Source organism: Kitasatospora sp. NPDC023176 (assembly GCF_055560495.1).
In genome coordinates, this window is sequence record NZ_JBVHIP010000050.1 from 1 (window position 1) to 49183 (window position 49183).

General features: G+C 72.0%; 50 protein-coding genes and 2 pseudogenes. 26 read left to right on the forward strand and 26 right to left on the reverse strand.

Annotated features, from left to right (window positions below):
- Positions 1-3: 3 nt before the first annotated feature.
- On the reverse strand, positions 4-456 hold the full coding sequence (locus ACZ3YL_RS38540) for a GntR family transcriptional regulator (protein WP_465662212.1): 453 nt from the start codon (positions 454-456) through the stop codon (positions 4-6).
- Positions 457-473: 17 nt separating this feature from the next.
- Between ACZ3YL_RS38540 and ACZ3YL_RS38545 the strand changes: the two genes are divergently transcribed.
- The 3 genes from ACZ3YL_RS38545 (at position 474) to ACZ3YL_RS38555 (ending at position 2830) form a co-directional block, all read left to right on the forward strand.
- Complete coding sequence (locus tag ACZ3YL_RS38545; protein WP_188308926.1) at positions 474-935, forward strand: NUDIX hydrolase; 462 nt, start codon at positions 474-476, stop codon at positions 933-935.
- A gap of 61 nt (positions 936-996) precedes the next feature.
- Complete coding sequence (locus tag ACZ3YL_RS38550) at positions 997-1533, forward strand: GNAT family N-acetyltransferase (protein ID WP_465662214.1); 537 nt, start codon at positions 997-999, stop codon at positions 1531-1533.
- Positions 1534-1687: 154 nt separating this feature from the next.
- A complete protein-coding gene (locus tag ACZ3YL_RS38555; RefSeq protein ID WP_465662216.1) occupies positions 1688-2830 on the forward strand; it encodes an IS30 family transposase in 1143 nt (380 codons plus the stop codon).
- A 64-nt stretch (positions 2831-2894) separates the two neighbouring features.
- On the opposite strand, the gene ACZ3YL_RS38560 is transcribed toward ACZ3YL_RS38555, so the two are convergent.
- A complete protein-coding gene (locus ACZ3YL_RS38560; protein WP_465662218.1) occupies positions 2895-3866 on the reverse strand; it encodes a COX15/CtaA family protein in 972 nt (323 codons plus the stop codon).
- Positions 3867-4075: 209 nt separating this feature from the next.
- On the opposite strand from ACZ3YL_RS38560, the gene ACZ3YL_RS38565 reads away from it, so the two are divergent.
- Positions 4076-5410 carry a choice-of-anchor A family protein gene (locus tag ACZ3YL_RS38565; protein WP_465662220.1) on the forward strand — a complete coding sequence of 445 codons (1335 nt, stop codon included), beginning with the start codon at positions 4076-4078 and terminating at the stop codon, positions 5408-5410.
- Between the two features lie 318 nt (positions 5411-5728).
- Entirely contained in the window at positions 5729-6427 is a 699-nt protein-coding gene (locus ACZ3YL_RS38570) for an LAETG motif-containing sortase-dependent surface protein (protein ID WP_465662222.1), read from the forward strand.
- A 67-nt stretch (positions 6428-6494) separates the two neighbouring features.
- Here the strand turns inward: ACZ3YL_RS38570 and ACZ3YL_RS38575 are convergent, their stop codons facing one another.
- Positions 6495-7229 (reverse strand): ABC transporter permease, encoded by a 735-nt coding sequence (locus tag ACZ3YL_RS38575; RefSeq protein ID WP_188303635.1) that lies wholly within the window; start codon positions 7227-7229, stop codon positions 6495-6497.
- A 65-nt stretch (positions 7230-7294) separates the two neighbouring features.
- Positions 7295-8239: an ABC transporter ATP-binding protein gene (locus ACZ3YL_RS38580; protein WP_188303618.1), complete on the reverse strand. Its 945-nt coding sequence runs from the start codon at positions 8237-8239 to the stop codon at positions 7295-7297.
- Between the two features lie 164 nt (positions 8240-8403).
- Here ACZ3YL_RS38580 and ACZ3YL_RS38585 point away from each other — a divergent pair, with 164 nt between their 5' ends.
- The 8 genes from ACZ3YL_RS38585 (at position 8404) to ACZ3YL_RS38620 (ending at position 15215) form a co-directional block, all read left to right on the forward strand.
- Entirely contained in the window at positions 8404-9264 is an 861-nt protein-coding gene (locus ACZ3YL_RS38585) for a helix-turn-helix transcriptional regulator (protein WP_188303619.1), read from the forward strand.
- A 9-nt stretch (positions 9265-9273) separates the two neighbouring features.
- Positions 9274-10689, forward strand: a complete 1416-nt coding sequence (gene sufB, locus ACZ3YL_RS38590) for a Fe-S cluster assembly protein SufB (RefSeq protein ID WP_188303620.1) — start codon at positions 9274-9276, stop codon at positions 10687-10689.
- Positions 10690-10751: 62 nt separating this feature from the next.
- Positions 10752-11981: a Fe-S cluster assembly protein SufD gene (gene sufD, locus ACZ3YL_RS38595; RefSeq protein WP_188303621.1), complete on the forward strand. Its 1230-nt coding sequence runs from the start codon at positions 10752-10754 to the stop codon at positions 11979-11981.
- A gap of 5 nt (positions 11982-11986) precedes the next feature.
- Complete coding sequence (locus tag ACZ3YL_RS38600) at positions 11987-12304, forward strand: bifunctional 3-phenylpropionate/cinnamic acid dioxygenase ferredoxin subunit (protein WP_188303622.1); 318 nt, start codon at positions 11987-11989, stop codon at positions 12302-12304.
- Between the two features lie 6 nt (positions 12305-12310).
- Positions 12311-13075, forward strand: coding sequence for a Fe-S cluster assembly ATPase SufC (gene sufC / locus ACZ3YL_RS38605; protein WP_188303623.1), 765 nt, complete (start codon positions 12311-12313; stop codon positions 13073-13075).
- On the forward strand, positions 13072-14331 hold the full coding sequence (locus tag ACZ3YL_RS38610) for a cysteine desulfurase (RefSeq protein WP_188303624.1): 1260 nt from the start codon (positions 13072-13074) through the stop codon (positions 14329-14331). The genes sufC and ACZ3YL_RS38610 overlap by 4 nt, the downstream gene beginning before the upstream one ends.
- Positions 14332-14351: 20 nt before the next feature.
- Complete coding sequence (gene sufU, locus ACZ3YL_RS38615; protein WP_188303625.1) at positions 14352-14804, forward strand: Fe-S cluster assembly sulfur transfer protein SufU; 453 nt, start codon at positions 14352-14354, stop codon at positions 14802-14804.
- Positions 14805-14825: 21 nt separating this feature from the next.
- On the forward strand, positions 14826-15215 hold the full coding sequence (locus ACZ3YL_RS38620) for a metal-sulfur cluster assembly factor (RefSeq protein ID WP_223241945.1): 390 nt from the start codon (positions 14826-14828) through the stop codon (positions 15213-15215).
- Positions 15216-15467: 252 nt separating this feature from the next.
- Here ACZ3YL_RS38620 and ACZ3YL_RS38625 read toward each other — a convergent pair whose 3' ends face one another.
- The 8 genes from ACZ3YL_RS38625 to ACZ3YL_RS38660 form a co-directional block, all read right to left on the reverse strand.
- Positions 15468-15896, reverse strand: coding sequence for a hypothetical protein (locus ACZ3YL_RS38625; RefSeq protein ID WP_465662227.1), 429 nt, complete (start codon positions 15894-15896; stop codon positions 15468-15470).
- A 132-nt stretch (positions 15897-16028) separates the two neighbouring features.
- Complete coding sequence (locus tag ACZ3YL_RS38630; RefSeq protein ID WP_465662229.1) at positions 16029-16328, reverse strand: calcium-binding protein; 300 nt, start codon at positions 16326-16328, stop codon at positions 16029-16031.
- A 142-nt stretch (positions 16329-16470) separates the two neighbouring features.
- Positions 16471-16737 (reverse strand): hypothetical protein, encoded by a 267-nt coding sequence (locus tag ACZ3YL_RS38635; RefSeq protein ID WP_465662231.1) that lies wholly within the window; start codon positions 16735-16737, stop codon positions 16471-16473.
- A gap of 162 nt (positions 16738-16899) precedes the next feature.
- Positions 16900-17616 carry a hypothetical protein gene (locus ACZ3YL_RS38640; protein ID WP_465662233.1) on the reverse strand — a complete coding sequence of 239 codons (717 nt, stop codon included), beginning with the start codon at positions 17614-17616 and terminating at the stop codon, positions 16900-16902.
- Positions 17617-17637: 21 nt separating this feature from the next.
- Entirely contained in the window at positions 17638-18324 is a 687-nt protein-coding gene (locus ACZ3YL_RS38645; RefSeq protein ID WP_465662235.1) for a pentapeptide repeat-containing protein, read from the reverse strand.
- A gap of 74 nt (positions 18325-18398) precedes the next feature.
- Positions 18399-18584, reverse strand: a complete 186-nt coding sequence (gene amcA, locus ACZ3YL_RS38650) for a multiple cyclophane-containing RiPP AmcA (protein ID WP_465662236.1) — start codon at positions 18582-18584, stop codon at positions 18399-18401.
- Complete coding sequence (amcB, locus tag ACZ3YL_RS38655; RefSeq protein ID WP_465662238.1) at positions 18581-19726, reverse strand: cyclophane-forming radical SAM peptide maturase AmcB; 1146 nt, start codon at positions 19724-19726, stop codon at positions 18581-18583. Before amcB ends, amcA begins: the two co-directional genes overlap by 4 nt.
- Positions 19727-20021: 295 nt before the next feature.
- A complete protein-coding gene (locus ACZ3YL_RS38660) occupies positions 20022-21227 on the reverse strand; it encodes a helix-turn-helix domain-containing protein (protein ID WP_465662240.1) in 1206 nt (401 codons plus the stop codon).
- Positions 21228-21503: 276 nt separating this feature from the next.
- On the opposite strand from ACZ3YL_RS38660, the gene ACZ3YL_RS38665 reads away from it, so the two are divergent.
- Positions 21504-22082 carry a YdcF family protein gene (locus ACZ3YL_RS38665; protein ID WP_465662242.1) on the forward strand — a complete coding sequence of 193 codons (579 nt, stop codon included), beginning with the start codon at positions 21504-21506 and terminating at the stop codon, positions 22080-22082.
- Here the strand turns inward: ACZ3YL_RS38665 and ACZ3YL_RS38670 are convergent.
- Positions 21983-23314, reverse strand: coding sequence for an MFS transporter (locus tag ACZ3YL_RS38670; RefSeq protein ID WP_188303629.1), 1332 nt, complete (start codon positions 23312-23314; stop codon positions 21983-21985). The genes ACZ3YL_RS38665 and ACZ3YL_RS38670 overlap by 100 nt on opposite strands.
- 328 nt (positions 23315-23642) lie before the next feature.
- On the opposite strand from ACZ3YL_RS38670, the gene ACZ3YL_RS38675 reads away from it, so the two are divergent.
- Positions 23643-25280, forward strand: a complete 1638-nt coding sequence (locus ACZ3YL_RS38675; protein ID WP_188303630.1) for a hypothetical protein — start codon at positions 23643-23645, stop codon at positions 25278-25280.
- 50 nt (positions 25281-25330) lie between these two features.
- On the opposite strand, the gene ACZ3YL_RS38680 is transcribed toward ACZ3YL_RS38675, so the two are convergent.
- Complete coding sequence (locus ACZ3YL_RS38680; protein ID WP_188303631.1) at positions 25331-25789, reverse strand: VOC family protein; 459 nt, start codon at positions 25787-25789, stop codon at positions 25331-25333.
- 136 nt (positions 25790-25925) lie between these two features.
- Here ACZ3YL_RS38680 and ACZ3YL_RS38685 point away from each other — a divergent pair, with 136 nt between their 5' ends.
- Positions 25926-27116 (forward strand): hypothetical protein, encoded by a 1191-nt coding sequence (locus tag ACZ3YL_RS38685; RefSeq protein WP_465662245.1) that lies wholly within the window; start codon positions 25926-25928, stop codon positions 27114-27116.
- Between the two features lie 218 nt (positions 27117-27334).
- Positions 27335-27514: pseudogene (locus ACZ3YL_RS38690) on the forward strand (alkaline phosphatase PhoX); the annotation flags it as partial.
- Between the two features lie 41 nt (positions 27515-27555).
- On the opposite strand, the gene ACZ3YL_RS38695 reads toward ACZ3YL_RS38690, so the two are convergent.
- Positions 27556-29157, reverse strand: coding sequence for a PucR family transcriptional regulator (locus ACZ3YL_RS38695; protein WP_465662247.1), 1602 nt, complete (start codon positions 29155-29157; stop codon positions 27556-27558).
- Between the two features lie 175 nt (positions 29158-29332).
- Here ACZ3YL_RS38695 and ACZ3YL_RS38700 point away from each other — a divergent pair, with 175 nt between their 5' ends.
- The 4 genes from ACZ3YL_RS38700 (at position 29333) to ACZ3YL_RS38715 (ending at position 33941) form a co-directional block, all read left to right on the forward strand.
- Positions 29333-29929, forward strand: a complete 597-nt coding sequence (locus ACZ3YL_RS38700) for a PadR family transcriptional regulator (RefSeq protein ID WP_465662249.1) — start codon at positions 29333-29335, stop codon at positions 29927-29929.
- Positions 29926-31023, forward strand: coding sequence for an FAD-dependent oxidoreductase (locus ACZ3YL_RS38705; protein ID WP_465662251.1), 1098 nt, complete (start codon positions 29926-29928; stop codon positions 31021-31023). Before ACZ3YL_RS38700 ends, ACZ3YL_RS38705 begins: the two co-directional genes overlap by 4 nt.
- A gap of 200 nt (positions 31024-31223) precedes the next feature.
- Positions 31224-32852, forward strand: coding sequence for an L-glutamate gamma-semialdehyde dehydrogenase (gene pruA / locus ACZ3YL_RS38710; protein ID WP_465662253.1), 1629 nt, complete (start codon positions 31224-31226; stop codon positions 32850-32852).
- A gap of 159 nt (positions 32853-33011) precedes the next feature.
- The gene (locus tag ACZ3YL_RS38715; protein WP_465662255.1) at positions 33012-33941 is read left to right on the forward strand and encodes a proline dehydrogenase family protein; all 930 of its coding nucleotides are present in this window, start codon (positions 33012-33014) and stop codon (positions 33939-33941) included.
- Positions 33942-34024: 83 nt separating this feature from the next.
- Here ACZ3YL_RS38715 and ACZ3YL_RS38720 read toward each other — a convergent pair whose 3' ends face one another.
- Positions 34025-34609, reverse strand: a complete 585-nt coding sequence (locus tag ACZ3YL_RS38720; protein ID WP_188309571.1) for a Uma2 family endonuclease — start codon at positions 34607-34609, stop codon at positions 34025-34027.
- Between the two features lie 158 nt (positions 34610-34767).
- Between ACZ3YL_RS38720 and ACZ3YL_RS38725 the strand changes: the two genes are divergently transcribed.
- A complete protein-coding gene (locus tag ACZ3YL_RS38725; protein ID WP_188309570.1) occupies positions 34768-35460 on the forward strand; it encodes an RraA family protein in 693 nt (230 codons plus the stop codon).
- A gap of 5 nt (positions 35461-35465) precedes the next feature.
- Here the strand turns inward: ACZ3YL_RS38725 and ACZ3YL_RS38730 are convergent, their stop codons facing one another.
- The 4 genes from ACZ3YL_RS38730 to ACZ3YL_RS38745 form a co-directional block, all read right to left on the reverse strand.
- On the reverse strand, positions 35466-35954 hold the full coding sequence (locus tag ACZ3YL_RS38730; protein ID WP_188309569.1) for a GNAT family N-acetyltransferase: 489 nt from the start codon (positions 35952-35954) through the stop codon (positions 35466-35468).
- Between the two features lie 64 nt (positions 35955-36018).
- Positions 36019-36984, reverse strand: a complete 966-nt coding sequence (locus ACZ3YL_RS38735) for an SGNH/GDSL hydrolase family protein (protein ID WP_465662258.1) — start codon at positions 36982-36984, stop codon at positions 36019-36021.
- A 179-nt stretch (positions 36985-37163) separates the two neighbouring features.
- Complete coding sequence (locus ACZ3YL_RS38740) at positions 37164-38474, reverse strand: TerD family protein (protein ID WP_188309589.1); 1311 nt, start codon at positions 38472-38474, stop codon at positions 37164-37166.
- Between the two features lie 157 nt (positions 38475-38631).
- Entirely contained in the window at positions 38632-40062 is a 1431-nt protein-coding gene (locus ACZ3YL_RS38745; protein WP_465662260.1) for a hypothetical protein, read from the reverse strand.
- A gap of 330 nt (positions 40063-40392) precedes the next feature.
- Between ACZ3YL_RS38745 and ACZ3YL_RS38750 the strand changes: the two genes are divergently transcribed.
- The gene (locus tag ACZ3YL_RS38750) at positions 40393-40893 is read left to right on the forward strand and encodes an SsgA family sporulation/cell division regulator (RefSeq protein ID WP_188308189.1); all 501 of its coding nucleotides are present in this window, start codon (positions 40393-40395) and stop codon (positions 40891-40893) included.
- Between the two features lie 40 nt (positions 40894-40933).
- Here the strand turns inward: ACZ3YL_RS38750 and ACZ3YL_RS38755 are convergent, their stop codons facing one another.
- The 3 genes from ACZ3YL_RS38755 to ACZ3YL_RS38765 form a co-directional block, all read right to left on the reverse strand.
- Positions 40934-42493, reverse strand: coding sequence for a GAF domain-containing protein (locus tag ACZ3YL_RS38755; RefSeq protein WP_465662262.1), 1560 nt, complete (start codon positions 42491-42493; stop codon positions 40934-40936).
- Between the two features lie 194 nt (positions 42494-42687).
- On the reverse strand, positions 42688-43938 hold the full coding sequence (locus ACZ3YL_RS38760; protein WP_465662274.1) for a M56 family metallopeptidase: 1251 nt from the start codon (positions 43936-43938) through the stop codon (positions 42688-42690).
- Positions 43938-44357 (reverse strand): BlaI/MecI/CopY family transcriptional regulator, encoded by a 420-nt coding sequence (locus ACZ3YL_RS38765; RefSeq protein WP_465662264.1) that lies wholly within the window; start codon positions 44355-44357, stop codon positions 43938-43940. Before ACZ3YL_RS38765 ends, ACZ3YL_RS38760 begins: the two co-directional genes overlap by 1 nt.
- Before the next feature lie 114 nt (positions 44358-44471).
- Here ACZ3YL_RS38765 and ACZ3YL_RS38770 point away from each other — a divergent pair, with 114 nt between their 5' ends.
- From ACZ3YL_RS38770 to ACZ3YL_RS38780, 3 genes are all read left to right on the forward strand, one after another.
- Entirely contained in the window at positions 44472-45140 is a 669-nt protein-coding gene (locus ACZ3YL_RS38770; protein ID WP_465662266.1) for a DedA family protein, read from the forward strand.
- Positions 45140-45802 carry a phosphatase PAP2 family protein gene (locus ACZ3YL_RS38775; protein WP_188304589.1) on the forward strand — a complete coding sequence of 221 codons (663 nt, stop codon included), beginning with the start codon at positions 45140-45142 and terminating at the stop codon, positions 45800-45802. Before ACZ3YL_RS38770 ends, ACZ3YL_RS38775 begins: the two co-directional genes overlap by 1 nt.
- 151 nt (positions 45803-45953) lie before the next feature.
- Positions 45954-46469 (forward strand): pyridoxamine 5'-phosphate oxidase family protein, encoded by a 516-nt coding sequence (locus ACZ3YL_RS38780; RefSeq protein ID WP_188304590.1) that lies wholly within the window; start codon positions 45954-45956, stop codon positions 46467-46469.
- Between the two features lie 606 nt (positions 46470-47075).
- Here the strand turns inward: ACZ3YL_RS38780 and ACZ3YL_RS38785 are convergent.
- The 3 genes and pseudogenes from ACZ3YL_RS38785 to ACZ3YL_RS38795 all read right to left on the reverse strand — a co-directional run.
- Positions 47076-47561 carry a hypothetical protein gene (locus tag ACZ3YL_RS38785; protein WP_465662269.1) on the reverse strand — a complete coding sequence of 162 codons (486 nt, stop codon included), beginning with the start codon at positions 47559-47561 and terminating at the stop codon, positions 47076-47078.
- A 59-nt stretch (positions 47562-47620) separates the two neighbouring features.
- The gene (locus ACZ3YL_RS38790) at positions 47621-48178 is read right to left on the reverse strand and encodes a hypothetical protein (protein ID WP_465662271.1); all 558 of its coding nucleotides are present in this window, start codon (positions 48176-48178) and stop codon (positions 47621-47623) included.
- A gap of 20 nt (positions 48179-48198) precedes the next feature.
- A pseudogene (locus tag ACZ3YL_RS38795) lies at positions 48199-49183 on the reverse strand (hypothetical protein); the annotation flags it as partial.

Below are 49183 nucleotides of genomic sequence, written 5' to 3' on the forward strand. Positions count from 1 at the left end.
AGATCAACAGATTCGCCCTTCCCGGCTGGCTGACCTGCTGAGATGCAGCTTCGCTCCTGCGGGAGCCCACTGGGGAACCCGCGCAGCCTCCACTTCCACGAACAGCACGGTCACGGACGGGACGCCGCCGGAGGTCTCCGCCTCTGCGAGGTACGCGGCCTTGCCGGCTTTGCGGTGGGCGCGGCGGAATCGGTCCGCAGACTTCCGCTGTACCGGAGGGCGGGAGCGGACAAAAGAGCCTCGACCGTGGTGCGTCTCGATCAGCTGCGTCGTTCGGAGTTCGGCGATGGCCTTGCGAACCGTCCCGGAAGCGACTCCGTACCGTTGCATGAGCTCCGCTTCGCTGGGCACGGTCGCACCGGGAGCAAGAGCGCCCGACTTGACCTGTGCGGCGATGTCAGCCGCGATCTGTAGGTACTTCGCTGTGGCCGACGAGGCCACTTCACCACTCGCCATAGTCCTTCAGGGCTCCTATCCTCCTGCACATGAGTAACAGCGCCGGGAAATCCCAGTCAACGCCGCTCCACTCCGTGTCCGTCGCGGGGGTGGTGGTGCGCGAGGACGGTCGGGTGCTGGCGATTCGCCGTGCTGACAACGGGACTTGGGAACCTCCGGGTGGCGTGCTGGAGCTGGACGAGGCTATCGAGGACGGGGTGCGCCGCGAGGTCTACGAGGAGACCGGGATCAAGGTCGGCGTGGAAAGGCTGACCGGCGTGTATAAGAACGTGAGCCGAGGGATCGTTGCTCTCGTTCTCCGCTGCCGACCGGAGAGCGGGGGAGAGCGACTCTCGGACGAGTCGGTCGAAGTCAACTGGCTCACACCGGTTGAGGTCTCCGAGCGCATGGCCGAGGTCTACGCGGTACGTGTCTTGGACGCGCTTCGGGACGACGTGGCATCAAGCGTTCGGACCCACGACGGCCGACATCTGCTTTGACAACGTTGATACGCCTGCGGTCTCTCAGTGGTAGGGCGGTGCGACGGTGGCGGTTCGGCTCTTGGACGGCAGCCAGGCGGCTGAGCTGGAGGGCCAGTTGAAGGAGGTGTTCGCGGAGGCGTTCGCGGAGCCTCCTTACGGCGAGGGGCCGGCCGACGTGGAGCGGGCGTTTCGCCGGTTCCGCTCGCAGGTGCGTCGGCGGGGGTTCCGGGCGGCGATTGCCTTCGACGGAGACACCGTTGTGGGCATGGCGTACGGCTACCCGCTGTCGGAGAGCACCGGATGGTGGGACACGTTGATCGATCCGGTGTCCGAGGACCTCAGACGTGAGGACGGAGAGCGGACATTCGGTCTCTTCGAGCTGGCAGTTCGGCCCGAGTGGCGTCGCCAAGGCGTCGCCACTCGCATGCACCGCGACCTCATCGAAGGAATCGACAACGCCCGGGTGATGCTGAACAGCCGACCGGAGGCGATCGCGGCCCAGGCGTCCTACCGAGCGTGGGGCTATGCGCGCGTCGGGTCGGCCATCCCCTGGGAGGGCGCGGCTCGGCACGATGTGATGGTGCTGGATCTGGACCGTCCGATGGCACGGGCCTGAGATGACATGGCGAAGGGCCCCCATCCGTCTTGGGTTCTAGGAGTCGTTGCAACACCCCAGTTCAGGGGATGCATTGGACTTCGAGATCTGCAAGGACCGGACAGCTCAGGGGCCTGTGAGGTTGAGCCGGGAACGGGCGGCATACTCCCGGCTCATGCAGCAGGGCTACAGCAACACCGAGGCTTGCCGGGCCGTGGGCATCGATCCGCGGACGGGCCGCAAGTGGCGCAACGGCCGCAGTGCCGACGGTCGGCAGAAGGCGGCACCACCGATTCACGCGGTGGTGCCGCCTTCGGGCGCATCCAGGTACCTGCGCGAGGACGAGCGGATCCACATCGCCGACCGGCTGCGGGAGAAGGCCACGGTGCGGGCGATCGCCGCCGAGCTGGGCCGCAGTCCGTCCACCGTCAGCCGGGAGATCCGCCGCAACCGCACCGATGGCACTCGCGGCCAGTGGCACTACCGCCCGCACGCCGCCCAGGCCCGCGCCGACGCCCGCCGGCCCCGCCCCAAGCCCCGAAAGATCCCCTCGAATCCGCAGCTGGGGGAGGCGGTCCAGGTGATGCTGGACGAGCGGTGGAGCCCGGAGCAGATATGCCACGCTCTGCGGGCACAGTTCCCCGACCGGCCGGAGATGCACGTGGTCCACGAAACCGTCTACCAGGCGCTCTACGTCCAAGGGCGGGGCGAGTTGCGACGCGAGCTGGCCGGCGCCCTGCGCAGCGGCCGGGCTCGCCGTGTCCCGCACCGCCAGGCCAACTGCCGCAGGCCGCGCTTCATCGACCCGATGGTGATGATCAGCGAACGCCCCGCCGAGGCCGAGGACCGCGCGGTTCCCGGCCACTGGGAAGGCGATCTGATCATCGGCAAGGACGGAGCCTCCGCCATCGGCACCCTGGTCGAACGCGCCACCCGCTACGTGACACTCCTGCACCTGCCCCACGGCCGCACCGCCGAGCAGGTCCGCGACGCCCTCGTGGAAACCGTCCAGACCCTGCCCGTCGAGCTCAAGCGCTCCCTGGCCTGGGACCAGGGCGCCGAGATGGCCGCCCACCGCTCGTTCACCGTTGCCACCGGCGTCCCGGTCTACTTCTGCGACCCGGCCAGCCCCTGGCAGCGCGGCTCGAACGAGAACACCAACGGCCTGCTGCGGCAGTACTTCCCCAAGGGCACCGACCTCTCGGTCCACACCCCGGAGCACCTGGCCGCCGTCGCCGACCAGCTCAACCGCCGCCCACGCAAAACGCTCGGCTGGGAAACCCCAGCCGAGCGCCTGCATAAACTCATCGCGGCCTAGACAACCGACCACGTGTTGCGACGACCACTAGAAACCGCCCGGGATGGGGGCCCTTCGTCGTACCTCAGACTGCGGCAGCTTGCGGGGCCCGGGCGGGGAGCTGGTCGGTGATCTCCTCTGCCTCGCGTACGCGGAGGGCGAGCGGGATGCGGAGGGCGGCGATCCACGTCAGGCTGGCGCCGAGCATGTGGAGGCCGACCATCAGCTCGGGAGCATCCGTGAAGTACTGGATGAAGCCGAGGACGCCCTGGAGCAGCAGGACCGCGAGGAGTTCCTTGGTGCGGGACTTGGCTGCCTGGGGGGCCTTCACGGCCGCGAAGACGAAGATCAGGGCGATGGTGAGGCCGACCGAGATGAACGCGAAGTCGGCGTGGAACTGGGCCAACCTGTCGTAGTCGATCGGGATGCGCGGGACGATCTTGTTGTCCTGCGGGGTGCCCGGGTGGTGGCCGGCGCCGGTGACCAACGTGCCGGCGGCGACGAGCAGGCCGACGACGGTGACCAGGACGTAGGAGAGTTGGTGGATGGGCCGGGCCACCGACAACTTCGGTGCGCCGTCGCCTTCCTTGCTGCGCTCCCACATCAGCAGGGCGACCCAGACGAGCGCCATCGCGGCGATCATGTGCAGCGCCACGGTGTACGGGTTCAGGCCGGTCAGTACGGTGATGCCGCCGAGCACGGCGTTGCTCATCACCAGCCAGAACTGGGCCCAGCCGAGCTTGGTCATGCTGCGCCGCCAGGGGCGGTGGCAGCGGGCGGCGAGAATCGCCCAGCCGACGGCCGCGCTCAGCACATAGGTGAGCATCCGGTTGGTGAACTCGACGATGCCGTGGAAGCCCATTTCGGCCGTCGGGGTCAGGCTGTCGGCGGTGCAGCGGGGCCACGTCGTACAGCCGAGGCCGGAGGCGGTGAGCCGGACGGCGCCGCCGGTGACGACGATCACCACGCTCATCACCAGCGCGGCGAACGCGGCGCGCCGGACCATCGCGGCGGAGGGCTGCCAGCGCTCGGCGAGCAGGGAGAAGAGGTTAGGCACGCGGTCAATCGTAGGTGGCCTTACAGGCGATCTTGGCGCGGGGCGCGGGGTCGGGCGCTACCCGGACCGGCCGGGGACCAAACAGGACTGTTCGGGCAAGGCGGTCATTGGTCTTGACCATTCACCCGTTCGGCCGAAAGAGTGCGGATTGGTCCATACCTTTTTTCGGGCCTCTCCCACTCCTCCCGCACGCAGCGGAGATCCTGCACATGCGCATATCCACTTCCGCCGCCGCGCTCGCGGTCGGCGGCTCGCTCGCCCTGGCCGGCCTGATCGCCCCGGCCGCCCACGCCGTCGGCACCCTCGGCACTGTCGGCACCGACCGGGAGTGCCGCAGCCTCGGGGTCGCCAACCTCTACGGCGAGTTCATCGAGGGCGACGACACCCACACCCCCGACGCCGAGGGCGCGGTCGCGGTCGGCGGCAACGCCGACTTCACCGGCGGTTTCTCGGTCGGCCAGGAGCTGACCGCCGCCGAGGTCGACGCCCTGCCCGGCAAGAACGCGCTGGTCGTGGCCGGCAAGATCACCGGCCACAACACCCAGGTGATGAAGGGCAACGGCGTCTACGGCTCCAAGGCCGACGGCGCCGTCGTCCAGGCCCACGCCGGGACGATCGCCCAGGGAGCCTCGCCGATCGACTTCAAGGCCGAGTTCACCAAGCTGCGCGCCGCCGCCACCTCGCTGGCCGCCGTGCCGCAGACGGCCGGAGCCACCGTCCAGGCCAAGGGCGCTGAGCTGACCTTCACCGGCGGCGACGCCACGTACAACAGCTTCACCGTCGACGCCGCGAAGCTCCAGGGCGCCAAGGACGTCTTCGTCAAGGTGCCGGCCGGCTCGGTGACCGTCATCAACGTGACCGGCGGCTCGTACGACATGGCGGCGGCCGGGACCGCCGGCTTCCACCTGTGGGACGAGGGCACGTCGGCCTTCGTGCTGGACGACAAGCTGCAGAGCGCGGCGGGCGGCGCGATCCGGGCCAGGCTGCTCTGGAACTTCCCCACCGCGACCAAGGTGGTCAAGAACGGCAAGGCCGCCTGGGCCGGCACGGTGCTGGCGCCCAACGCGGCCTTCGACCTCGGTAGCGGCGGCCCGGTCAACGGTTCGGTGATCGCGGCCTCGCTGACCGGCAAGGGCGGCGCGGAGACCCACCACTACCCGTTCACCGGCTGCCTGCCCGGCACCGTGGTGCCCACCACCCCGGCCACGCCGCCCGTCGCTCCGCCCGTCACCCCGCCGGTGACGCCGAGCGGCTCGCCGACCACCCCGGTGACGCCGAGCGCCTCGACCGGGCCGTCCGGCTCCCCGAGCGTTCCGGCGACCGGCAAGCCGGGCGGGAGCGGCTCGCCCAGCCCGTCCGCCTCCGCCTCGGCGGCCGTGCCGGGTGCCTCGGCCAGCCCGTCCGCCCGGGCGAACGAGGGCGGCGACCTGGCGCACACCGGCTCCGGTCCGGTGCTGCCGCTGGCGATCGGCGGTGCCGTGGTGCTCGCGGCCGGTGGCGGGATCGTGGTGGCGGCCCGGCGCAAGGCGGCCGGGAAGGCCTGACCGGTCGGAATGCCCCGGATGTTCGTCGACTGATCGACAGTGCGCCCCTGGTGATTGAACCTGATCGCCGGGGGCGCCGTTGTGTTCCTAAGGTGACGAAGTCCATTCAACTTCGCCGGATCCGCGTTGTGCGAGGTGACGGCTGTGATGGGCTGGTCATGCACATCCGGAAACGGACCGACAGACGAAATCCGGTCGCGCGGCGGGGTGTGGTGGGGTGAGGAAGTGCCGGTAGAGTCCCCCGGACATGTCGTAGCGGGCCACCGCGAACCACTTCAACCCGCCTGCTGCGCAAGACCGTTCGGAGGGGAACAGGTAATGGCGCGACAGCAGCGGAACATTCGGATGGGCGCGGCGGCACTCGCGAGCACGGCGGCGGCCGGATTCCTCCTGCCCCTGGCGCTGGCCACCAACGCCTCGGCACACGTACCGACTTGGTCGGTGACCTGCGACAAGGTCGTCATCGACCTGATCAACTACAGCCCCAAGCCTGACGTGAAGAACACCGTCAGCCTCACCGTCGGCGACGAGAAGGTCCTGGACGCCAAGGGGTTCCCGGCGGAGTTCCACGGCACCTTCCCGGTGAAGGACCACGACGCCCCGGTCACGGCGCACCTGGTGGTCAAGACCACCGAGACCCCGGCCGAGAAGGGCTGGAGCATCGACGAGACCAAGACCATCGCGCCGTGCCACACCCCGACGCCGACGCCCACCCCGACCCCCACCAAGACGCCCACCCCCACCCCGACCCCCACCCCCACCAAGACCCCCACCCCGACGCCGACGCCGACCGGGACCCCGTCGGCGACGCCCACGCCGAGCACGACTCCGACGGTGACCCCCACCCCCAGCACGACCCCGGCCGCCCCGGCGCCCAGCACCAGCGCCCCGGCGCTCGCCCAGACCGGTAGCAGCGACGCCACCCCGATCATCGCGGCGGCCGGCGGCGGTGTGCTGCTGGTCGGTGGCGCGCTGGTGCTGCTGGCCCGCAAGCGCCGTGGCGGCAGCGCGAGCTGACACCTGAAAACCGCGACGCCCCCGGCCGGTTGAGGCCGGGGGCGTCGTGCGTCGAGTGCCGGGGGCGTTACTCCCAGCGGAAGAACCGGGCGGCCGCGGCCAGCCCGAGGACGGCCCAGCCGGCCAGGATGCCGAGGTCGGACCAGGGCACCCCGGCGCCGTGCTGGAGCACCGAGCGCAGGCCGTCCGAGAGCGCCGAGATCGGCAGCAGTTCCAGCACCGACCGCACGGCGTCGGGGAACTTGCTCAGCGGCACGATCACCCCGCCGGCCAGCAGCAGCAGGACGAACACCAGGTTGGCGGCGGCCAGGGTGGCCTCGGCCTTGAGGGTGCCGGCCATCAGCAGGCCCAGCCCGGAGAAGGCGGCGGTGCCGAGGACCAGCAGGGCGGCGACCGCCAGGGCCCCCTGCGGTGTGGCGAGTCCGTGCGGGGACCAGCCGAGCGCCAGGGCGACCACCGACAGCAGCGCGACCTGCAGCACCTCGGTGACCAGCACGCAGCCGGTCTTGGCGGTCAGCAGCGTCCAGCGCGGCATCGGGCTGGCGCCGAGCCGCTTGAGCACGCCGTAGCGGCGCTCGAAGCCGGTGGCGATGGCCTGCCCGGTGAAGGCGGTGGACATCACGGCCAGGGCGAGCAGGCCGGGCGCCAGGAAGTCGACCCGCTTGCCGGGGCCGTCCACGGCGACGATGTCGACGGCGGAGAACAGCACCAGCAGCACGGTGGGGATGACCACGGTGAGCAGCAGCTGCTCACCGTTGCGCAGCAGCATCCTGGTCTCGAAGGCGGTCTGGGCGAGCAGCATCCGCCCGACCGGGGCGGCGCCGGGCTTCGGGGAGAAGTCGGTGGGCGTCGCGTCCGTTGTGGTGGTCACGAGCGGAGCTCCCGTCCGGTCAGGTCGAGGAAGACGTCTTCGAGGCTGCGGCGCTGGACGGCCAGCCGTTCGGGCAGGATGCCGGAGCCCGCGCACCAGCCGGTGACGGCGGCCAGCAGCCGGCTGGGGTCGAGCGGCGCCTCGACCCGGTAGCTGCCGGGGGCGGTCTCGGTGGCGGTGGCGCCCGCGGGCAGTTCCTTGAGCAGCGGGCCGAGGTCGAGGCCGGGCGGGCCGTCGAAGCGCAGGGCGTCCTCGGCGCCGCCGCGGCACAGCTCCTCGGTGGTGCCGCCGGCGATGACCTTGCCGTGGTCGACGATGGCGACGTGGTCGGCGAGCTGTTCGGCCTCGTCCATGTGGTGGGTGGTGACCACCACGGTGACGCCGTCCCGGCGCAGGTCGCGGACCAGGTCCCAGGTGGCGCGGCGGGCCTGCGGGTCGAGGCCGGCGGTGGGCTCGTCCAGGAAGACCAGTTCGGGGCGGCCGACCACGGCCATCGCGAGGGCGAGCCGCTGCTGCTGGCCGCCGGAGAGCCGGCGGTAGGTGGTACGGCCGCAGGAGCCGAGGCCGAGGCGTTCGACCAGGGTGTCCACGTCCAGCGGGTGGGCGTGCAGTCTGGCGGTGTGCCGCAGCATCTCCACGGCGCGCGCGCCCGCGTACACGCCCCCGGACTGGAGCATGACGCCGATCCGGGGCCGCAGGGCGGCACTCTGGGTGACCGGGTCGAGGCCGAGGACGCGGACGGTGCCGGCGTCGGGGCGGCGGTAGCCCTCGCAGGTCTCGATGGTGGTGGTCTTGCCGGCGCCGTTGGGGCCGAGGACGGCGGTGATCGTGCCGCTCATGATGGTCAGGTCGAGGCCGTCCACCGCGGTCACGCGGTTGTTGAACCCAGTGCCGTAGTGCTTGACCAGCCCGGCGACCTGGACCGCGGGTTCGGAGTGCATACCGGCGAGTCTAAGAGGGCCGAACGGACCGGCCGGACACCGGCCTTGGTGATCGTTTTCGCTGATCAGGTAAGCCTTACCTGCGTGACAGATGCCACGGGTGAGGCCTGGATCACGGGTTGTCCTGTCGGAAGTAATTACGCAACACTGGTGTTGTGAAAAACATGCGCGAGCACACCACGCAGGCGGAGGCCGAGTCGGCCCCCGACTGCGACGTGCCCGTGACGGCGGCCGAGGTGCTGCTGGACGGCCACCGGGCCACCCGCGACCGGGTCGCCCGGTCGATCCTGGACCACGGCCCCTCCTCCGCCGCCGACCTGGCGAACCGGCTCGGCCTCACCGCCGCCGCCGTCCGCCGTCACCTGGACGGACTGGTCGCCACCGGCCTGGTCGAGTCCCGCGAACAGCGGGTCTACGGCAGCCGGGGCCGGGGCCGTCCGGCCAAGGTCTTCGCCCTCACCGACGCCGGCCGGGACGCCTTCTACCAGGCGTACGACCAGCTCGCCGCCGACGCACTGCGCTGGATCTCCGACGCGGTGGGCGGCGGCAAGGCGGGCGAGGAGGCGGTCGCCGCCTTCGCCCGTGCCCGGTTCGGCAAGCAGGGCGAGAAGTACCAGGAGAGCCTGCGGCAGGCCGACGCCCGGGAACGCCCGGAGGTCCTTGCCCAGGCGCTGAGCGCGGACGGGTACGCTGCCACGGTGCGGCGTGTCCCGTCGGCCGGGGCCAAGGCCCCGGCGGGCGCCCAGCTCTGCCAGCACCACTGCCCGGTCGCGCACATCGCCGAGCAGTTCCCGCAGCTCTGCGAGGCGGAGACCGAGGTCTTCTCCCAGCTCCTGGGCACCCATGTGCAACGGCTGGCCACCATCGCCCACGGCGACGGGGTCTGCACCACCTACGTGCCGGCACCCGGTGCCGCATCGTCGCCCGCCCAGCGCACCGCGGGCCACGGTTCCGATGCGGCGCCGACTGCCTGCATGTCCACTGAAGATTCAGCGTCCACCGAAGATTCTGCGTCCGCGCGTTAGGAAGCTCGCATGACTGACACCGTTTCGCACCCGGAGCTCGAAGGCCTGGGCACTTACGAGTACGGCTGGGCCGACCCGGACGCCGCGGGCGCCACGGCCAAGCGCGGGCTCAGCGAGGAGGTCGTGCGCGACATCTCCGCGAAGAAGAGCGAGTCCGAGTGGATGCTCAACCTGCGTCTCAAGGGCCTGAAGCTGTTCGGCAAGAAGCCCATGCCGACCTGGGGCTCCGACCTCACCGGCATCGACTTCGACAACATCAAGTACTTCGTCCGCTCCACCGAGAAGCAGGCCGAGTCCTGGGAGGACCTGCCCGCGGACATCAAGGCCACCTACGACAAGCTGGGCATCCCGGAGGCGGAGAAGCAGCGCCTGGTCGCCGGTGTCGCCGCCCAGTACGAGTCCGAGGTCGTCTACCACCAGATCCGTGAGGACCTGGAGGAGCAGGGCGTCATCTTCCTGGACACCGACACCGCGCTGCGCGAGCACCCGGAGCTGTTCAAGGAGTACTTCGGCACCGTCATCCCGGCCGGCGACAACAAGTTCGCCGCGCTGAACACCGCGGTGTGGTCCGGCGGCTCGTTCATCTACGTGCCGAAGGGCGTGCACGTCGACATCCCGCTGCAGGCCTACTTCCGGATCAACACCGAGAACATGGGCCAGTTCGAGCGGACGCTGATCATCGTCGACGAGGACGCCTACGTCCACTACGTCGAGGGCTGCACCGCGCCGATCTACTCCTCCGACTCGCTGCACTCGGCGGTCGTCGAGATCATCGTCAAGAAGGGCGGCCGCTGCCGCTACACGACCATCCAGAACTGGTCGAACAACGTCTACAACCTGGTCACCAAGCGCGCCGTGGCGTACGAGGGCGCGACCATGGAGTGGGTCGACGGCAACATCGGCTCCAAGGTCACCATGAAGTACCCGGCCGTCTACCTGATGGGCGAGCACGCCAAGGGCGAGACCCTGTCGATCGCCTTCGCGGGCGAGGGCCAGCACCAGGACGCCGGCGCCAAGATGGTGCACATGGCGCCGAACACCTCGTCCAACATCGTCTCCAAGTCGGTGGCGCGCGGCGGCGGCCGCACCTCCTACCGCGGTCTGATCGAGATCGGTGAGGGCTCCAAGGGCGCCAAGTCCAACGTGCTGTGCGACGCGCTGCTGGTCGACACCATCTCCCGCTCGGACACCTACCCGTACGTGGACGTCCGCGAGGACGACGTGTCCATGGGCCACGAGGCGACGGTCTCCAAGGTCAGCGAAGACCAGCTGTTCTACCTGATGAGCCGCGGTCTGACCGAGTTCGAGGCCATGGCGATGATCGTCCGCGGCTTCGTCGAGCCGATCGCGCGCGAGCTGCCGATGGAGTACGCGCTGGAGCTCAACCGGCTGATCGAGCTGCAGATGGAGGGCGCGGTCGGCTGACGATCGGCCGTACCGCCGCCATCCATCCGGAATTCCTGAGGAAGAGAGCACAACGAACAGCCATGGCTGAGCAGAACACCACCGGCTCCACCACCGCCGGTTCGATCGAGGTCGGCACCGCCGGCGCCGGCGCGCAGCTCGCCGGCCCCGGCACCGGCCGCAGCACGGTCCAGCAGCCGATCGACGCGCGCGTCGCGGTCAAGCCGTCCTTCGACGTGAACGACTTCCCGGTGCCCACCGGCCGCGAGGAGGACTGGCGGTTCACCCCGCTGCACCGCCTCGGCGGGCTGCACGACGGCACGGCCGCCGATGCCGCGCGCGGTGAGGACAAGGTCGAGTTCACGCTGCCGGACGGCGTCACCGCCGAGACCGTCGGCCGGGACGACGCCCGCCTGGGCAAGGCCGGCACGCCGGTCGACCGGGTCGCCGCGCAGGCCTTCAGCGCCTTCGACCAGGCGCTCGTGGTGACCGTCCCCAAGGACGCGGTGCTGACCGAGCCGGTCAAGATCGACGTGCGCGCCGAGGGCGGGGTCCGCTTCGCCCACGTGGTGATCGACGTCAAGCCGTTCGCCGAGGCCGTGGTGGTGCTCAACCACGCGGGCACCGGCACCCGGGCCGCCAACGTCGAGCTGCTGGTCGGCGACGGCGCCAAGCTGACCTTCGTCTCCGTCCAGGACTGGGAGCGGGACGCCGTCCACGCCGCCCAGCACAACGCGCTGGTCGGCCGGGACGCCTCGTACAAGTCCGTGGTCGTCACCTTCGGCGGCGACCTGGTCCGCCTGCACCCGCGGGTCAACTACGCGGGCCCCGGCGGCGAGGCCGAGCTGTTCGGCCTGTACTTCGCGGACGCCGGCCAGCACCTGGAGCACCGCCTGGTCGTCGACCACGACACGCCGCACTGCCGGTCCAACGTGGCGTACAAGGGTGCGCTGCAGGGCCAGGACTCGCACGCGGTCTGGGTCGGCGACGTGCTGATCCGCGCCGCCGCACTCGGCACCGACACCTACGAGCTCAACCGGAACCTGGTGCTCACCGACGGCGCCCGGGTCGACTCGATCCCGAACCTGGAGATCGAGACCGGCGAGATCGTCGGCGCCGGCCACGCCTCGGCGACCGGCCGTTTCGACGACGAGCAGCTGTTCTACCTGATGGCCCGCGGCATCCCCGCCGACGAGGCCCGCCGCCTGGTGGTCCGCGGCTTCTTCGCCGAGCTGCTCCAGCAGATCGGCGTGGCCGAGGTCCAGGAGCACCTCATGGAGAAGATCGACGCCGAGCTGGAAGCGGCGGTCTGATCGCGATGAGCTTCCTCCGTGCCTGCGCGCTGAGCGACCTCCAGGAGGACGTTCCCAAGCGCGTGGACCTCAACGGCGTGCCGGTCTCGATCGTCCGCACCGACGAGGGGGTGTTCGCGATCAACGACACCTGCTCGCACGCGAACGTCTCGCTCTCCGAGGGCGAGGTCGAGGACTGCATGATCGAGTGCTGGCTGCACGGTTCCAGCTTCGACCTGCGCACCGGCAAGCCCTCCGGCCTGCCCGCCACCAAGCCGGTCGCTGTCTACCCCGTAAAGATCGAAGGGGACGATGTGCTCGTCTCCGTCAACCAGGAGTCCTGAGTACACATGGCAACCCTTGAAATCCGCGACCTGCACGTCTCCGTCGAGGCCGAGAACGGCCCGCGCGAGATCCTGAAGGGCGTCGACCTGACCGTGAAGCAGGGCGAGACCCACGCCATCATGGGTCCGAACGGCTCCGGCAAGTCCACCCTGGCCTACTCGCTGGCCGGCCACCCCAAGTACACCGTCACCGGCGGCACCGTGCTGCTGGACGGCGAGGACGTCCTGGAGATGTCCGTCGACGAGCGTGCCAAGGCCGGCGTCTTCCTGGCCATGCAGTACCCGGTCGAGGTTCCCGGCGTCTCGGTCTCCAACTTCCTGCGCACCGCCGCCACCGCCGTCCGCGGTGAGGCCCCCAAGCTGCGGCTGTGGGTCAAGGAGGTCAAGGAGGCGATGGCCGCCCTGCAGATGGACCCGGCGTTCGCCGAGCGCAACGTCAACGAGGGCTTCTCCGGCGGTGAGAAGAAGCGCCACGAGATCCTCCAGCTGGAGCTCCTCAAGCCGAAGATCGCGATCCTCGACGAGACCGACTCCGGCCTGGACGTCGACGCGCTGCGGATCGTCTCCGAGGGCATCAACCGGGTCCGCTCCACCGGCGAGGTCGGCACCCTGCTGGTGACCCACTACACCCGCATCCTGCGGTACATCAAGCCCGACTACGTCCACGTCTTCGCGGGCGGCCGCATCGTCGAGTCCGGCGGCGCCGAGCTGGCCGACAAGCTGGAGAACGAGGGCTACGAGGCGTATGTGAAGGGGGGCGCGTCCGAGTGACCCATCCGTTTACGGGACTGCTCGACACCGACGCCATCCGCAAGGACTTCCCGGTCCTGCAGCGGCTGCTCCACGAGGACAAGCCGCTGGTCTACCTGGACAACGCGGCCACCTCGCAGAAGCCGCGCCAGGTGCTCGACGCGCTGACCGGCTACTACGAGCGGCACAACGCCAACGTCCACCGCGGCGTGCACGTGCTCGCCGAGGAGGCCACGGCGCTGTACGAGGGCGCCCGCGACAAGGTCGCGGCCTTCGTCAACGCGCCGAGCCGCAACGAGGTGATCTTCACCAAGAACGCCTCCGAGTCGCTCAACCTCGTTGCCAACATGCTCGGTTGGGCCGACGAGCCGTACCGGGTCGACGCCGACTCCGAGATCGTGATCACGGAGATGGAGCACCACTCCAACATCGTCCCGTGGCAGCTGCTCTCGCAGCGCACCGGTGCGAAGCTCAAGTGGTTCGGTCTGACCGACGAGGGCCGGCTCGACCTGTCGAACATCGACGAGCTGATCACCGAGAAGACCAAGGTGGTCTCCTTCACCCTGGTCTCCAACCTGCTCGGCACCGTCAACCCGGTCGAGACGATCGTCCGCAAGGCCCAGTCGGTCGGCGCGCTGGTCGTCATCGACGCCTCGCAGGCCGCCCCGCACATGGTGCTGGACGTGCAGGCGCTGGAGGCCGACTTCGTCGCCTTCACCGGCCACAAGATGCTGGCCCCGACCGGCATCGGCGTGCTCTGGGGCCGCCAGGAGCTGCTGGAGGACCTCCCGCCGTTCCTCGGCGGCGGCGAGATGATCGAGACCGTCACCATGGGCTCGTCCACCTACGCCCCGGCGCCGCACAAGTTCGAGGCCGGTACCCCGCCGATCGCCCAGGCGGTCGGGCTCGGCGCGGCCATCGACTACCTGTCGGCGATCGGCATGGAGAAGATCGCGGCGCACGAGCACGCGATCACCGAGTACGCGGTGGAGCGCCTGCTGGAGGTCCCGGACCTGCGGATCATCGGCCCGCGCACGGCCGTCGACCGCGGTGCCGCGATCTCCTTCACCCTCGGTGACATCCACCCGCACGACGTGGGCCAGGTGCTGGACGAGCAGGGCATCGCCGTGCGCGTCGGACACCACTGCGCGCGGCCGGTCTGCCTGCGGTACGGAATTCCGGCGACCACGCGAGCGTCGTTCTACCTGTACTCGACGCCGGGCGAGGTCGACGCGCTGATCGACGGTCTGCACCACGTCCGGAACTTCTTCGGCTGACGGGACAGGGCAGGACGATCATGAAGCTCGACTCGATGTACCAGGACATCATCCTGGACCACTACCGCAACCCGCACGGCAAGGGGCTGCGGGACGGCGACGCCGAGGTGCACCACGTCAACCCGACGTGCGGCGACGAGATCACCCTGCGGGTGAAGCTCGACGGCGCGACGGTCACCGACGTCTCGTACGAGTCCCAGGGCTGTTCGATCAGCCAGGCCAGCGCCTCGGTGCTGAACGACCTGGTGGTCGGCAAGACCGTCGGCGAGGCACAGGCCGTCCAGGAGGCCTTCCTGGAGCTGATGCAGAGCAAGGGCCAGGGCGAGGGCGACGAGGAGGTGCTGGAGGACGCGGTCGCGTTCGCCGGTGTCTCCAAGTACCCGGCCCGGGTCAAGTGCGCCCTGCTCAGCTGGATGGCCTGGAAGGACGCCACCGCCCAGGCGCTCGCCCAGCACCCCGCCGTGAACGACTGATCCCGCAGAGGAGGAATGACCATGACTGACGAAACCCCCTCCGCTGCGGACACCGCCGCGGGGGAGCAGCCGACCGGCCTCATCGTCGGCACCACCGCCGGCACCGTCTCCGTCGAGGACCTGACCGAGGCCCTGATGGACGTCGTCGACCCCGAACTGGGCATCGACGTCGTCAACCTGGGCCTGATCTACGGCATCCACATCGACGAGTCCGACGTGGCCACCATCGACATGACGCTCACCTCGGCGGCCTGCCCGCTGACCGACGTCATCGAGGACCAGGCCAAGACCGCCACCGACGGCCTGGTCCAGGACCTGCGGATCAACTGGGTCTGGATGCCGCCGTGGGGCCCGGACAAGATCACCGACGACGGCCGCGAGCAGCTGCGGGCGCTGGGCTTCAACGTCTGATCGCTGGCTGTGCTTTCCGTCGCTGCCCGGGACTCCTGTTCGGAGTCCCGGGCAGGGGCGTTTCCGCAGCTCAGGCGGGTGAACGCCGGCGCGTCATCTGTTTCGCTGAGCGGGTTCACCGCCGTTCCCCACCATCCACCCCCCACCCGCCTTTCGGCCGGTGCCCGCCCCGCCCTCGCCGCGTGCCGCCCGGCCGACCGGGCGGAGCGCGGGGCTGGTGGAGCAGGGCGGGGTAGCGGGGGAGAGCGTGTCCTATGCGGCGAGGTGTGCGGGCCGACTGCCGGTCATGGCGGAGCGCATGGCGGTTCGGACTCGGGCGGCACCTGCGGTTGCCACGTCCGCTCCCTTGCCGGTCGTGAGGGTTCGGGTGGTCAGGCCGGCGCACGGGCGGCAGATGCCCGGTCGGGGCACGGGGTCGTGGCACTTGGCGCACTCGGCGTACCGGGCCGGTGGCCGTGCATTGGGCCGGGCCGGCGGCATCTTGTGTTCCAGGCGGTAGCGGAGCACGGCGATCGCCGAGTGCATCGGGACGGGCAGGCCCGGCAGCAGGGCGTTGGTGAGGTCGGCGGAGGTGCAGCCGCGTGCCAGCCACTGCGCGACCAGGGGCGCCAGTTCGGCGGCTTCGGCCTCGCCGAGGCGTAGTCGGGGCTCGGGCCGGATCACCCGGAACAGGGTGGCCACCGCTGCGCGGGCCTCCTCGGTCTCGGAATCCGGAGGCGGCGGGAGGGTAGGTTCTTGCTGCCGGTTCTTTACTACAGGGCCGTCAGCGCGACCGGTGGCCGCTCCACCGGACGCCGGAGGGGTGGCACTCGGTCACGCGAGCTGCGGGGTGTCGTAGACGTGGGCCTCGGTGATGATCGTGCCGTCCGACAGGCGGATCTTCTCGACCCGGTAGTACCCGGCCTCGGTCAACTCCTTGAGCGCCTTGCGGATCGCGCCTCGACCCTGGGGACTGGTGTCGGCCATGTGCCGCCCGTCCTCGCGCCAGCCGTCGGGGCGGGAGAGGAGGTCTGCGAGCAGACCGCGTGCCGTGTAGCTCAACCGCCGGTACTGGAGTAGGGCGTTGGGTAGCACGGTGAAGTGACGTACGTGTTCGGTACGATGGACGCGCATCGGGAGGTTCCGCTCCTGTTGCCGGACCCCGGAGCGTTGGCGCGCTGCCGGGGTCGCCTGTTTTTGGTTAGATTACGAAACGTACCACGGCACTTGACGCAGTGTGAGGCATTTGTGGCCCGCTCGTGCCAGCAGGCCACAGTCAGGCGGCTTCGGTCCGATCCATTGCTGCGGCAGTCGGCTGTGCGAGCCAGACCAGCCGTGCGGTGATCCCCGGTCGACCGGCGAAATGGCGCAGGGCCCGATCGGGAGACGTGAGGGTCATTCGCGCCTGCCCGTCGATGCTGATCACGTGCGCTCGCCCGCTGTAGTCGGCGACTCCCCAGGCGACGATCCAACCGTCGACGTCCGGGTGGCCCTCGCCGTACACCTGGACGACAGCGAACAGGCGCGGTGCGGTGTCGAGCACGAGCCCGCACAGCTCCTGGTCGAAGGTCGGTCCGGTCGGCAGCCGGGGTGTGATCGGACGGGAGCTCTGCGGGGGCGCAGCAGCCATGGAACTCTCCTACATGAATAGGGATCGGATGCCTGCTGCCATCACGGGCAGCGGAGCAGCTCGTGCGGACTAGCGTCAGATCAGCGAGGCCAGGACGCCGCGTGGCCAACGGCCCAGCCAGAACGCGGCGGTTGACGGTTGGGACTGGTCCTCGGTCGAGCCGTCGTGGGGCAGCAGTTCGGTGGGGGCGAGGTAGCCCTCGCCGGGGTCGATCCGCAGCCGGAAGACACGCAGGGGCAACCCGAGGGCGGCGTAGGCCCGAAGGTCGTCGGTGTGCGGATAGCGGCCCTCGGGGTCGGTGTGGAGATCGCGGCTGACGGCGCGGATGTCGAGGCTGCCGAGCAGGAGGTAGCGGGTTCCGGGACCGAGGTTGAAGCACAGACGTCGGCGACCGGTGTGCTTGGCCTGGTAGCGGAGCCGGTCCCAATTGTCGATGTGCAGGCCGATGCGGCGGCCGTCCTGGTAGTTGGGAGTGGTGGTGAGGGCCTTGGCCGGGCTCCTGGCTTGGCCGAGGTGGACGGCGTCGGGGTCGCCGAGTTGGTCGGCGAGGGTGGCGAGGGTGGCCGGCGGTGGGCCGTCGGGCAGCTTCACCAGCTCCACGAGTGTGCTGTCGGCGCTCCGTTGGGTCGGGCGGAGCTCTGCCGCCAGCACGGTGGTGACGGACCGCCAGGGGCCTGCCGGGAGAACGGCCCCGTCCTCGTAGTCGGGCTCGCCGCGAGCGGTGCGGACGCCGGTGCTGTCACACCTGGCGACAAGGGCGGCGGGATCGGTGTGGGCGATGGCGAGAGTCACGCGGATTCCTCCCCGCCTGGGTTACCGGTCGTCGAGGTTGTCGGCGAAGGTCACGTCCAGCTCGGCGACCAGGGCTTCGGCGAGTTCGGCCTGCTGAGTGCGGTCGATGAGGACCTTGCCGAGGTTGGCGACGCCGCGCAGTGTGGTGAGGTCGTTGCGCCTCAGGTCGAGACCCTGGTACTTGCCCCGACCGAACTCGGTCAGCCGCAGGTTGCAGGCGTCGAGGACCGCGCCGCCGAGGTCACAACCCGTGAACGACGCCTCAGTGAGCGCGCACTTGGAGAAGGCGACCGCGCCGGTGGCGCGGATCTGCTCGAAGGTCGCGTAGTCGAGCTTGCAATTGTCGAAGAGGACGTTGTCCAGGGTCACGTCGATGAGCCCGGCGCCCATGATCTTGCAATTACGGAAGACGACCCGGGAGAGCTTGCTGTCGGTGATGCGAGCAGTGGCGAGGTCGCAGGTGTCGAACTCGACGGAGTCGAGGCGGACTTGGTCGAGCTGCATGCGGTCGACCCGCAGGTTGGAGACGCGACCGGTGACGAGGCGGGTCTCGGCGAGATCCAGGTCCCGCAGGTCGGCGTCACCGTACTGGAAGTCCTGGACGACGCCCCGGGCGGAGTCGAGGGTGGTGACGTTGGACAGGTACAGGCCGGGCTCGTTCAGGTGGGGCAGGGTCACGGTGACACGGCCGAAGGTGATGCTGTCCATGAGGTGCTCCGCTCTTTCAAGGGTCAGGCCGGGCCCGCACCGGTGGTGCGGGCCCGGGGTGGTTCGGGGTGGCGCTACTTCCCCTTGTTCTTGTTCGACCAGTTGTCCCAGGTGGGCCGGTTGTCGAACTTCGGCCCGTTGTTGTCCCAGGTGGGCCGGTTGTCGAACGGCCCGGCGGTGGGGTCGGTCACGGTGACGACGCCGGTGAGGTCAGCGACGACGGCGGTGTTGCTGGTGGCCAGCAGTTCGAGCAGGGTCATGCGGTTTTCTCCTCTCGGACGGTATCGGACAGGGCGGTGACCAGGGCCTGTCGGGACACGCGGCAGTAGTTCGTCTCCGTGGTGTCCAGGCGGCCGTTCTCGAAGTAGCGATTGCCGGCCTGGGCCCCTCGGCAGAAGTCGAAGACGTCGCAGGTGGCCTCGCACGCGTCCAGGCCGGTCAGGAACTCGCGCACGTAGCGCAGGCGGTGGGCGCGGTCCAGCATCGAGCCGATGTTGCGCTCAAGGACGTTCCCCGCCCGGAAGTCCTCGTAGGCCGGGTCGGTCGTCCCGGCGAGTTCGGGCGATAACAGAACGACATCGCCGTTGGAGGCGATGGTCGGGATCGGGTCGATCAACACCCGGTCCCAGGCAGCCCGGTGTCCGTCGCGGACATCCCGCAGGTAGCCGCCGAGCCGGTCGATCTCGCGGATTGTCAGGTCGCGGTTGCAGCGTGACCAGGCGATGGTGCGGCGCCAGAATTCGCGGGCCTGCTCGGCGGTGGGGACCGCCCGGTCGGTGTTGACGCCTTCCCTTTCCTCCATGTTCAGACCCACCGTGTGGCAGCCGAGGTCGGCCACGAAGTCGAGCAGGCCCTCGGGGTCGCCGATGCTCTCCGCGGTGACGACCGCGATCGCCGAGAACCGTACGCCGTACTCGCGCAGGCACCCGATGCCCTTCATGATCCGGTCGAAGGCCGGACGTCCGGCCCGGTCCACGCGCCGACGGTTGAGGGCGGAAGGGCCGTCGATGCTCACCCCGACGCGGAACCCGTACGTGGTGAGGAAGTCGCACCAGGCCTGTGTGGCCAGTACGGCGTTGGTCTGCACCGAGTGTGCGACCAACCCGGCCTGCCGCAACGGCTCGAACGGGGCCAGCAACTCCGAGAGCCGCGTGCGGCGGACGGCCAGCGGCTCACCGGCGTGCCAGACCACCTCGACCGGCTCCGGTGACGCGGTATCGGCGAACTCGGCGACGGAGCGGGCCACCGCCTCGGCGATCGCGACCGACATCGGTGCCCGCCGCTTGCGGTCGGGCAGGTAGCAGTAGGTGCAGTCCAGGTTGCAGAAAGAGTCAGCCTGGACAACGACGGTCCTTGGACGACGGGCGATGCGGCGCCGATACTGGGCCGGGGAGTGCATCATGCCGCTCCTCCAAGGGTGGGCCCTCGGCCGGATTCGGCGGTCGGTCCGGCATGGATCAGCACCTGCAGTGGGAGATGGTGTTCGAGAACCGTCGTCACCGAATCCCCCGGGCGCGGCCGGGGGAGGGGTTGGTCGGTGAGATTCACGGCGCGACCTGAGCGCATGGGCGTCGGGCGCTGATGATGAGGCCTCAGCATGTGCTCACTGTTGCGAAGTTCTCACCATCCGTGAACAGACGGGATGTGTCACTTCCCGAAGTCGTACCGGCGCCGAGTGATACGCCGTGTATCACCCCTCAATTGATGATCACGGATGTTCCGAGGATCGATGAGAGCTTGCGCAACTTGGCCGTAGTGGCGCTGCCTGCGCTTGCCTTTTGGGCGATCACCCCGGGCAAGCCCTGGTGCCGAGCCCAACCGGGCGCGGCCGAGCAGACTTCGAGCAAGGTGTCGAGGGCGGTGTCGGACTGCCGGGTCTCGGCTTGTGCGAGCGCCACGTCCAACAGCATCCGGTTGCGCGCGGACGATGTGAGCGAGGTCATGTCGCCGATCGACTGAAACAGGCCGAGCGCCTTGCCTGGCCGACCGGTCGAGACGGAGATTCCGATTGCCTGTGCGGTGACTGTTGCCGGTCCGAACGCCGTGCCGTTCACCCTGACGTCCCGGCCCATCCGGGCCGCTACCGCAAGCCCCTGTGACAGCAGATCGTCGGCGCCGTCCACATTCCCCTGGCGGGCCGCAATGACGGCCGCGAAGGTCACGTGCCATCCGTAGGTGGCGAGCATTCCGAGATCTCGCTCCCCGTACCTGGGCTCGATGGACTCGTACGACGTGCGGGCAGTCTCCTCCGCCTGGTCGAGCCGGGCATCCCGCAGATAGATCCAGGACCGACCGGATGCAACCATCGCCGAGCGGACGGCGTCGCCGGCACGGTCGGCCTGATGCTGCGCGTGACCGATTCCGGCGTACGCGAGGTCACGAGCGCCGAACTGGTTCGCCACGTAGGCAGCGAGCCGGTAGGCGTCCGCGAGGATGCCTGCCGCCGCGCTCTGCTGGTCGACCGGAGCGGCCTTCAGCGAGGCGGCGGCTTCGCGTAGCGCTGGAGCGACGCGCACTCCTGCACCCACGTAGTCGCCGGAGCGATAGGTCTCCCAAGCGGCGGCGAGTCCGGCCGCGAGTTCGGCCGGAGGCGGGGGTTGCACATCGAGGCCGACCTCGGCGGCGGTGTCGTGGACGGTGCGGGACAGCTCGCGCATCATCGCCCGGTCGGCGCCGTGCATCGCGCGGCGGGGGGCCTGTTGGCCGAGGATCACCGAGACGTCGGTGTGGAGTGCGGCCGAGATTCGTAGCAGCGTCTGGAGGCTGCCGCCGAGATTGCGTTCCGCTTTGCGGATCGTCGCCACGGACAGGCCTGATGCTTGGGCAAGCTGTTCCTGCGTCATGTCCGGTCCGCGCAGCAGCTTGATGCGCTCGCCTGTGGTGTAGTCGGTCCACTGCGTCATCCTGGTCCCCTTTTCGGGAGCACGGCCGTACTCGGAAGGTACCCGCTCCCATGGGCGGCGGGTGGGCTTCGGTTCCGATGCAGGACGTTCGGCTGACCACTGCTCACGGGCACATCCTGCTGAGCGACCGTGCGACGGCCAGAGAGGGGCTCGCCCTGCTGGACCGGGTAGAGACGTTGGCAGCGAAGTACGGTATGACCCGCCAGCCGAGGAGCATCCAGGGCATCCGGGCCGGCTTCCAGTGGGCACCGTGCCTCCAGTGAGCGGGAGAACGACGTGGCAGACACTCGGCAGCGTGAGATCACCGACCGGCAGTGGGCGGACGCCGCGCTGATCTGGGAGTACCACCGGATGGGGCACCGGCGGCAATCGTGCGATGTGGCGATCGGCCTGGGCTGCCACGACCTCGGGGTCGCCGCCGAGGCGGCCGCGCTGTACCTGGACGGCCTGGTGTCCAGGATCGTGTTCACCGGCGGCCCGAACCCCGCCCGGCCGGATCACCTCCCCCGCGGGGAGGCCGCGCACTTCACTGAGCACGCCCTCGCGCTCGGTGTGCCCGGTCACGCGATCCTCCAGGAGCCGCGGGCCCGCAACACCGGGCAGAACATCCAGTTCTCCCGGGAGGTTCTGGAGGCCGCGCGGGTGTTCACCCGGCGGCGGGCGATGCGGGGTAGGCAGAAGCTGGGTACAGAGAGACCGCTGCCCGGGACTCCTGTGAGGAAGTCCCGGGCAGCGGTGTTTCGTGTCCCTGGGGCTCAGGCCTGCTTGGGCTTGCGGGCGACGGCCAGGGCCAGGGCGGTGCAGAGGGCGGCGGCGAGGGTGGCGAAGCCGCTGACGGCGGGGAGGAGGCCGTAGGCCTGGACCAGGGCGCCGACGATGACGATGGGGAGGGAGCTGCCGAGGTAGACGATCACCCAGAGGGCGCTCATCTCGGAGCCGCGGCGTTCCGGGTCCATCGCGGCGACGGCGGTGGTGAACAGGGAGCGGAAGGCCACGCCCTGGCAGGCGCCGCCGAGGACGCTGCCGATGAACAGCAGCGCCGGGGTGCCGGTGTACCCGGCGGCGACGACCAGGGCGAGGCCGGCGGCGAGGCCGGTCATGCCGAGGGCGATCACCAGGCGGTCCGCGGTCGGCGGGACGATCAGCTGGGCGGCGGCCGAGGAGCCGAGCAGCAGGGCGGCCACGATCGCGCCGGTCAGGTGCGAGGAGGTGTGCAGCAGCTTGCCGGCGAAGGCCGGGGCCAGGCTGAGGTAGACGCCGAAGACCGCGTAGGAGATGAACCCGGCCGAGGCGGCGAGCAGGAACTCGCGGCGGCCGGTGCGCGGCAGCCGCAGCCGCTGGGGGCGCAGGTGGGCCGGGGTGGTGATCCGGGGCGGGGAGGCCGGCGGGCGGTTGCGGCCGGGCATCCGGGGGTGGACCAGGGCCAGCGGCACGCACAGCGCCAGCAGGGCGACGGCGTGCAGCAGGAAGGGCGTCAGCAGTGGGTCCGAGCCGCCGGCCAGCAGGGCGCCGACGATCGGGCCGAGCGCGACGCCGCCTGCGGAACAGGCCAGGGTGAGCTTGGCGGCCAGGGTCGGGCGGTCGGGTAGCAGGTCGCCGAGGGCGGCCCCGGCGGCGCCGGTGGACAGGCCGACGGCGACGCCCTGGACGGCCCGGCCGACGGCGAGCTGCCAGAAGCTGCCGGCGGTGGCGAACACCGCGTCCCCGGCGGCGGCCAGGAGGACGGCGGGCAGGATCAGGGCGCGGCGGCCGAGGTGGTCGGACCAGTGGCCGACCACGGCCAGCACCGGGACCAGGGCGAACACGTAGATCGTGAAGAGGATCGTGGTGTCGAGCGGGCCGAGCCCGAGGCGCTGTTGGAGGAGCGGGTAGATCGGCGTCGCCAGGTTGGCACCGATCAGCATCAGTAGCAGGGCGGCGGCCACCAGGCCGACGCGGATGCCGCGCAGCGCGTTCCAGCGGCTGATCGCGGCGAGCTGGAGCTGGGCGCGGGGCGCGAGCTCCAGGGGAAGCAGGGCCTCCGACAGTCGGCGTCCGTCGAGCTGCGCGGTGCGCAGTGCGGAGCCGGCGGGGGAGAGGTCCGCCATGGCAGGGGTCTCCTGTGGCCGGGCACCACCGGGGTCGGCGGGGTGTGCCGGCGCGCCCCTCCGGAGGCGCTGTGGTGGTGGCCGCGGTGCGGGGCTCCCTGGTGGAGCGGATGAGCTGAGAGAAGAGGGGCTTCGTTGCCCGTGGCCCGCGCGGGGTTGTGCGCGGTACCAATGCGAAGGATAAGGGGTGGGCGCGCGGAAGCGGCGCGCGCCCCTGTGCGCGCCCCTCGCGGCCGGGCATCGGGGGTGCCCGGCCTATACGCTGAGGTGGTAGATCGACACGCGGAGCTGTTCGAGCGGACCGCTGGCTGAGGGAGAGCACACGACGATGGCCGGACGACGTCGGAAGAACGTGGGGGCTTCGGCGGGAGAGGGTGCGGCCGAGGCGGTCCTGCCCGCGGACCTGGAGCTTCAGGACCTCTACGGGGCGTTCGCCGCGCACGGTCTGGACGACGAGGACCTGGACGACGCGGCGGTGCTGGTGCCGCCGGTGAAGCTGCCCGCCGAGCGGGAGCTGGCCGAGCAGGCGAAGGCCGTGCCGATGTTCGGCTACGCGCTGGCGCTGGCCCGCTGGGCGGCCCCGCACCGGGTGGTGGACGAGTTCGGCGACCTGGTCGAGGAGGACCGGGCGCCGGTCGCGCGGCTGCTGGGGCTGGCCCCGGCCGAGGGCGAGGTGCCGGAAGAGGCCGAGGTCGAGGCGCTGCGGGCCTGGTCGCTGGCCTGCGACCTGGACCTGGTGGAGCTGGGCACGACCGCGGCCGGGGAGCACGTCGCGGTGCCCGGCCCGGACCTGGAGCCCGCCGAGGAGGGGGACCCGGAGACCGTCCTGGAGCTGTGGCTGACCGCCGCCGGGATCGTCCGGGAGCTGGCGGTGGACGCCGACTCGCTGCCGGAGGAGGACGAGGAGGGCACGGAGGGCACGGAGGCGTCGAAGGCCGAAGCCGCCTCCGAGGAGGACGAGGACGGCCTGAGCGAGGTCGAGGAGGCTCGGGACGCCGCCGCCGAACTGCTCGACGAGGCGCTGCAGGTGCTGTACGAGACCACCGCCTTCGCCGACCCGGGCAACGAGACGGTGCCGCTGGGCGTGCTGGCCGCGCTGCTGGTGGTGCCGGAGGGCGAGGAGCCGAGCGAGGAGCTGCTCGGCGACATCACCGATGTGATGGTCGCCCTGGACCCGATGCTGGGCGACCTCGCCGAGCTGGGCCTGCTGGAGTACCGGCCGATCGACCCGGAGCTGTTCGACGAGGAGGAGGGCGAGGAGCCCGCCGTCGTCGGCGAGGAGCCGTTGGACGAGGAGGAGTCGGCCCGCTTCGGGCTGGTCCGGCTCACCCCGCTCGGCCAGTACGGCATCCGGCAGTGGCTGCTGGAGGACGGCTACGACGCGCCGCTGGTCGGCGAGCTGGCCCAGGGGGACGCCGCCGAGCTACTGCGCGGGGTGTGCGAATCGGCCAACGTGCTGCCGGAGGAGGAGCTGCGGGTCTGGGTGGCCGACCGGGAGCCGGAGCAGGCGGCGCGGGAGCTGCTGGCGGCGGCGCGCGGCGACGACGCGTACGGCCCGCTGCGCCGGATGCTGTGCGTCTCGGCGCTCGACCTGCTGGGGGCGGGCGCCGAGCCGGCCGTCCGGGAGGTGCTGGACGACCCGGAGCTGGGCGGTTCGGCGCGGGCCTGGCTGTCCGCGCTGGGCCTGCCGGACGTGCCGGTGCCGGACCGGGCGATGGCGCTGTGGACGGTGGTCGACACCTTCGCCGCCCAGCTGCTGGACAGCGGCGGCGATGCCACGCTGTTGCGCGAGCTGATCGCCGACCTGCCGGTGAAGGGCGATCCGGCGGCCTGGTTCGGCGAGCTGTGGCGGGTCGACCACCCGTACACGGCGGACGTCCTGGAGGCGATCGGCGAGCTGCACACCGACCGGGCGATCGCCAAGGAGGCGCGCAAGGCGGCCTTCAAGGCGCGCTCCAAGAGCTGAGCTCCCCGGCGGTGTCCTGCGGATCCGGTGTGGATCCGCGGGACACCGCGTTACGGGAGGTCCAGCGAGCCGTCCTCGGTGAAGGGGAAGAACGGGTTGTGGGCCAGCTCCCACAGGTGCCCGTCCGGGTCCTCGAAGTAGCCGGAGTAGCCGCCCCAGCTGGTCGGTACCGGCGGCTTGACCACCACGGCGCCGGCGTCGACGGCCGTGCGCAGGGCGGCGTCCACCAGGGCGGGGGACTCCAGGTTCACGGCGAGGGTGACGCCGCGGAAGGAGGGCTCCCCGGTGTCGGGCACGCCCGCGTCGGCGGCCAGTTCCTCGGTGGGGAAGAGGCCGAGCACCGAGTCGGCGGTGCGGAACCAGACGATCTCCGGGCTGGAGGCGGCGGAGCGCTGCCAGCCGAGGTCCTGGTAGAAGCGGGCACTGCGGTCGAGGTCGGTGACGCCGAGGGTGACGATGCTGATCCGGGCGGGGAAGGCGGCCCGCTCCGGGTTGTTCTGTGCGGTCATGCGGCCAGCGTAGGGAGGGCGGCTGACAACCTGGCCGACTGACACGGCCACCGCCCCCGTGTGCCAGTCGAGCTGATGACCCGGCAGCTCCGGGCACGTAAGGTGGCGTCAGCGGTGCGGGCGCGAGGACTCGGGGGTGCGGCAGAGGATGGTGCGGGAGAGCGGCGGAAGGCCCCAGGAGTGGAACGCCGAGCGGTCGGGGCCCGAGCGGCCGGGCGAGCAGGATCGTTTCGCCGACCAGGAGGAGTTCTCCCGCCGGACCCTCGCCGCGGTGGACTTCCCGGTGTACGGCGTGGCCGGGCCGGAGGGGCGGGGCGAGGCCCTGGCGGCCTTCGAGACCTGCGGCGGCGAGCTGCGCTGGATCGAGGTGCAGTGCGGTGACTGGCGCACCGCGGCCGGGCCGTACGTGACGGTGCGCACCTACCGGCCGGGGGCCGACGGCTGTGAGGTGCTGCCCGAGCTGGAGGACGTGGTCGAGGACGAACGGGACCGGGTCTACGAGCAGTTGGGCGTCGACGAGGGCGACGGGCCGGGCCGGGTGCGGGCGCTGCGCGAGTGGATCACGGTGGACGGCGAGCCGTGCGCGGTGGAGGTGCACGAGGACTGGCCGGTGGCCGCGGTCGGCGCGGGCGGTGGCGCGGGCGGCGGGTCGCAGGAGGCCGGGCCGGTCTGGGCCGGGCGGCTGCGGGTCGGCGACCAGGCCGTCACGGTGTGCGGGCGCGGGCTGCCCCCCGGCGGGGTGGAGCTCGGCGGGATCGGGGACTTCGAGCGCTACCTGCACGGACGCACCGAGCTGCTGCGCGACCTGGCCTCCCGGCGGGCCCGCTACGTCCCGGTCGAGGAGCGTGAACTGCCGCCCGCCGTAGGGCTGGAGGCGCACCGGGAGCTGATCGCCCAGAGCATCGCCGAGGTCGCCGCGATCGAGGCGCAGGTGCGGGTGGGGCGGACGCCGAGGCTGCCGCGCGGGCTGCGCGGGGACGTCTGCGCGGTGCGCTGGGAGGCGGCGGTGCGCCAGCAGATGCGGCTCGCCACGGAGAGCCGGGAGGAGGCCGCGGCGGCGGTGACCTCGATGGTCAACCACCTCAACCGGCTGTCCCAGCAGACCCAGTGGCTGGTCGGCACGGCGGAGGGGGAGGCGGCGGTCGAGGAGGTCGTCCGGTACACGGTGTTCGCCAGCGAGGTGGCGAGCCTGCCGGCGCAGCGGGCCTGGGAGCAGCTGTGGCGGGAGCGGCCGGGGACGGCCGGGGCGGGTGGCTGGGAGGAGCACCGGCTGGTGGAGGAGCTGTGGCTGTCGGCCTGGGAGCAGTGGCGGGCGCGGCGCGGCTGACCGGGGCTTGGTAAAGCACGGGTCATCTGTCGGTCATCGGTTGGCAAATGGTCGCCTCGTGGCGAGGTGGGCGTCATGCCGGGCTCGCCCCTGCGGCGGAGTCTGCTGGGCGTCGACGACCCGCCTCGACGCCTGTCCGCCCTTCAGGAGTTGCTGCCGTGTCGCTGTCCCGCCGGGACTTCGTCAACCATTCCACCCTCGTCGGGGCCGGCGTGCTGATCGCCGGCAACGAGCTGAACATCGGCAGCGCCGGCAAGCCCGAGTTCGGCGAGTTCACCGGGGTGACCTTCTCGGACGACGGACGGACCCTGTTCGCCAACATCCAGGAGCCGGGCATCCAGCCGGCCGTCAGCGGGCCGTGGCGCCGGCTGAACGAGCACAGGCGGTCCCAGGGGTAAGGCGCCTGACGTTGCGTCGGATGCGTGTGGCTGTCCGCGGACTACTCGTCCGCGGGCAGCCGCAGTTGCAGCATCGCCAGCAGGCGCTGCTGCGGCTGGGCGAGGTCGATGCCGGTCAACTGCTCGGCGCGGCGCACCCGGTAACGCAGGGTGTTCGGGTGGATGTGCAGGGCGTCGGCGGCGACCCGGACCTCGCCCAGCGCGTCCAGCCAGGCGAGCACCGACTCGGCGAGCCGGGTGCCGTGCCGGCGGTCGTACGCGGTGAGCGCGGTGAGCCGGGGGTCGCGCAGGCCGCCGCGTTCCTGGAGCAGCGCCAGCATCTCGCTGACCAGCACCTCGGCCTGGACGTCGATCAGCGCCGCGACGTCGAGGTCCACCCCGCCGCGGCCCATCGCGTCCAGGATGCGGTCGGCCTGGGCGCGGGAGTCCGGCACCTGGGAGAGGCCGTCGACGGTCGAGCCGATCGCGGCGCGCAGCGGGATGCCGAGGTGCTCCCGGGCCGCGGTGACCACCTCGGCGGCCCAGTCGCGGACGGTGGTCATCGGCAGGCCGGCCGGCAGCTCCGGCAGCAGCACGTAGACCCGGGACTCGATCGGGGCGAGCAGTGCGGTGCGGTGCCGGGCGGCGGTGTGCACCGAGATCAGGCCGGTGACGTCGGAGCGGTGCAGCGCCTCGGTGGTGTGCGCGGCGTAGGCGAGCACGGTGGCCGGGCGGCGCAGGTCCAGCCCGAGGTGGGTGGCCAGCGACTGGGGGCCGGTGGAGCCCTCCAGCAGCCCGGTCAGCAGGGTCTGGGTGAGTCGGACGTCGGCGGACAACTCGCGGCGGCGGCGCACCAGTTGGGCGGCCGCGACCCGGGCGGCACCGACCAGGGCCTGTTCGGCGTGCGGGGCCAGCGGCTGGGCGCCCTCCTGCACCCAGATGGTGCCGAGCGGCTGGGCCCCGGCCCGGATGCCGACCGCGAGGCGGCGGCGCAGGCCCAGCTCGGGGTGCGGCTCGACCGCGATCGGGGTGTCCGAGCTGCGCAGGTGCTGGAAGATGCCCCATTCGCGGAGCTTGGACAGGTACGGCTCCGGGCCCTGCCAGCCGAGGATTGACAGCCGGCGCAGGTCGTCGACCTCGTCGGAGTCGGAGGAGCGGGAGTAGGCGAGGACCCGGCTGGAGGTGTCCTCGATCGAGACGATGCCGCTGGTGAGCACGGCGACGGTCTGGGCGAGGGAGAAGAGGTCGCCGGCGTTGGGCTCGGGGGCGCCGGGGGAGTCCGGGGCGTCGGGGCCGGCGATGATCGCCCGGGCGAGCGAGTCCAGGTGTTCCCAGCGGGTCTCCCGGCGCACCGACAGCAGGGCGACGCCCGCGTCGGTGGCGGCCTCGCGCAGGGCGTCGGCCTGGCCGGGGGCGTCCAGCTTGACCGCGACGGCGGCGGCGCCGGCCCGGCCGGCCGCGCGCAGGGCGGGGAGGGCGGCGCGGCCGCGGGCGCCGATGGCGAGGACGAGTTCGCCGGGGGCGGCGGTCGGGGGGTCCTCCGGGTCGAGGATCGCGACGTCGCGCACGGGGACGTCCAGGCCCTGGGGGGCGGCCTGGAGTTCGACCAGGGGCTCGCCGAGCGACATCAGCAGCCGGCGGAGCGGAAGGCCGGGGGTGGTCACTCCGAGCCTCCTTCGGCCGCTTCATCCGCTTCATCCGCCCGGACAACGGGGTGTGGTTGATTTTAGCCGGGCGGACAGAGTTGTGGGCCGTCCACAGTTGGTTACTCCTGAATAGTTGACTCTGACTATCCGAGAATGGATAGTCAGTACTGACCAAGTGATGAGGAACGTTCTCATGGCGAAGCGACGCAAGGTCTCCAACCCCCTGGCCCTCGCGGTCCTGGCCGAACTCGGAGCCGAACCGATGCACCCGTACGAGATGGGCCGCCGGCTCAAGGAGCACGGCAAGGACCGCAACATCAAGTACAACCGCAGCTCGCTCTACATGGTCGTGGAGCAGCTGCGGAAGGCCGGGTTCGTCGCCGAACGGGAGACCGTCCGCGACACCCAGCGACCGGAGCGCACCGTCTACGCCCCCACGCCCGAGGGCCAGGCGGAACTCCTCGACTGGATGCGCGAGTGGCTCGCCGAACCGCAGGAGGAGTACCCGGCCTTCGGGGTCGCGCTCTGCCTGCTCGTGGTGCTGCCGACCGAGGAGTCGGCCGCCCTGCTCGGCCGGCGGCTGGAGGCGCTGGACGCGCGGATCGACGCCTCGCGCGCCCTGCTGCGCAAGGCCGTCGAGACGGACGTCCACCCGATGTTCGTCGTCGAGGAGGAGTACGCCCTGGCGCTGCTGGAGGCCGAGCGCCGCTACACCGAGAACCTCGTCACCCAGCTCGGGGACCCGGAGTTCAACCGGACCCTGGAAGAGTTCATGAGGAGCCTGGAATGAGCACCGACAGTACGACCCGCGGTTCGAAGAAGGCCCTGGTCATCGGCGGCGGCATCGCCGGACCGGTGACGGCGCTGGCGCTGCGCGGGGCCGGCCTCGAAGCCGAGGTCTTCGAGGCCTACGAGACCTCCGCCGAGGGCATCGGCGGCACCTTCATGATCGCGTCCAACGGGCTGGCGGCGCTGGCCGCAGTCGGTCTGGAGGCGGAGGTCGGCGCGGTCGGCCAGGCGATCGGACGGATGGTCATGGAGGACGCCAGGGACGGCGTGCGCGCCGAGATCCCCGAGGTGTCCGGCCGCCTGATGCGGCGCGCCGAGCTGTACACCGTCCTCCAGCGGCGGCTGCGGGAGGAGGGCGTCCCCGTCCGGTACGGCAAGCGGCTGGTCGGCGCCGAGGAACGCGAGAGCGGCATCACCGCCCGCTTCGAGGACGGCACCACCGCGGACGGCGACCTCCTGATCGGCGCGGACGGCACCCGCTCCGTCGTCCGCACCCTGATCGACCCGGCCGCGCCCGGCCCGCAGTACACCGGCCTGATCGGGGTCGGCGGATACAGCGGTCACCGGCTCACCGGCCCGCGCGGAGCCGGGGAGTCCATCCACTTCGCGCAGGGCCCGCGGGCGTTCTTCGGCTACTGGGCGCAGCCCGGCGGCGCCGGGACGGCCTGGTTCAGCAACATCCCGCGGCCTGAGCAGCTGACGCCCGAACAGGCCCGCGCGGTCTCGTGCGAGGAGTGGCTGGCGCTCTGCCGCGAGGTGCACGCCGACGACCTGCCCGCCCGGGAGGTGCTGGCGGACGTGGACCCGGCGACCGTCGAGGTCTTCCCGCGGCTGGAGATCATGCCGTCCGTGCCGCACTGGTACCGCGACCGGATGGTGCTGGTCGGCGACTCCGTGCACGCCCCGTCCAACAGCTCCGGCCAGGGTGTCTCGCTGGCCGTCGAGAGCGCCGTCGAACTGGCCCGCCGCCTGGGCGCGGAACCCGACCTGGCGAGCGCCCTCGCGGCGTACGAGGCGGCCCGGCGGCCCGCCGTGGAGGCGGTCGCGGCCCGGGCCGCGGTCACCAACGGGCAGAAGGCGAGCGCCGGCGTCTGACCCTCCGCGGCAGACGGCCGCCTGACGGGCGGTCGTGACCGCCGCGTGACCGCCTTCGTCGGGCCGGACAACGCCGTACGGGGGAATTTAGCCGCCCGGCCAATCAAGTGGCCGGGCGGGCAGGAATAGCGTTCGTGCTGTGTCCTGCGTGCGACCCGCGCGGGCCTTCCCCCGCATTGAACGAAGGAGAGCGTGCGCTCATGGATGCTGTGACCCAGGTCCCCGCGCCGGTGAACGAGCCGGTCCACAGCTACGCCCCCGGCAGCCCCGAACGGGCTCGTCTGGAGGCCAAGCTGAAGGAGCTGGGCGGCCAGGAGCCGGTCCAGCTGACCATGACGATCAACGGTGAGCGCCGGATGGGCGGCGGCACCGAGTTCCACGTCGTCCAGCCGCACAACCACGCGGCTCGGCTCGGCACCCTGCGCAACGCCACCCAGGCCGACGCGCAGGAGGCCATCGACACTGCCCTGGCCGCGGCCCCGGCCTGGCAGGCGCTCTCCTTCGACTCCCGCGCCGCGATCTTCCTCAAGGCCGCCGACCTGCTGGCCGGCCCCTGGCGCGAGACCCTGGCCGCCGCCACCATGCTCGGCCAGTCCAAGACCGCCCAGCAGGCCGAGATCGACACCCCCTGCGAGCTGGTCGACTTCCTGCGCTTCAACGTGCACTTCGCCCGGCAGATCATGGCCGAGCAGCCGATCTCCTCGGACGGCGTGTGGAACCGCAGCGACCACCGCCCGCTCGAGGGCTTCGTCTACGCGATCACCCCGTTCAACTTCACCGCGATCGCCGGCAACCTGCCGACCGCGCCCGCGCTGATGGGCAACGTCGTGCTGTGGAAGCCGTCCCCGACCCAGCAGTTCTCCGCGCACCTGCTGATGCAGCTGCTGGAGGAGGCCGGCCTGCCCAAGGGCGTCATCAACATGGTGACCGGCGACGGCCTGGACGTCTCCGCCGTCGCGCTCAAGCACCCGGCGCTGGCCGGCATCCACTTCACCGGCTCCACCGCCACCTTCCAGCACCTGTGGCGTTCGGTGGGCGAGAACATCGCCGGCTACCGCACCTACCCGCGGATCGTCGGCGAGACCGGTGGCAAGGACTTCCTGGTCGCCCACCCGTCCGCCGACCCGGCCGTGCTGAAGACCGCGATGACCCGCGGCGCCTTCGAGTTCCAGGGCCAGAAGTGCTCGGCGCTCTCCCGCGCCTACGTGCCCGCCTCGCTGTGGGCCGGCCTCAAGGACGAGTTCGCCGCCGAGGTCGACGGCCTCACCATGGGCGACGTCACCGACCTGTCCAACTTCATGTCGGCCGTCATCGACGAGCGCGCCTTCGCCAAGAACAAGGCCGCCATCGACCGCGCCCGGGCCGACGCCTCCGTCGAGGTCCTCGCCGGCGGCAGCTACGACGACTCGGTCGGCTACTTCGTCCGCCCGACCGTCCTGGTCTGCCAGGACCCGGCCTCCGAGTACTTCCGCGAGGAGTACTTCGGCCCGATCCTCGCCGTGTACGTCTACGAGGACGAGAAGTACGAGGAGATGCTGGCCCAGATGGAGTCCGTGTCGGCCTACGGCCTGACCGGCGCGATCATCACCCAGGACCGCGCGGCGGCCCAGGACGCGATGCACAAGCTGCGCTTCGCGGCCGGCAACTTCTACATCAACGACAAGCCGACCGGCGCCGTCGTCGGCCAGCAGCCCTTCGGCGGCGGCCGGGCCTCCGGCACCAACGACAAGGCCGGCGCCAAGCAGAACCTGGCGCGGTGGACCTCGACCCGCTCGGTCAAGGAGACCTTCGTCCCGCCGACCGACTACCGCTACCCGCACATGGGCTGACCAGCCCTGTTGCCGACCGTTCCGCTGTAGAGGCCATCGGTCACCCGCGACGCCCGGCCCCGCAGCCGGGCGTCGCCCCGCCGGGGCGGCGGACCACCCCCGTACCGCCGCCCCGGCCCTTTTCTGCCACCCTTGGAAACACCAGCTCCAGGAGTCACGATGCTCCGTTCCGCCCTTCTCGCGGCCTCCCGGTCCCCCCAGGTCCGCACCGTGGTCGAGAAGTTCCCCCCGACCCACGCGATAGTCGAGCGCTTCGTCGCCGGTGACGTCCTCGACGACGCCGTCACCGCGACCGACGACCTGGTCGCCACCGGCCGCAAGGTCACCCTCGACCACCTCGGCGAGGACACCAAGGACGCCGTCCAGGCGGCCGGCACCGCCGAGGCGTACGAGCACCTGCTCAAGGCCCTCAAGGAGACCGGCCTCGCGGCTGGCGCCGAGGTGTCCGTCAAGCTGTCGGCCGTCGGCCAGTTCCTGCCGGTGGACGGCGAGAAGATCGCGCTGGAGAACGCCCGCCGCATCTGCGAGGCCGCCGCCGACGCGGGCACCACGGTGACCCTCGACATGGAGGACCACACCACCACCGACTCCACCCTCGCCATCGCGCGCGAGCTGCGGGCGGACTACCCCTGGCTCGGCGTCGTCCTCCAGGCCTACCTGCGCCGCACCGAGGCCGACTGCCGCGAGTTCTCCGGCCCCGGCTCGCGCGTGCGGCTGTGCAAGGGCGCCTACAAGGAGCCCGAGTCGGTCGCCTTCCAGGGCAAGCACGAGGTCGACCTCGCGTACGTCCGCGCGCTGAAGATCCTGATGGCCGGCGAGGGCTACCCGATGATCGCCTCGCACGACCCCAACATGATCAAGATCGCCGGCCAGCTGGCCCAGTGGAACAACCGCACCCGGGACTCCTTCGAGTACCAGATGCTGTACGGCATCCGCCCCGAGGAGCAGCTGCGCCTCGCGGAGGAGGGCAACACCATGCGGGTCTACCTCCCGTACGGCCAGGAGTGGTACGGCTACTTCATGCGCCGCCTCGCCGAGCGCCCCGCCAACCTCACCTTCTTCCTGCGCGCCATGGCCACCCGTAGCTGACCGGGCGCCGGAGCGACGGACGGCCCGCACCCCTGACGGGGGGTGCGGGCCGTTCCGTTTGCCGGGGCGCCGAGCCGGGGCGCCTAGAGGAAGTCCTTGGTGTCCAGCTCGAACTCGAAGGGGGCGGGGAGGGCGAGCGGCTCGCCGAAGGCGGCCAGGTGGACCTCGGTGTACTCGTCCCGGTGCGGTTTGGAGAAGAGGCTGACCTGCGACTTCTCGCGGTCGATGAGGAGGTAGAGCGGAATGCCGGCGCGGGCGTAGCAGTGCCGTTTGGCGATGCGGTCCTGGTCGGGCTTGGCTGAGGTGATCTCGGCGACCATGGCCACGCCGTCGGGTTCCATCCAGGGCGGAGCACCACGGAAGAGCCGGAGACTTCTCGGGGCGAAGGTGGCGTCCGGGATGACGTGGTCCTTCGGGCAGAGACCGCCGCTCGCCAGGCGAAGACCCTTGCCGCCGGACACTTGCATGTGGACCTTGGACTTCGCCTTCACCTGGTCGATCAGCAGGTCGATGTAGTCCTCGTGATCGCCGTCCGGCGGTGGTGCCACGATGATCTCTCCCTCGATGAGTTCGGCTCGGAAGCCTTCGGGGGAGTGCAGGCTCAGGAAGCTCTCCAGCAGGATGTCGGCCTGCGATGGGGAGTCCGTGATCGGTTGCTCATGCGCCACAGCACTGATGATGCCCCTCCTTCAGAGGGGCGTCACGCTGTTCGTGGCCGGACCGGGTTGTGCAGTACACGGCGGACATTCGCCCGAAGGTGTGGGTTCGAGGCTCGGCATAAGATCCCGGTGCTGGTCAACTGGGTTTTCGGTGGGAGGAGTTGGGGATGCTGAAGCAGTTCGAGGGGCTGTCCACGCCGTTGCTGGCGGATGCCTGTGTGCGGCTCGGGGTGGGGGTGCGGGCGGCGCCGGTGGGGGTGGGGGCGGTGGTGGCCGGGTCGCGGGTCGCGGGGCGGGTGCTGCCCGTGCGGCACTACGGGAGCGTGGACGTGTTCCTGGAGGCGTACGGGGCGGCGCGGGACGGGGACGTGCTGGTCGTCGACAACGGCGGGCGGACCGACGAGGCCTGCATCGGGGACCTCGCGGTGCTGGAGGCGCGGGCCGCCGGGGTGGCCGGGATCGTGGTGTGGGGGCTGCACCGGGACACGCCGGAGCTGGTGGAGATCGGGCTGCCGGTGTTCAGCTACGGCGCGCTGCCGCCGGGGCCGCTGCGGCTGGACGGGCGGGAGCCGGAGGCGCTGGTGTCGGCGCGGGTCGGGCCGCACCTGGTGACCGCCGGGGACGTGGTGTTCGCGGACCCGGACGGGGTGCTGTTCGTGCCGGCCGACCGGGTGGGGGAGGTGCTGGAGACGGCCACCGGGATCGCCCGGACCGAGCGCGCGCAGGCCGGGCGGATCGCGGCCGGGGACACCCTGCGCGGGCAGACCCGGTTCCAGGAGTACCTGGAGCGGCGCGCCGCCGACCCGTCGTACAGCTTCCGGCAGCACCTGCGGCGGGTCGGCGGGGCGATCGAGGAGTGAGCGCCCTACAGCGGGCGGTGCATGACGTGCAGGCCGACGTAGCCGTCGACCGGGTGGTGGAAGGCCTCGGGGACGGTGCCGACGACCTCGAAACCCAGTGACCGGTAGAGCCGGACGGCGTGGTGGTTGTTGGCGACCACCGCGTTGAACTGCATGGCGCGGTAGCCCTGGCGGCGGGCCCAGTCGAGGGTGTACTCGACCAGGGCCCGCCCGATGCCCCCGCCCTGGTGCGCCGGGTCGACCATGTAGCTGGCGCTGGCCACGTGCGCGCCGTTGCCGGGGCGGTTGCGGTTCATGGTGGCGGTGCCGAGGACGCGGCCCTCGGCGTCGACGGCGACCACCGTGCGGTCGGGGGCGGAGTGCATCCACCACTCCCGGCCCACCTCGGAGGTCATGTCCAGGGGGTAGGGGAAGGTCTCGCCGGCGGCGACGATGGCCTGGAAGAAGGGCCAGATGGCCGGCCAGTCCTCGGGGGTGGCTTCGCGGATGATCATCCGTACAGGATGGCCGCAGGACGGGCCGGCGGGCTACTGGTTTCCGGTCCCGGATGTTGCCGGGTCAGCCGCCGAGGACGGCGGGCTCGACCTGGGTGGCGGCGAAGGCCTGGCCCACGGCGTTGGGGTGCACCAGGGCGTACTTGAGCGGGAGGACGCTGGTCAGCACGCCGTCCAGCCAGTGGTCGGCGTCGCAGACGCTGTGCCCGGTGGAGCCGGGGTAGAGGTCCACGTAGGTGTCCTGCTGGGCCGAACTCGCCTGCTCGATGGCCAGGTTGAGCGGCTCCAGGATGCGGGTGCGGGCCCAGGCGAGGTCGCCGGTGGTGAAGGTGGCGAACTGCAGCGGGTTGCCGTACCGGCAGAGGGTGGCGTCCTCGGGGATCAGGTGGGGGTAGCCGACGGTGATGACCCGGGCGGACGGGGCCTTGTGCCGCAGCGCGGTCAGCATGGTGGCGTAGCCGGTGCGCAGCTGGTTGAGCCGGCCGGGCAGCTGGGCGTCGTACGTGTCCTTGCAGGGCGTGCCCTGGCCGAGGGCGGTGGCGCCGAGTTCGATGCAGTCCTTGAGGATCTGGCCGAAACCGAGGTCGTTGCCGCCGATGCCCACGGTGATCACCTTGGCGTCCGGGGCGACGGCGTCGATCTGCGGCGGAACGGGCGGGTAGGGGGCGTTGGGGTCGCTGCCGAGCGGCGGGAGCGGGCGGCCGAGCGGGCTCTGCTTGTCGGCGTAGACGTCCGGGGTGGCGGCTCCGCTGCAGCTGACGTTGCGCAGGTCGACCAGGGAGCCGAGGTCGCGGCGGATCAGCTCGGGGTAGGAGCCGGTGGTGCGGGCGCAGCCGTCCTGGGGCTCGGTGAGGTCGCCGGTGGCCTCGATGATGCCAGCGGTGTAGGAGTCGCCGAGGGCGGCCCACTTCAGCGTGGCGGCGCGGGTGGCGGGCTTGGCGGCGGACTGGGCGGCGGTGGGGGCGATCAGGCCGACGGTGAGTGCGAGGGCGGTGCCGGCGACGGCGAGGCGGGACGGGAAGCGGGGCACGGTCTCTCCTCAACGAGTGCACTGCTGCGGGAGTGCAGGGGGAGAGTGCGATTCACCCCCCCGGAGAGTCAATCGAGTCGATCCGTGGACGACTTGAGATCTCGGGAGGGTGAATTCGCGGGTGTGGCTGTGACGTTCCGGACCGACGGCCAGGGGCTGGGCTGGGGCTGGGCTGGAGGCTAGAGGAGCGCGGCGGAGGGTTCGATCATCGCCCGGGCGGTCTTGCCGTCGACGAACTCGCCGAGTGCCGTCATCTCCCACTCACCGGAGGGGCGGCGGACCAACTTGCACATCACCACACCGGTGCGCGGCTCGGAGTGGGTGAGGTCGAAGCGGACCAGTTCCTCCTCGGTGCGGACGTCCACCAGGCGGCAGTAGGCGTTCCGCAGCTCGGTGAACTTCTGGCCGGAGAAGGAGTTGACCACGAACACCAGCGCGTGGACCTCGGCCGGGAGGCCCTCCAGGTGGACGGTGATCGACTCGTCGTCGCCGCCGTCACCGCCGACCAGGTTGTCGCCGGAGTGGGCGACCGCGCCGTCGAAGATGGTCAGCTTCATGAACCAGGCCGTCTCCAGGCGCTGGTGCCGGGCGTCGAAGGCGAGGCAGGAGGCGTCCAGGTCGACGTCCCGGCCGCGGGCGGCGGACTCCCAGCCGAGGGCCATCCGGACCGAGGAGAGGAAGGGGCGGCCGTTCTTCACCAGGGAGACGGAGCTGCCCTTGACCAGGTTGACCCGGCCCTTGTCCAGGGTGACCTTGGGGCGCTCGGCGGGTTCGGGAGTCGGGGTGGGCGCGGCCGGGGGCGCGGCGGGCATCGACGGGATGGTGGAGAGGGCGATCCGGGGGTCGACCGCCGGGACGGGCGGGATCGGGGGGACCGGGGGCAGCGGCGGGACGGGCGGCGCGGGCGGGACCGGCGGGGCGGCCGGGGAGTGCATCTGGACGGTCGGGGCGCTCGGCGGGAGCGGGGCGGCGGTCGGCTGCGGGCTCGGGGCCGGGGAGTCGTCGACGGTGACGCCGAAGTCGGTGGCGATGCCCGCCAGGCCGTCGGCGTACCCCTGGCCGACCGCGCGCACCTTCCAGACGCCGCCCCGCCGGTAGACCTCGACCACGATGAGCGCGGTCTCCAGGCCCAGCCGGGGCGGGGTGAAGGTGACCAGGACGGCGCCGGTGTCGGCGTCCCGGACGGTGGCGGTGGGCTCGATCCCGGCGAAGGTGGCGGACTGGTCGGCCGGGCTGGCGGTGACCACGATCGTGCTGATGTCGGCGGGGACGGCCGGGGTGTCGACGGTGATCGCGTCCGGTGCTCCGGCGGAGGCCGGGCGCAGGCTGACGCCGGGCCCGTGCGGGGCGTTGAAGAAGACGAAGTCGGCGTCCGAGCGGACCTTGCCGGCGTCGGTCAGCAGCAGGCCGGAGACGTCCAGCGCCTTGGGCGCGGTGACCTCGACGGTCACCCGCGCGGCGGTCAGCGGTGCGTTGCCGCCTTGGGTCAGGACGGTGGACAAGGACTCCTCCTCGGGTGCGGAACGACGGCCCGGGCCGGGGCCGGTGGGGCGTCGGGCCGGGTGCTGCCCACAGTAACGAACGAGGGTACGGGGATGAGCCCATGAGCTGCCTGATCGTCGGACGATCGGATGAGCCGATGGGCGTTCAGTGGGGCTGGTGGGCCAACTGCTGGGCGGGCTGCGGCAGCAGCGGACCGAAGCCGCCGAGCGCGGCGACCGCCCGGGGGTGCTCGATGCCGAAGGCGGCAGCGGTCCAGCTCTCCTGCGGGACCGGCCTGCGCACCGGCCCGGAGGGGCCGGAGGGGCCGGACGGGCCGGAGGGGCCGGACGGGTTGGAGGGGCTGGTCGGGGCGGACGGGTTGGACGGGCCGGTCGGGGCGGACTGATCGGCCGGGCGGGTGCCGCGCACCACGAAGCCGTAGCGGCCGGGCTTGACGTCGGTGCCGGGCGGGGTGGTGAAGCGGTAGACCAGGGTGCCGCGCTCCTGCTGGGTGGTCACCACGGCGCCCGGCAGGTCGGTCCAGGCGGCGCCACTGCCAGTGGCCAACTCGCCCGGCGCCAGCCGGAATTCGGCCTGCAGGGCGGTGACCGGCTCGGCCACGGAGAGCTCCAGGGCGTGCCGGATGCCGTCGCGGCCGAGCGTGCTGGTCAGGCCGGTGCCGGTGAGGGTCCGGTCGGCCGCCGGGTCGGTGCCGGCGTCGTCGGTGCCGTTGGAGCCGGCGGTGCTGTCGGCGCTGTCGGTGTTGCTGGAGCCGGCGGTGCTGTCGGCGCTCTTGGGGGCGCCGGTGCTCTTGGGGACGGCGGTGGTGGCGGCGCCGGAACCGTCCGGGCCGGAGCCCGGGTTGGCGTCCGGGACGGCGGCGGCGGGCGGCGGCACCGGGCGGCCCGGTGCGGTACCGGCGGGAGCGGCCGGACCGGTGGGCCCGGGGCGGGCCGGGGTGGTCGGCTGGAGTCCTGGCGGGTGCGGGGACTGTCCGGCGCCGGGCTGCCCGGCGGACGGCGCGGCGGGCGGGGACGGCTGGGCGGACGGGGAGGCCCCGGCGGCGTCCATCCGGCCGTCCGATCCGGTGGTGCCCGCGGGGGCGTCGGCCGCGGAGTGCGGGTCCTGTCCGCCGGAGGCCTGTCCGCCAGAGGCCTGTCCGCCGGTCGACGGCGCGACCGGGGCCGCCGTCCCGGCGCGCAGTCCGGCCGGCGGGGTGGCCGCGGCGTTCGCCGGGCCGGACGGGTGGGCCGAGGCGTGCCCGGAGGGCTTCGGGGCGTGCGGACGGCCGGAGGGCGCGGGGGTGTCCTGGGTCCGGTCGGCGGCGGCCTCGGTATCGCCGGTGGTGCCCGGGCTGGGCGGCGGGCTGGTGCCGACCCGGGCGACGCCGGCCCTTCGGCCGATGCCCTGCTGCTCGTTCAGCAGGAGGGTGGTGGCGATGCTGATGCCGACGACGGTGGACATCGCCATCGCGGCGCCGGAGAAACGCAGGGTGGGCAGCCGGAACCGGCCGCCGAACGGGCGCGGCCGGCCGTGCCGACCCTGCCGTGCGGGCTCGTGCTGCACGTCCCGCGTGGTCTCCCCACGCACAGCCACCGGACCCCTCCCTCCCCGAAGCCGCCGTCGCGTCGCCGTATTGTCCCACGCACTGCGGCCTGGCCCGGATCCGGCCGTCCCGGGCCGGTCCCGCGGCGGGTCCGCGTCGGGAGGGGAGAGCGTACCAGCGGGTGGCCGAGGGGCGGACACCCTCCATCCATTTTCCGGACTCCCCTTCGAGCAGCAGAAGTTGACGGATCGTCTGACAAGCCCGCCAAGGGGCGGCCCGGCCCGGAACGGGGGGTGTTGCAACCCCCTTGCAACCCTTGCCCGCCCGGCCGCGGGTGGCGCAGGCTGATGGCATCCCGCGCCGTTCCCGGAGAGACCGTCATGCCGCCCGACCCGCTGTCCGCAGCCTCCAGTGCTCCTCTCGCCGCCACCCCCACGGGCGGCGATGGGGACGGCTCCACCGCCGCTCCGGCGGCGGTGGAGGAGGTGCTGACGCTGCGGATCTCGCTGGGCGAGGAAGTGGTCGGCGAGGTGCGCACCCGGTTCCGCTTCGACGCCGTCCGCCCCTACGAGGTGCTGCTGACCTTCCACGTGGGGCGTCCGGACGAGGCGGACTGGGTGTTCTCCCGCGACCTGCTGCGCGACGGACTCCACACGCTGAGCGGCCAGGGTGACGTCAAGCTGTGGCCGGCCTACTGCCCCTGCCACGGCTCGACGCTGCACCTGGCGCTCGAATCCCCGCACGGCAGCGCCCTGTTGGAGGCCTCCAGGCCCCGGGTGCGGGCCTGGCTGGACCGCACCTACGCGCTGGTCTCGGCCGAGGCGGAGCGTGACTGCGGGCCCACCGACGACCAGTTGCTCGCACTGCTCGCGGGCGGCTGAGGGCGGGCCGCGCCGCCGACGGCCGTTCGGTTCGTGGGCGTCAGGTTCGCGCTCGTCGGATCGTCGACGCCAGGTTCACGGTCGTCAGGTTCGCGCTCGTCAGGTTCGCGCTCGTCGGGCTCACTGCCGTGCCGGCCGCAGCACCGGTCGTGCCGGCACCCTCCCCGGCCGTGCGCGGTGGAGGCACGGGAGCAGCGGCGCCCGGCAGTCGGGCCCGGCCCGCCGCCAGTTCGGCCCGCAGTCGTCGTACTGCGGGGGCGACGGAGGAGGGCAGCAGGTCGTACGGGTCCTCCGGCCCCTCCACGGTGACCAGCACCGAGTCGGCGAAGCGGTACGGCCGGTGGGCCAGCAGGCCGCCCAGGTAGCGGCGCAGCCGGGACAGTTCGGCGCGGACCGTCACCGTCCGCCCGGCGTCGCCGAACAGCGCCTCGGCGAGCTGCGCCGCGGTGCTGCCGTCGCGGGTGGTGGCGAGCAGCAGCAGCAGTTCGGCGTGGCGCGGGCTGACCGGGTGCGACCAGCTGTCGGCCGCGCCCCGGACGGACAGTTCGGGGCGGTCCGGCCGTCGCAGGTCGAGCCGGAGCCGGGCGCCCTCGGCCCGTTCGGCGCTCACCGTGCCGGAGCCGTCCGGCTCGCCGTCCCCGGCCGGGCGGACCGGGCGCACCAGCCAGCCGTCCGCGAGCGGTTCCAGCACGCACTCGCCGAGCCCCGGCACCCAGTGCACGGCGGCCGGGGCCCAGCCCTCGCTGGGGATGCGCAGCCGACTGGGCGGCGGCAGCCCGGCGGAGGCGGCGGTCCAGCCGGCCGCGTCCACCACCAGGGCCGGGCCGCCGACCCGGGCGAGCAGCGGGGCGGCGAGGGTGCGGAGCTGGTTCAGCGCCTCCAGCCGGTGGGCGCGCAGCTCGGTCTCGGCGAGCCGGGCGGCGGTGGCGGTGAGCTGGAGGAGGTACGGGCGGACGTTGTGGGCCGGGCCGCTGAGGTTGATCGCGCCGACCAGCCGGCCGGTGGCCGGGTCGTGCACGGGCGCGGCCACGCAGGTCCAGGTGTGGTGGCTGCGCAGGTAGTGCTCGGCGGAGTGGACGTGCATCGGGCGCTGGGCGCGCAGGGCGACGCCGATGCCGTTGGTGCCGACGGTCTCCTCGATCCAGCGGGCGCCGGTGACGAAGCCGATCCGGTCGGCGCTGCGGCGCAGGCCGCGCTCTCCCTCCTGCCAGAGCACGTGGCCCTCGGCGTCGGCGATGGCGAGGATCAGCGGCGCCTGGCCGACCGGTTCGAGCAGGGTCTCGCGCAGCACCGGCATGACGTTGTCGAGCCCGCTGGACCGGCGGCGCTGCTCCAGTTCGGCGGGGCCGAGCAGGACGGTGGCGGCGCCGCTGTCGGGGTCGAGGCCGAGGCGGCGCAGCCGGGCCCAGGAGTCGCCGATCTCGGGGCGGGGTTCGAGCCGGCCGGGGCGGGGCGGTGTGCCGGGCCCGCCGGTCTCGGGGAGGGCGAGTTCGCGGGCGGCGGCGTCGGCGAGGGTGCGCTCGTGGACCTTGGCCAGTTCCGCCGCGGTCGGCGGGGTGCGGCGCTCTGGTCGTCGGGACTGCCGTCCGGTCTGCCGCACTCGCGTTGCTCCTCGCCGCCGTTCGAGGACGCGCCGGGGTCGACGCGCTGACGAAAGCGTACGGGTGCGGTGGGCGTGTGGGGATGGGGTCTGCCAAGTCCGCATACCGGTCGGTACGGTACCCGTCCGGCGGCCGTGCGGGGTGCGTCGGGTGGGGTCTGCGGTGGGCCCCGGCCGGCCCGCCGGGGCCCGTTCTAGCGCTCCGTGCCGGGCTCGTGCTGGGCGGCCTCGACGGTGTGGTGGAGGTCGGCGGTGGCCTCCAGGGTGGCGCCGGTGGTCAGGGCCAGGCAGGCGGCCAGGGCGAGGGCGACGGCCCGCAGCCGATGGGCCGGGGTGGTGGCCGGGCGGGGCTGGAGCAGGGCCGCGACGCGGCGCGGGACCGGGCCGGAGTGGGCGGCGGCGACCAGCGTGGGGCGGGCCGGCCAGGGCGAGCGGCTGGCGGCGAGGGCGGCCCGGCCGACCGCGCGGGCGGTCACGGCGCGGTCGCCGACCTGGGCGGCGGCCACCTCGTCGGCCCAGCGCTCCAGGTGGTACCCGAGGGGCGCGCGCAACGGGCGGAGCGCCGGGTGGAGGTCGGCGGCGTGCTCGGCGAGGGCGAGGAAGACGTGGTGCCGGCCGGTGAGGTGGGCGCGCTCGTGGGCGAGCAGGGCGGAGCGCTCGGGGCCGTTGAGGGCGCGCAGCATCCCGGAGGTGACCACGATCCGACCCGGCTCCCCGCCCCGGCCGGGGCGGCGCAGGCGGCCGGGGAGGGCGAAGGCGTCGGCGCGGTCGTCGTCCAGCACGGTCAGCGGGTGGTCGGCGGGGTGCCGGAGCCGCTCCAGGGCCTGGCGGAGCCGTGCCGGGGCCTGGCGCCACCGGGCGGTGCGGGGGCGGGGGCCGGTGGAGTCCGGCAGGAGCCGTACGGAGTCGCGCGCACCCTGGGTGGCGCGCGCCCCGCGCACGGAGGCGCGCCGGGGGCGCATGTCCGGATGCTGGTCGGCGGCCGTCTCGCCGCCGTCGTAGCCGTAGCCGCCGTTGTCGTAGCCGTAGCTGTAACCGCCGTTGTCGTAGCCGCTGTCGTAGCCGTCGCCGTCACAGCGAAGGCCCGGGGTCGGCAGCGCGGCCCGGGCGGTGTGCAGTTCCCGCCGGCGGCGGTGGGCGGTCCGTACCGCCAGGGCGGCGAGCGCGGCCAGGGCGAGGCCGGCCACCGCGGCGGCGGGCGGGGCGCTGGGCGCGGCGGCGGTGAGCCAGGGCAGCGAGAGGTGGCCGAGGGCGGCGACCGGGGGCAGCTGGAGCAGCCCGGCGGCGGCGAGCAGTCCGAGCGAGCAGAGGGTGCCGCCGGCCAGGACGGTGGCGGTGCCGGCCAGCAGCCAGGCGGCGGCCCGGGGCGTCAGCGCCTCGGCGAGGCGGCGGGCCAGCGGGACGGTCAGGAAGGGCAGCAGCAGGGGCGCCCAGACGGCGAGCATCACGGTGCCGCCGCCGTTCCCGGACCGCTGGGGCCGCCGTCGCCTCCGTCGCCTCCGTCGCCGAGCAGTGCGCGCAGCAGTTGCTCGTCCTCGGCGGAGAGGTCGGAGACGAAGCGGGCGAGCACGGTGGAGCGGTCGGCCTCGCGGCCCAGCTCGGTGTGCATCCGCCGGGCGGCGAGGCCCGCGGTGTCCTGGACGGTCGGGGTGTAGGCGTAGGCCCGGCCGGCCCGGGTGCGTTCGACCGTCCCCTTGTCGTGCAGCCGGGCCAGGATCGTCGCGATGGTGGTGCGAGCGAGGTCCCGGCCGAGCGCCGTCTGGACGTCCTGCGGCGTCATCGGCTGCCGGGCCGACCAGAGGGCGGCCAGCACCTCGGCCTCCAGCTCCCCGGCGGGCCGGCGGGCGGACGGTACGTCGGACATGGCGGCGCTTCCTCCAGGTATCGTCTACAGTCATGTAGACCGTCTACGTCACTGTAGACGGTCGGGGCGGGTTCCGGGTGAACCGCCCTCCAACGTACGGGAGGTCCGCAAGCCTTGCTCCAGTTCCTTGCCGATCCTGCGTCCCAGCTCGCGGTGAACCCGCTGGACGCGTCCTCGCTGCTCGCCGCCTTCGGCGCGCTCGGCATCGCCGTGGTGCTGTTCGCCGAGACCGGCCTGCTGGTGGGCTTCTTCCTGCCCGGCGACTCGCTGCTGTTCACCGCGGGCCTGCTCTGCGTGCCCGGCGCCACCAAGGGCCCGCAGCTGCACCTGTGGCAGGTGCTGCCCGCCGCCCTGGTCGGCGCGCTGGTCGGGGCCCAGGTCGGCTATCTGATCGGCCGCCGCGGCGGGCGGGCGCTGCTCGCCCGCACCGAGCGCAAGAGCCTGCTGGAGGGCGTGGCGCGGGCCGAGGAACTGCTGGCCAAGTACGGACACGGCAAGGCGATCGTGCTGGCCCGGTTCATCCCGGTGGTCCGTACGGTGCTGAATCCGCTCTGCGGCGTACTCGAAGTGCCGGTCCGCTCGTTCACCCTCTGGCAGGTGGCGGGCGGCGTGGTCTGGACGGTCGGCGTGGTGCTGGCCGGGTACGGGCTCGGATCCTCGATCCCCGGGATCGACCAGTATCTGCTGCCGATCATCGGTCTGGTAGTAGTTGTCTCCGTGCTCCCCATTGTTCTTGAACTGTTCCGCGCCCGTAAGGCGCGCCGTCACGGAGGTGACGTGTGATGTCCTCTCGGGCCCTCGCCGTGTACGACGGCAGCGGGATCGACGGCAGCCTGTACACCCGCGTCAACGGGTGGGCGCAGTCGGCCCCGCACTGGCTGGACGACGTGATCAAGGTCTGGTCCGCGATCGGCCTCGGGCTGTTCGCGCTGTTCATGCTCTACGCCTGGTGGCGGGCGCGCGGCGCCGACTCCGCGGTGATGGCCAAGGTGCTCGCCTCCCCGGTGATCGTGGTCGTCGCGTACGGCATCAACTCGGTGCTCAAGGGCATGGTCGAAGAGCTCCGGCCCTGCGCGCAGATCCACGGCAGCGTCCCGCTGGAGACCTGCCCGGCCGCCGGGGACTGGTCCTTCCCGAGCAACCACTCGGTGATCGCCTTCGCCGCCGCGATCTCGCTCTGGTTCGTCAGCCGCCGGCTCGGCGCCGTCGCCACCGTCTTCGCCGTACTGATGGCCGCCTCCCGGGTCTGGGTCGGCGTGCACTACCCGCACGACGTCGCGGTCGGTGCCCTCGTCGGCATCCTGGTCGCGCTGGTGCTGGCGCCGCTCGCCGGCCGCTGCGGGCCGCTGGTCGACAAGCTGCGCTCCGGCGCGCTGCGCCCGCTGCTCGGCCCCGGCACGCCGCCGGTGGTGACCCGCGGGTACGCCTCGCACCGGGCCCAGTAGTACCGATTTCGTGAGGCGCCCGCCCCTTGTCCGGTTTCGGACGACGGGTGGAGCATGTGAGCCGGGCGTGCGGCCCCCGACCGGGGGCGGCCGCCCGGCTCAGTCGTGCCCGGGGCGCGAAGGCACCGGGCGCCAGCGGAGGGAGTGCCGAATGCCGTACCGACTCGACATCACGCAGGGGGACTGGCCGGGCGACCTGCTGCACAAGGGCGTCGAAGGCCTGCTCGCCGAAGCCATGGTGCTCACCCTCGCCACCGCCGGCCACGAACACGGGCCGCACGCCAACCTGGCCTTCTTCGCCTACGACGAGGACCTCGTCCTGTACTTCGTCAGCGAACGCTCCACCCGGCACAGCCACCACCTCGCCGAGGAGGCCCGGGCCGCCGCCACCGTCTTCCTGCCACCGCCGGCCTTCGGCGAGCAACTGCGCGGACTCCAGCTGACCGGCAGCGCCGGCGAGGCCTGGGGGCGGCAGGCGGAGGCCGCCCTCACGGCCTACCAGGGGCGCTACCCGGCCTTCGCCCAGGACGAGGACACCCGGCGGCAGTACCTCACCGGCGGCGGGGCGGCGGCGCTGTACCGGTTCCAGGTCGAGGACCTGACGGCGGTCGACGAGCCCAACTTCGGGCGGCGCAACTATCTGCGGGCGCGGGTGGTGCGGGGGTAGTCGACCCGCCTCCCGCTGAGGGCCGGCGCCGGAACGGGACCCGGCGCAGGCGGCCGTTGCGGACCACCGCCACGCCGAGGCCCGCGACGGCCGCCATCAGGAGGGCGTCCAGGGCCCCGGCGATCGCAAGGTCCTTCGAGAAGTCGACGTCGTCCGGGGCCGACGCGGCCGCGACACCCTCCGGGTCGTAGCGGATCAGCACCCGGTCGCCGACCGCGTGCGCGTGGGGGCTCCCGTACACCGTGCCGTTGGGGATCGGCAGGCCCAGCTCGCCGACCAGGTCGTACGTCGAGTTCGGGCGCTTGTCGTCCGGGTGGTCGTGCACCTGCGAGACCCAGGCGGTGACGGTGACCCCGCGCGCGTTCAGGACCACCGCGTCCCGGGCCGAGATCGCCTCCCCCAGCGCCCCTCCCCACAACGCGACGGACACGACCGCCACCCAGCAACCCACCGGTCCGAGCAAACCGGACCAGCCCCACGATCCAGCCAACCCCGACCACCACCCCGAGCAGCCACGCGGTGCCCAGGCCCACATACGTACTCACCGCCACCAGAAGGCGCTTCAGGGCGCGGCAGTCAGTACCTGGAGTGGACGCGAGCCTGGCGCTACTCGTTGTCCAGCGCGTCCAGCGCGTCCAGGGCATCCAGGGCATCGGGGTCGAGGGAGGTCGCCGGTTCGGCAGAGAGGTGCTCGCACCAGGGCTTGATCTGTACTCGTCGGCCACCGAAGTTGAAAGCCCAGCTCTCGTCGGGGACGAGTTCCCCGCCTCGCTCGTACATGAGGATGAGGGGCTCGAACGGGTCCGGAAGGTCCGGAAGTTGCACCCCCGGCGTGTCCCGCAGTGTCGCCCACCGTACGGCCGCGCGGCAGGCGTTCTCGGTTGAGATGCCGCCGACCTGTGCCACAAGGAGTTCCTCAAGCCGTTCGGCCATCTCGGGGTCCACCCGAACGTCCGGGGCCAGGGCCCCGGCGATGTCGTAGATGGGCCACTTCGGCGGACCGCCCAGCACCTCGGCCCAGAGCGAGGCCCGGCGGAGGTACTCGACCATCAGCCGGGACATTGAGGCCGCATGCGCGTTGCGGCCTTCCATGTTGGTCCACCTGATTCCGGCCAAGCGTTCCAGAACGGTCGTGGTCAGGCGCGCGCCGGTCAACCGTTGTCGGTCGAGGGGTTGGTACGGGCCGAAAGTGCGTGGAATTCGGCCCAGCTCTGCTCGTCGAGGGCGTCGAGGGCTTCGTCATCGAGTTCGACGACTGGCTCCGACGACAGGTGGGTGCGCCAGTTGCCGCATGGCACCATGATCACGGTGAAGTCCACGAAACCATTGGCGAACGAGAAGAGGCCGCCGCGTTCGTAGAGCCGGATCAGGGGCTCAAAGGGGTCGGGCAGCGGGGGCAGGGTCAGCTCAGGGGCGTCACGCAAGGCGGCCCACTGGACGGCGGCCACCGAGGTCTCGACGGCGTACCACGTGTTCGCGGCGTCGTCGACGAATTCCTCGACGTCCGCAATCATTGCCGAGTCGGCCCGCACTGCCGGTGCCACAATGGCCGCGAGATCGAAGATGGGCCAATACTTGGTGTCCCCGTAGGCGTCGAGCCAGAGCGCCGTTCGGCGGAGGTGCTCTTTCATGAGCGCTGCACGAGAGAAGGCATTTTCGAGCGCCTCCTTGTGAGCTGTCCAATGGATACCCTTGAGGCGGTCGATCATCAACTGAACCGCGGTAGTACTCACTTGAGGTCATATCCTCTCTCGCGAAGTTGGGATTTTATGGCGTCGACCACGATATCAAGGTTCGAGAGGTCGTCGGCGACGGGTTCAGTGGGTGCCTTGAGGCCGTAGAGCTTCCAGTGGTCGAGTGACCCGTCTGCCGACACCGCTCCCGTGTGAAAGCTCCTCGGTGCCAGATTATGCGCGCCGAAATGGTCTGGGTTGATTGCTAGTGTGCCGTCACTCTTCCAAGCACCCGGATGGCTGGAAAGGTACGGGAGGCCAGCTTCGAGGAGTTTTGCCTCTACATATTCGTGGGCGAGTGTTCCCCGAAGGGCGGGAATTGCACCCGGCTTGATGAATCCACCCACGGCGCCGTTCCATGGGATGGAAATTGCCGCATCCGGAGAGAAATGGACGTCCTTCACCATATTGCCCTCGCCGGGGCCCACCTGGACGTCGTGCCGCTTGATCATGAGGTTGTCCTTGGCGACCTGGACGATCCGGGGATCGACGCCGGTTTCCTTGGCGACCTCGATCACATCGTCCGTCCGGGTTCGGTAGTCCTCGTAGATCTTCACGGCTCTCTCGTCCGGAGCGGTCTTCGGCGGAGACGCGTAAGGGGTGCCGGAGTCCGATGTCCAAGGCTCTGGAGGGGAGCCCTTCTTGCCCGCCCAGCCGTTCGCCTCGGCCCCCGTGAAACCGGGGCGGCGCTTCGGGGCACCCCCGGGCGCGGCCGCGCCGCCGACGGCGCCGAGGACGAGGTCGAGGGGCATGACCGGGCCGGTTTTGAAGGCGGCGTCGTAGCCGTAGCTGAGGCCGGCGCCGGTGATCATGCGGCCGGGGACGGTGTCGGCGGCGCCCGTGACCTTGGCCAGGCCGGCGAGGGCGACGGAGGCGTTCTCGGCGTTCTCGGCGGCGGTGGAGACGACCCGGGCGCCGGCGCCGAGGCCGCCGCCGGCGCCGCCCATGATGCCGCCGGTCTTGGCGGAGTCGACGGCTTCG

What these genes read in the sequence shown, in the direction of transcription:
- ACZ3YL_RS38540 (WP_465662212.1), bottom strand. Translation starts at nt 456, where the DNA reads ATGGCGAGTGGTGAAGTGGCCTCGTCGGCCACAGCGAAGTACCTACAG.
- ACZ3YL_RS38555 (WP_465662216.1), top strand. Translation starts at nt 1,688, where the DNA reads ATGCAGCAGGGCTACAGCAACACCGAGGCTTGCCGGGCCGTGGGCATC.
- ACZ3YL_RS38565 (WP_465662220.1), top strand. Translation starts at nt 4,076, where the DNA reads ATGCGCATATCCACTTCCGCCGCCGCGCTCGCGGTCGGCGGCTCGCTC.
- ACZ3YL_RS38570 (WP_465662222.1), top strand. Translation starts at nt 5,729, where the DNA reads ATGGCGCGACAGCAGCGGAACATTCGGATGGGCGCGGCGGCACTCGCG.
- ACZ3YL_RS38575 (WP_188303635.1), bottom strand. Translation starts at nt 7,229, where the DNA reads ATGCTGCTCGCCCAGACCGCCTTCGAGACCAGGATGCTGCTGCGCAAC.
- ACZ3YL_RS38580 (WP_188303618.1), bottom strand. Translation starts at nt 8,239, where the DNA reads ATGCACTCCGAACCCGCGGTCCAGGTCGCCGGGCTGGTCAAGCACTAC.
- ACZ3YL_RS38585 (WP_188303619.1), top strand. Translation starts at nt 8,404, where the DNA reads ATGCGCGAGCACACCACGCAGGCGGAGGCCGAGTCGGCCCCCGACTGC.
- sufB (WP_188303620.1), top strand. Translation starts at nt 9,274, where the DNA reads ATGACTGACACCGTTTCGCACCCGGAGCTCGAAGGCCTGGGCACTTAC.
- sufD (WP_188303621.1), top strand. Translation starts at nt 10,752, where the DNA reads ATGGCTGAGCAGAACACCACCGGCTCCACCACCGCCGGTTCGATCGAG.
- ACZ3YL_RS38600 (WP_188303622.1), top strand. Translation starts at nt 11,987, where the DNA reads ATGAGCTTCCTCCGTGCCTGCGCGCTGAGCGACCTCCAGGAGGACGTT.
- sufC (WP_188303623.1), top strand. Translation starts at nt 12,311, where the DNA reads ATGGCAACCCTTGAAATCCGCGACCTGCACGTCTCCGTCGAGGCCGAG.
- sufU (WP_188303625.1), top strand. Translation starts at nt 14,352, where the DNA reads ATGAAGCTCGACTCGATGTACCAGGACATCATCCTGGACCACTACCGC.
- ACZ3YL_RS38620 (WP_223241945.1), top strand. Translation starts at nt 14,826, where the DNA reads ATGACTGACGAAACCCCCTCCGCTGCGGACACCGCCGCGGGGGAGCAG.
- ACZ3YL_RS38630 (WP_465662229.1), bottom strand. Translation starts at nt 16,328, where the DNA reads ATGCGCGTCCATCGTACCGAACACGTACGTCACTTCACCGTGCTACCC.
- ACZ3YL_RS38645 (WP_465662235.1), bottom strand. Translation starts at nt 18,324, where the DNA reads ATGGACAGCATCACCTTCGGCCGTGTCACCGTGACCCTGCCCCACCTG.
- amcA (WP_465662236.1), bottom strand. Translation starts at nt 18,584, where the DNA reads ATGACCCTGCTCGAACTGCTGGCCACCAGCAACACCGCCGTCGTCGCT.
- amcB (WP_465662238.1), bottom strand. Translation starts at nt 19,726, where the DNA reads ATGATGCACTCCCCGGCCCAGTATCGGCGCCGCATCGCCCGTCGTCCA.
- ACZ3YL_RS38660 (WP_465662240.1), bottom strand. Translation starts at nt 21,227, where the DNA reads ATGACGCAGTGGACCGACTACACCACAGGCGAGCGCATCAAGCTGCTG.
- ACZ3YL_RS38670 (WP_188303629.1), bottom strand. Translation starts at nt 23,314, where the DNA reads ATGGCGGACCTCTCCCCCGCCGGCTCCGCACTGCGCACCGCGCAGCTC.
- ACZ3YL_RS38675 (WP_188303630.1), top strand. Translation starts at nt 23,643, where the DNA reads ATGGCCGGACGACGTCGGAAGAACGTGGGGGCTTCGGCGGGAGAGGGT.
- ACZ3YL_RS38680 (WP_188303631.1), bottom strand. Translation starts at nt 25,789, where the DNA reads ATGACCGCACAGAACAACCCGGAGCGGGCCGCCTTCCCCGCCCGGATC.
- ACZ3YL_RS38700 (WP_465662249.1), top strand. Translation starts at nt 29,333, where the DNA reads ATGGCGAAGCGACGCAAGGTCTCCAACCCCCTGGCCCTCGCGGTCCTG.
- ACZ3YL_RS38705 (WP_465662251.1), top strand. Translation starts at nt 29,926, where the DNA reads ATGAGCACCGACAGTACGACCCGCGGTTCGAAGAAGGCCCTGGTCATC.
- pruA (WP_465662253.1), top strand. Translation starts at nt 31,224, where the DNA reads ATGGATGCTGTGACCCAGGTCCCCGCGCCGGTGAACGAGCCGGTCCAC.
- ACZ3YL_RS38715 (WP_465662255.1), top strand. Translation starts at nt 33,012, where the DNA reads ATGCTCCGTTCCGCCCTTCTCGCGGCCTCCCGGTCCCCCCAGGTCCGC.
- ACZ3YL_RS38725 (WP_188309570.1), top strand. Translation starts at nt 34,768, where the DNA reads ATGCTGAAGCAGTTCGAGGGGCTGTCCACGCCGTTGCTGGCGGATGCC.
- ACZ3YL_RS38730 (WP_188309569.1), bottom strand. Translation starts at nt 35,954, where the DNA reads ATGATCATCCGCGAAGCCACCCCCGAGGACTGGCCGGCCATCTGGCCC.
- ACZ3YL_RS38750 (WP_188308189.1), top strand. Translation starts at nt 40,393, where the DNA reads ATGCCGCCCGACCCGCTGTCCGCAGCCTCCAGTGCTCCTCTCGCCGCC.
- ACZ3YL_RS38760 (WP_465662274.1), bottom strand. Translation starts at nt 43,938, where the DNA reads ATGCTCGCCGTCTGGGCGCCCCTGCTGCTGCCCTTCCTGACCGTCCCG.
- ACZ3YL_RS38765 (WP_465662264.1), bottom strand. Translation starts at nt 44,357, where the DNA reads ATGTCCGACGTACCGTCCGCCCGCCGGCCCGCCGGGGAGCTGGAGGCC.
- ACZ3YL_RS38775 (WP_188304589.1), top strand. Translation starts at nt 45,140, where the DNA reads ATGTCCTCTCGGGCCCTCGCCGTGTACGACGGCAGCGGGATCGACGGC.
- ACZ3YL_RS38780 (WP_188304590.1), top strand. Translation starts at nt 45,954, where the DNA reads ATGCCGTACCGACTCGACATCACGCAGGGGGACTGGCCGGGCGACCTG.
- ACZ3YL_RS38785 (WP_465662269.1), bottom strand. Translation starts at nt 47,561, where the DNA reads ATGGAAGGCCGCAACGCGCATGCGGCCTCAATGTCCCGGCTGATGGTC.
- ACZ3YL_RS38790 (WP_465662271.1), bottom strand. Translation starts at nt 48,178, where the DNA reads ATGATCGACCGCCTCAAGGGTATCCATTGGACAGCTCACAAGGAGGCG.